We start from the raw sequence: 56418 nt of genomic DNA on the forward strand, positions 1-56418 counted from the left end.
GGAACCGCGCCCCGGTGGACTTCTTCTCACCGGTCACCGGATCCGGGGAGTGCACGATCAGCGTGATGGCCAGGAACTTCACGAGGCGGCCCCCCGCTCCCCGCCTTCGGCCGGACGGGTGGCCGGCAGGCCCAGGTGGTCGCGCAGGGTGGTGCCGGTGTACTCCTGCCGGAAGACGCCGCGCTCCTGGAGCAGCGGCACCACCGTGTCGGCGAACTCGTCCAACCCGCCGGGGGTGATGTGCGGCACCAGGATGAAACCGTCGGAGGCGTCGGCCTGCACGAAGGAGTCGATGGTGTCGGCGACGGTCCTGGCGGACCCGACGAAGGTCTGCCGGGCACTGGTCCTGATGATCAGGTCCCGGATCGACAGCCCCTCCGCCTCGGCCAGCTCCCGGTACTCCCGGGCGACCGCCAGCGGGTCGCGGACCATCCGGACGCTGGCCCGGCCGCGGGCCAGGGTGTGCTCGCCGGGGTCGGGGTCGACGTCCGGCAGCGGGCCCTCCGGGTCGTACGCCGACAGGTCCCGGTTCCATACCTGCTCCAGCAGCTTGATCGCGGTCTGCCCGCTGACCTGGCCGCGCCGCACCTCGTCGGCCTTCTCCCGCGCCTCGGCGTCGGTGTCGCCGAGGACGAAGGTGGCGGCGGGCAGGATCAGCAGCTCGTCGTGGGTGCGGCCGTACTTCGCCAGCCGGCCCTTGACGTCGGCGTAGAACGCCTTTCCGGCCTCCAGCTCGGCGTGCCGGCTGAAGATCGCGTCGGCGGAGGCCGCCGCGAACTCGCGGCCCTGGTCGGAGTCGCCGGCCTGGAAGACCACCGGGCGGCCCTGCGGGCTGCGCGGCACGTTGAACCGGCCGGCGATGTCGAAGTGCTCGTCCTTGTGCCGGAAGCCGCCGGCCGACGGATCGGCCAGGAACCGGCCGGACTCCTTGTCGGCGATGATCTCGTCACCGCGCCAGGAGTCGAACAGCTCGCCGGTGGTCTCCAGGAACCGCTGCGCCCGCGAGTAGCGGTCGTCCTGGGCGAGGAAGCCGCCGCGGCGGAAGTTCTCGCCGGTGAAGGCGTCCCAGGAGGTGACGACGTTCCAGGCGGCGCGTCCGGCCGACAGGTGGTCCAGGGAGGCGAACTGGCGGGCCACCTCGTAGGGCTCGTTGAAGGTGGAGTTGATGGTGCCGGTGAGTCCGATGCGGTCGGTGACGGCGGCGAGCGCGGCGAGGACGGTGAAGGTGTCGGGGCGTCCGACCACGTCCAGGTCGTAGATCTCGCCGGCCTGCTCGCGCAGCCGCAGGCCCTCGGCCAGGAACAGGAAGTCGAACCTGGCCCGCTCGGCGGTACGGGCGAAGTGGGTGAAGGAGCTGAACTCGATGTGGCTGCCGGCGGCCGGGTCGCTCCACACCGTGGTGTTGTTGACGCCGGGGAAGTGGGCCGCGAGGTGGATCTGCTTAACGGGCTTGCTCATTGCGGTGTACGGTCCCTCCGGCTCAGACGCTCGCGGTCGCGTAGCGGTTGGCGGGCCTGGGCAGTCCGAGCAGGCCGCGCAGGGTGCCGGCCTCGTACGAGCGGCGGAACGCGTCGCGCGCCTGGAGCTCGGGCACCAGGCCGCGGGTGATCGCCCGCAGGTCGTGGTCGGCGTCGGCCGGCCGCAGCCGGAAGCCGGTCAGTCCCTCGCGCTGGAACTCCTGGAGGAGGTCGGCGAGCTGGGCCGGGGTGCCGGCGAAGATCAGGGTGTCGCTGGTGTACGGCTGGTCGAGCAGCGCGTCGAGCCGGCTGCGGCGGTCGTGCGCCGCGCTCTCGTCGTCGTCCAGGAAGACCACCACGTCGCCGAAGACGTGCAGCTGCTCGCCGGCCCGGCCGGCGGCCTCCTGCTCGGCACGGATCTCGGCGACGATGGCGGCGGCCTGCCCGGCGTCGCGCGGGGTGACGAAGCCCACGTCGGTGGAGCGTGCCACCAGCCGGTACGGCAGCGTGGTGTGGGCGAGCGCGGTCACCAGCGGCTGGCCCTGGGGCGGCCGGGGGGTGATCGAGGGGCCCTTGACGCTGAAGTGGCGGCCTTCGAAGTCGATGTAGTGCAGCTTGGCGCGGTCGATGAACCGGCCGGTGGCGACGTCCCGGATCTCCGCGTCGTCCTCCCAGCTGTCCCACAGCCGCCGGACGACCTCCACGTAGTCGTTGGCCTCGTCGAACAGGTCCGCGATCAGCTCCCGGACCGAGTCCGGCGCGGACGGGCCGAAGGCGGCCGTGGTCAGCGGCGGCAGCACCCGGCGGCCGAAGTGCGCGGCCACATGGGCCTGCGCGGCGAGCTGCACCCGCAGCCCGGCGCGTCCGGTGCTCACGTAGTCCAGGGTCGCTATCGCCTTGGACAGGTGGAACGGCTCGGTGTGGGTGGTGACCAGCGTCGGGACCAGCCCGATCCACTGGGTCAGCGGCGCCACCCGGGCCGCGACGAGCACCGCGTCGAGCCGGCCGCGCACCTGGTCGGTGCGGTCGTCGGGCTCGAACAGGTCGGCGGACTGGAGGGCGAGGGAGTCCTCGAAGGTCACGAAGTCCAGCAGACCGCGCTCGGCCTCCTGGACGGCGTCCACCCAGTAGCGGGCGTCGAACAGTTCCAGGGGCCGGGCGCCGGGCTCGCGCCAGGCGGCGGGGTGCCAGCCGGCGTCCTGCAGGGCCACGGCCAGGTGCAGCGGGGGCGGCGGGGTTGCGGACATGCGGGGTTGCCTTTCTTGATCGGCCGAGGGGCGGACGTGACCGTGCCGGACCCCGTGCGTACCTGGCGCCGATCCTCAGCGGACCCGTGCGCGGCCCTGTCAGGGAATCCGGCGCGGGCAGGCGTAGCTCAACGGTGGTGACGGAGGTGTGCGGTCGTGTCGCGGTGGGGGTGGATCAGCGACAACAGAGCGCGCCGGCCACTCGCAGCAGATCGATGTGCTGGCGTCCGTAGAGGCGCACCCGCGGACCGCGGGAGACCAGGACGCGCACGACGGCGGGGTGGAAGGAACCGGTCATGGGCGAGGGGACGCCGTGGACGGCCCGCTCATGCTGTGCCCGCACTGCCCTCACCCCCCTGTTCGGACCCGAAGGTCCATTGACGCTAACCCGCCCGCGCCACCGTGCGCAATCCCCGTCCGCCCCGCGACCTGGGGAGTCGGCCGCCCGGCCGGCGGCTCAGCCGGCCGTGGGGGCGTCGTCGGGGACCCGCAGGAAATGGAAGAGGACGTTGCGGCGCAGGGTGAAGCCGAGCGACTCGTAGAGCCGGATGGCACCGGTGTTCACCGCCGCCGCGTGCAGGAACGGGCGGTCGCCGCGCGCCTCGATGCCCGCCGCGACATGCCGGACCAGCCGGGTGGCCAGACCCTGGCCGCGGTGCTCCTCGTCGGTGCAGACCGCGCTGATCTCGGTCCAGCCCGGCGGGTGCAGCCGCTCCCCGGCCAGCGCGACCAGCCTGCCGTCCCGGCGGATGCCGTAGTACGCGCCCAGCTCGATGGTGCGCGGCAGGAACGGGCCCGGCTTGGCGCGGTCCACCAGGTCCAGCATCTCGGGGACGTCCGCCGGGCTCAGCCGCACCGCCTCCGGGTCGGCCTCGGTCCGCAGCGAGGTGGCGACCAGCTGGACCCCCTGCCCGGTCTGGCCGGTGGCCCAGCCCTCGGGCAGCGCCGGCACCCCGGCCAGCGCGAAGGAGTTGCCGGGACCGACCAGGGTGGCCAGATCGGTCCAGGCGGCGGGGTCGCGGTGGTCGGCGATGGCGACGAAGGGTGAGACGTCCGTCTGGTAGCGGGCGGCCGAGCCGACGATCTCGGCCAGCGGCCGGTGCGCCCCGGTCAGCGCGGCCCAGGCGGGGTTGTCCAGGACGGAGAGCGCGGCCGCCTCGGCGTCGTTCGGCGGCACCTGCTCGGGCGGGGGCTGAAGGCTGGTCGACATGGTCGGCTGTCTCTCCGTTTCTTGCGTACTCGTGCGGTCGCGCTCGTGGTTCTCTTCGCGCTCCGGTGCCGCCTGCCGGTCAGGCGGTCGGCCGACCGAGCGCGAACCGGTCCGCACCGGGCCTGCCCTCCACCAGATCGGCGGCGAGCTCTCCTATCACTGATGCGAACTTGAAACCGTGCCCGGAAAATCCCGCGAGCACGGTGACGGGTCCGCTGCGGTCGATCACGAAGTCGTGATCGGGGGTCGTCGTGTACAGGCAGGTGACCACCGACGGCTTGTCGGCGTCCACTCCCGGCAGCCACCGTTCGGCGTAGTCCTGGAGCGCCCGGATGGTCGCCGGGTCCGGGGTCCGGTCGTCGTGGTCGGGGTCGATGACCCGCCCGATGCCGTGGAAGCCCGCCTTCACGCCGTCGTCGCTGCCCAGCCCGTAGATGCCGTCGACGGGTTCGATGCCGGCCCCGCCGTGGTGGATGAAGGACGGCCAGGACAGCGGGTCGGCGGCCGGGAAGTGCGCGGGCTGCTCCAGGGTGACCCGCAGCGCCGGCACCCCGGCGACCAGCGCGGCCAGCGCCACCGGCGCCCAGCCGCCGACGGCGACCACCACGGAGTCCGCGCCGACCGCCTCCCCGTCGGCGGTGACCACCTCGGCCCCGGCGCCGCGGAGCGTGATCCCGCTCACCCGGACGCCGTGCCGGACCACCGCCCCGCGCCGCTCGGCGGCCCGCTGGAACGCGATGACCGCGTCGTCGGCGTGCAGCCGGCCGGCCTCCGGGTGGAACACCGCGGTGCTGTCCACCCGCAGCCCCGGCCAGCGGTCGGCCGCCTGTTCCGGCGTCACGCGCTCGACCGGCCGGCCGGCCGCCGTCAGCGCGTCGGCCAGCGCCCCGGTGGCCGGCCCGGGGCCGTGGTCGACGGCCCCGGTCAGCGTCAGCACGCCGGTGTCGGACTCCTCCTCCAGCCGCCGCCACAGCGGCAGTGCCCGGACGGCCAGACCTACGTAGAAGGGATCGGCGTAGGCCAGCCGGAAGATCCGGGAGCTGCCGTGCGAACTTCCCCGGTCGTGACCGGGTGCGAACTGCTCGAAAAGGGTGACGTCCGCGCCGCGGGCGGCGAGATGCCAGGCCGCGGACGACCCCATCACCCCGCCACCGACGACCACTACTCGGCGTGCCACGGCCTCAGCCTTTCAGGAGTTGGTGACAGGCAGGCCGGGAGGGTTGATCTCCGAGGTGGGCACTGCCTCGTTGCTGAGGTTCCAGGCGGCCAGCCACTCCTTGTACTGGCCGTTCTTGATCAGGTAGTTGAGCGCGTCCGCGAGCGGCTTGACCAGCCCGTTGTCCTTCTTGACGGTGGCGCAGATCAGCCCCTGGAGCTGGGAGCCGGCGCCGGAGTAGGTGCCGGCGTCGCGGGTGGCCAGCGGGCTGCCCGCGGTCTTGGTCACGTGGTAGGAGATGCTCGGGTTCGGCGCGAAGTAGGCGTCGATCTTGTTCGAGTTCAGTGCCAGGTAGGTGCTGTTGGCGTCCTGGAAGTACTTGACCGTGAGCTTCTTGCCCTCGGCCTGCAGCTGGCTCTGCCACTTCAGCAGGATCTTCTCCTGGTTGGTGCCCGAGCCCACCGCCACCGTCTTGCCCGCCAGGACGTGGTAGTCGCCGGTGAAGTTCCAGGTCTCGGCCTTGCGGACCTCAAGACCCAGGTTGTCCTGCCGGTAGCTGGCGAAGTCGTACTTCTCCTTGCGCTGCTCGGTGTCGGTGATGTTGGAGAAGCCGACGTCGGTCTTGCCGCTGTCGATGCCGACGAAGAGGTTGTCCCAGGTCGCGTTGTCCAGGACCGGCTTCAGACCGAGGACGGCGGCGATCAGCCGGCCGAGGTCGGGCTCGGAGCCGGTGAGGGTCTTCTGGTCGCTGCCGAGGTAGCCGAGCGGGGCCGAGCCGGCCGGCAGCAGGCCGAGGCCAATCACCAGCTGCTTGCTGTCGAGGACGTCCTTGGGCAGCTCGGCGCGGATGCTGTCCACCTGGGACACCTTGATCTCGGTCTGCTTCGCGGCACCGTTGGAGACGGCACCGACCACGACGGTGCCCTTGGACTCGGCGCCGGCCGACGACGAACCGTCGTCGCTGCCGCAGGCGGCCAGGCCCAGGGACAGGGTGGTGACGGCGGCGACGCTGAGGACGAGTCTGGAACGGAAACGGGGCATGGTGGTGATCCTCGGGTGGTTAGGGTAAGGCGGGAATGAGCGGGTCGGACGGCGTGGCTGGGTCACAGCACGCGGCTGAGGAATTCGCGGGTACGCGGATGGCTCGGATCGGTGAGCACCTGACCGGGCGCTCCCTGCTCGACCACCTTCCCGCCGTCGAGGAAGACGGCGGTGTCGGCGACCTCGCGGGCGAAGGCGATCTCGTGGGTGACGACGATGAGGGTGGTACCGCTGGTCGCCAGGTCCTTGATGACGGCCAGCACCTCGCCGACGAGTTCCGGGTCCAGTGCCGAGGTCGGCTCGTCGAAGAGGATGACCCCGGGCTCCAGGGCCAGTGCGCGGGCGATGGCGACCCGCTGCTGCTGCCCGCCGGACAGCTGCCGCGGGTAGGCGCCGGCCTTGTCGGCCAGCCCCACCCGCTCCAGCAGCGTGCGGGCCTGCTCCTGTGCTCCGGCCTTGCTCTTGCGGCGGGTCGCCACCGGGGCGGCGGCCACGTTGTCGAGCACGGTCAGGTGCGGGAAGAGGTTGAAGTTCTGGAAGACGAAGCCGATCCGGCTGCGCTGGGCGAGGATCGCCCGCTCGCTCAGCTCCTTGAGCCGGCCGCGGTGGTGCCGGACCCCGATCGGCTCGTCGCCGACACTGACATGGCCGATGTCGAGCTTCTCCAGGTGGTTGATGACCCGCAGCAGGGTGGACTTCCCGGAGCCGGACGGGCCGAGGATAGCGGTGACCTCCCCGGCCGGTACGGTCAGGTCGATACCCGCCAGCACCTGCTGGGTGCCGTACCACTTGTGGGCGTTGTGCACGGTCACCGCGACCGCGTCGGGCCGCGCGTCCACCACGGCGCGCTTCGTGGAGCCGCTCATCCGATCGATCCGATCTCGATCCGCGCCCGGAGGTTTTCCACCGCGGTGCGCAGCTTCTGCAGGGGCGTGGGCGGTACGGTGCGCAGCGCGCCACGGGAGAAGTAGCGCTCCACGTAGAACTGGATCACCGAGATGACGCTGGTCAGGATCACGTACCAGACGGTGGCCACCAGCAGCAGCGGCACGATGTCGCTGGGGTAGGTGCTGCCGAGCGTCTGCACCCGGCCGAACAGGTCGAGCAGGGAGACGTAGAAGACCAGCGAGGTGCCCTTGACCAGGCCGATCAGCTGGTTCACATACGCCGGCACGATCGCCCGCAGCGCCTGCGGGAAGACGATCCGGGTGAACTGGTAGCCGCGCGGCAGACCGAGCGCCGCCGCGGCCTCGTGCTGTCCCTGGTCGACCGAGAGTACTCCGGCCCGTACCACCTCGGCGGCGTAGGCGGCCTCGTTGAGGCTGATGCCGACGGTCGCCACCACGATGTCGGTGGCCAGCCGGGACTCGTCGAAGTGCACGAAGCCGGGGCCGAACGGCACGCCCAGGCTCAACGTGGCATACAGGGCGCTGAAGTTGTAGAGGAACAGCAGCACCACGATCAGCGGTACCGAGCGGAACAGCCAAATGTAGACCCAGGAGACCGCGCGCAGCACCGGGCTGCGCGACAGCCGGCCGAGCGCCAGCGCGATCCCGCCCAGCAGCCCCAACAGGGCGCTCCACGCGGCGACTTTGAGGGTGATCACCAGGCCGTCGAGGATGATCGGGCGCAGGAACCAGTAGCGGAAGCGGCCCCACTGGTAGAACGGGTTGGTGGCCAGGCCGTGGATGATCTGGGCGACCACCACCAGTACGACGACGGTCAGCACCCAGCGCCAGGGATGCCGCAGCGGGATCACCCGCTGGGCCGACAGTCTGTCGGGTTCCTTTTCCCCGGGGGGAGTCGACTGGTCCACGACGGTGTCCCCGGGTGGGGAGGAGGCTGCCACGGAGGCAGGAGGGGGCGGTTCGCTCATCGGAGAACTCCAGCGCGGGGCAAGGCCGTACCGCCGGCGGAAGACGTGGCCTTGCTGGGAGGGCAGGGGAGGGTGCGGTGCACCGCTTCCGGCAGGTGCGCCGGGAGCGGGACGGGCGGGGAGAAAAAGGGTCGCGCTGGGCTCACATCGACGGAGCGGATGTCAGCGGGCCGTCGGCCCGGGGCGTTCAGCCCTTACAGAGGGCGCTGTTGACGCGGAGCAGGTCGATGTACCGGGCCAGGAACGCCGAGGCACGGCCGTGGCGCCGCCACGCTGCCATACCGGGTCCTGAATACATCCCGTCACCCTCGCTCACTCTGCCCCCGCGGGGGCCCGCCTACGTCGACGGCCGCAGCTGCTCCGGCCTCGCCGCGTAACGTAGGCAGCGCCGCCCGGACGTGTCAACGGGGCCTTTGGCGGAATATCGCCCTATGGCCTGATTTTGCCGGAACCAGTGGCCCGTGGTTTTACACTGCGTTCAGAATCGGCTTCGCGGCGTGTGCCGGGTGGGGCCGGTGCGGCGACGGCGGTCCGCCGGTCGGTACCGGAACGTCATCCGGTGCGGCGCTGTGACGCGGCCTTCTTCGCCGGTGTCTTCTTCGCCGGTGTCTTCTTGGCCGGCGCCTTCCTGGCGGTGGTCTTCTTGGCGGTGGTCTTCTTGCCCGCGGCTTTCTTCGAGGCCGCGGACCCGGAGCCGCCCGAGCCCGAGCCGCCCGGCCCGCCGGTGCCCGCGCCCGAGCCGGCGGCGTCCGCCCCGCCGGACGCGGATCCCGCGGCCTTCCCGGCGGCCCTCTTCTTCCGTGCCGGGGCCTTCTCGCGCGAGGGCGGCGCCAGTTCGTGCACCGTGGCGTCCGCCGCCTCCTCGCCGCCGCGCGCCCGGTCCACCGACGCCTGGAGTGCCGCCATCAGGTCGACGACCTTGCCGCCGCTCTCCGGGCCGGCCGAGGGCGGCTCCGTGCCCTCCAGCTTCGCGGTGACCAGTGCCTCCACCGCCTGCGCGTAGTCGTCGTGGTACTCGCTCAGATCGGCCTCGCCGAGCGCCTCGATCAGGGTGTCGGCCAGCCGCAGCTCGGAGTCGGTGATCTTGACGCTGCCCCGGGGGGCCGCCTCCGCGGGGGAGTTCAGCTCGTCCGGCCAGCGCAGCGTCTGCAGGACCAGGACGTCCTCGCGCGCCAGGATCAGCGCCAGGTGCTCGGAGTTGCGCATGGCGAACTTGCCGACCGCCGCCTTCCCCGACCGGGCCAGCGCCTCGCGCATCAGTACGTACGGCTTGTTGGCCGCGGGGGAGCCGGGGGCCACGAAATAGGGCGTGTCGAGCTGGACGGCGTCGACGGACGCCATGTCGAGGAAGCCGGTGACCTCGATGGTCCTGGCGGTGGGCAGCGGCAGTGCCTGGAGGTCGGCGTCGGTCACCTCGACCAGCCGGTCCGGGGTCTCGTAGGCGCGGCCGATTTCGGCGGTGGAGAGCACCTGCCCGTCCAGTTCGCAGGTCTTCTGGTAGCGGACCCGGCCCTGGTCGGCCAGGTGGACCTGCCGGAAGCCGATCCGGTGGCTCGACGCCGCGGCCCCGAGCTTCACCGGGATGGAGACCAGGCCGAAGGCCAGGTTCCCCGACCAGACGCTGCGCATGACGTGTCCTCTTTGTCAGATTATGGGAGTTTTATCGTATGCCGATCACCGAGGTCGAGGGCCGCCGACTGACGCTCAGCAACCTCGACCGCGTGCTGTGGCCGCGTACCGGCACCACCAAGGGCGAGCTGCTGCACTACTACGCGACCGTCGCCGCGACCCTGCTGCCGCACATCAGGGGCCGGGCGGCCAGCTTCGTCCGCACTCCCGACGGAGTGGAGGGGCAGCGCTTCTTCCAGAAACGGCCGCCGGCCGGTACGCCCGACTGGGTGACCGTCGCGGAGACGGTCCGGCACAGCGGTGAGCTGATGGACCAGGTACTGGTCGACGACCTGTCGACCCTGGTCTGGGCCGCCAACCTCGCCTGTGTGGAGATCCACGTCCACCAGTGGCCGGCCGGGCGCCCCGAGCACGCCGACCGGCTGGTGCTGGACCTCGACCCCGGCGAGGGCCGCACGGTGGTCGACGCCTGCCGGGTCGCGCTGCTGCTGCGCGACCGGCTCGCCGAGGACGGTCTGCAGGCGTGGGCCAAGACCAGCGGCGCCAAGGGACTGCACCTGCTGGCCGCGGTACGCGGCGCGAGCCCCCGGACCGCCAGCGCCTACGCCCGGCGGGTCGCCGGGGAGCTTCAGGCCGGCCACCCGGCCGGCGTGGTGGCGACGATGGCCAAGGCGGACCGGGTGGGCCGCGTCTTCATCGACTGGTCGCAGAACTCCGAGCGCAAGACGACCGCCGCGCCCTACACCGTACGGGCGCAGCCGGCGCCGACCGTGTCCGCGCCGCTGTCCTGGGAGGAGGTGGCGGCCGCCCGCGACCCGCGGGAGCTGGCGCTGACCATCGGCGAGGTGCCGGCCCGGATCGCGGAGCACGGGGACCTGCTCGCCGGACTGCTCGACCCCGAGCGGGCGGGGACCCTGCCCGACTGACCGGCCGCCGGCCGGTCCGGCCGGGACCGGACCCGTCACCGCCCCTCGCGCCCGCCGGGAACGCCGCCCTCGTCAAGGCCGCGTCAACGTCGCCGCCACGGCCGCCAGGGAAGCGTCAACGGGCGTCAATACACCTGCGGACGGGCGGTTTCCTACAGGTGCCGGAGTTCACCGGCGTGTTCGAGTCATCGCTCACCTGCACACCCGCCCACCTGACGGTCCGGGGATCCGCCCGTGTCCGATCTGGTTCTCATCGTTGTGACGATCGCGGTGTCCGCCGTGCTCGCCCTTGTGGCCAAGGGGGTCGAGAAGCTGTGAGCGCGGAGAACGTCGTCGGACCCGTCGTGTCCGGCTGCCTGCTCGGATACCTCGTAGTGGCCCTGATCCACCCGGAGAAGTTCCAGTGGACGACACTCTCGCGGGCCGGCTCCAGATCCTCGCCCTCCTGGGGGCGCTGGCGCTCAGGTGCCGCCCGCTGGGCGACTACACGGCCCGCGCCCTCACCACCGCCCGCCCCCTGGCCGTCGAGCGCGGGATCTACCGGCTCGGCGGCGTCGACGGCGACGCCGACCAGCGCTGGCCGGTCTACCTGCGCAGCGTGCTCAACGTCCTGCTGGCCTCGCTGACCGTCGTCTTCCTGCTGGCCGTGGTCACCCTCCAGCCGATGGCGATCTACGCGGGCGCCGAGCAGTCCATCGTGGTGCTGGTGGCCCTGGTGGTGGCGCTGGTCCCGACCACGATCGGCGCGCCGCTGTCGGCGATCGGCATCGCCGGCATGGACCGGCTGGTGCAGCGCAACGTGCTGGCGATGTCCGGCCGGGCCGTCGCGGCGGCCGGCGACGTCAGCACCCCGCTGCTGGACAAGACCGGCACCATCACCCTCGGCAACCGGCAGGCCGCCGGGTCCTGCCGGTCGGCGGGATCGGTGTCGAGGCGCTGGCCGACGCGGCGCGGCTGTCCCCGCTGTCGGACGGGACCCCGGAGGGCCGCTCTGTCGTGGTCCTCGCCAAGGAGCGGTACGGTCCGCGCGGCCGGGCCGACGGCGAACTCGGCCGGGCCGGGTTCGTGCCCTTCACCGCGCAGACCCGGATGAGCGGCGTCGACCTGGTGGACGGAGGCGGGCACCGCGCGCTGCGCAAGGGCGCCGCGACCCTGGTCACGCACTGGATCCGGGAGAACGGCGGCCACCCGACCGAGGAGGTCGGCCCGCTCGTCGACGGCGTCGCCTCCGGCGGCGGCACCCCGCTGGTGGTCGGCGGGGTCGTCACCCGGACGGCCGGTCCACTGCCACGGTGCTCGGTGTGATCAACCTCAAGGACGTCGTCAAGCCCGGGATGCGGGAGCGCTTCGACGAGCTGCGCCGGACGGGCATCAGGACCGTGATGATCACCGGCGACAACCCGATGACCGCCAAGGCCATCGCGGGCGAGGCGGGCGTGGACGACTTCCTCGCCGAGGCCACGCCCGAGGGCACGAGGACACGATGGCGCTGATCAAGCGCGAACAGGCCGGCGGCAAGCTGGTCGCGATGACCGGCGACGGCACCAACGACGCGCCCGCGCTGGCCCAGGCCGACGTCGGCGTGGCCATGAACACCGGTATCTCGGCAGCCAAGGAGGCCGGGAACATGGCGGACCCGGACTCCAATCCCACCAAGCTGATCGAGATCGTGGAGATCGGCAAGCAGCTCCTCATCACCCGGGGCGCCCTGACCACCTTCTCGATCGCCAACGACGTGGCGAAGTACTTCGCGATCACCCCGGCGATGTTCACCGTGGCCTACCCGGGCCTGGACCGGCTCAACGTCATGAAGCTGCACAGCCCGACCTCGGCCGTCTCCTCCGCGATCATCTTCGACGCGCTGATCATCGTAACGCTGGTCCCGCTCGCGCTGCGCGGGGTGCGCTACCGGCCGTCCTCGGCCGCGCAGCTGCTCAACCGCAACATCCGGGTGTACGCCATCGGCGGCCTGGTACTGCCCTTCGCCGGCCTCAAGGCCGTCGACCTGATCGTCCAGTCCGTTCCCGGACCGAGCTGACCGGCGGACTTCGAGAAAGGAGGTGCACGCCGTGAACAACCTCCCGACCGTGATCCGCGGGCACCTGTCGCCGCTGCGCGTCCTGCTGCTGATGACGGTGGTCTGCGGGCTGATCTACCCGCTCGCCGTCACCGGCGTGGCCCGGGTGACGTTCGGCCACAACGCCGACGGTTGCGAGGTGGGGCAGAACGGCGGGTGGCGCACTGACGCACCGGCGAACCCGCGAGTCCGGCGAAGCCGTCCTGACCACGGGTTCGCCGCGCGGCGCGGCCCGGGTCCCGGCGGACCCGGGCCGCGCCGCGTTCCGAGGCCGTTCCGGCGGCCGGGGACCCGTCGGCGGCTTCGCGGACATACCGGAGCAAAGACGAAGTCCTCGCTGGAGAGCGGCCGATCGCGGGAGAATGATCACGGCCGGCGGCGCACCGCCGGCCGCCAGCGCACCGCACCACCACTGACCGCAACCGGGCCCGGCCGCAGGCCACTTGGCCGACCGACCCGGCTTGCCGGACCTGTCCACCGCGGTGGACGCACGGAAAGGACTCGGTATGCCCGACAGCACCGCGCGGATCGTCTCCCTGCGCGCGGCAGGCACCTGCTTCGTGATGGAACTCAGCGAGCCGGTGCCCAGAGTCCTGCACTGGGGCGCCGATCTCGGCGACCTGTCCGACACGGACACCGCCGCGCTCGGCCTGACCGCCGACGCCGCCGTCCTCAACAACTCCCTCGACGTCCCCCGCCGGTTCACCGTCTGGCCCACCGAGGCCGACGGCTGGTCCGGCGTGCCCGGTCACGCCGGCCACCTGGCGGGCGGCGCCGCGGCCCCCCGGCTCACCACCCGCGCCACCGCCGTCCACCAGGAGCCGGCCGGGGGCGGCGAGCTGACCGTCGAGCTGACCGACGACACCGCGGGACTGGACTTCACCGTCCGCTACACCCTGGACCCCTCCGGTGTGCTGGCCGTCGCCACCGGCATCACCCGGCACGCCGCGGCGGACCCCGCGCCGTACGACCTCGCCCAGGTCACCACCTTGCTGCCGCTGCCGCGCCGGGCGAGCGAACTGCTCGACTTCACCGGCAAGTGGAGCCGGGAACGCTCCCCGCAGCGGCGCCCGCTCGGCTACGGCACCCACACCCGCGAGCTGCGGCGCGGGAAGCCGGGCCTCGACTCGCCCTACCTGGTGACCGTCGGCGTGCCCGGCTTCGGCTTCCGCGGCGGCGAGGTGTGGGCGGTGCACATCGCCTGGAGTGGCGACCAGCGCTATCTCGTCGAGCGGCACCCGGAAGGCGCCGGCAGCCATGCGGCCGTGCTCGGCGGCGGCGAACTGCTGCGGGCCGGCGAGGTCCGGCTCGCCCCCGGCGAGACCTACCGGGCACCGGTCTGCCACTTCGCCTGGTCCGGCGACGGCCTCGACGGCCTCGCCGACCGCTTCCACACCCTGCTGCGGTCCCGCCCCGCCCACCCGCGCGGCCCGCGGCCGGTGATCCTGAACAGCTGGGAGGCGGTGTACTTCGACCACGACCTGGACCGGTTGCTGCGGCTCGCCGACCGCGCCGCCGAGGTCGGCGTCGAGCGGTTCGTGCTGGACGACGGCTGGTTCAGCGGCCGGCGTTCGGACCACGCGGGGCTCGGCGACTGGACGGTGGACCCGGTGGTCTGGCCGGACGGGCTGACCCCGCTGGTCGACCGGGTGCACGCGCTCGGCATGGAGTTCGGCCTGTGGGTCGAGCCCGAGATGGTCAACCTCGACTCCGACCTGGCCCGCGAACACCCCGACTGGGTGCTCGGCCCGGTCCGCGGCCTCGGCCCCGCCGCCCGCCACCAGTACGTACTGGATCTCGCCAACCCGGAGGCGTGGGAGTACCTGGACCGGTCGCTGGAGGCGCTGGTCACCAAGTACGGCATCGGCTACCTCAAGTGGGACCACAACCGGGAGGTGCACGAGGCCGTGCACGGCCCCGGCGACCGGCCCACCGCACGCGCCCAGGTGCTGGCGCTCTACCGGCTGCTGGACGCGCTCAAGGAACGGCACCCGGACCTGGAGATCGAGAGCTGCGCCAGCGGCGGCGGCCGGATCGACCTCGGCATCCTGGCCAGGACCGACCGGGTGTGGGCCTCGGACTGCAACGATCCGGCCGAGCGGCAGTCCATCCAGCGCTGGACCGCCCAGCTGCTGCCGCCCGAGCTGATCGGCTGCCATGTGGGAGCCGCCACCAGCCACACCACCGCCCGGGTCAGCGCCGACACCTTCCGGCTGGCCACCGCGCTGTTCGGCCACGCCGGCATCGAGCAGGACATCACCGGCTGCACACCCGCGGAACTGTCCCGGCTCACCGCCTGGACCGCCCTGTACCGGGAGTTGCGGCCGCTGCTGCACACCGGCCGTACCGTGCGCGCCGACCTCGGCGACGACGCCGTGCTGCTGCACGGCGTCGTCGCCCGGGACGGCGGCTCCGCCCTCTACTGCTGGGCCCGCGTGGCCACCTCGCCCGAGGGCCAGTGGGGCCGGGTCCTGCTGCCCGGCCTCGCGCCGGACGCCCGCTACCAGGTCCGGGTCCGTACCGACATCGGCCTGCCGTCCTGGCACCAGACCAGCGGCCCGGCCTGGCTCACCGCGGCCCTGGACGGCTGGGTGGCGCTGCCGGGCGCCGTGGTGGCGGTGGCCGGACTGCCGATGCCGACCCTCAACCCCGAGCAGGCCCTGCTGATCGAGGTCCGCAGGGCGGGCTAGGGCCCGCCGTTCGGATCCGCGCGGCGTCGCGGGCCGGGAGCAACCACCCCTGCCCGCGACGCACGTCGGCGCGCCGCAGGCGACCTCGCATTCACTCCTACGAGTGAAGATGGGTCCATGCGCGGAGATCACCCGGACGGCGCCGGTAGCCTGATTGTGCCAACGGGGGTATGCAATTGCATCGGGAATTGCATTCGCAAGTGCACAACGGGTATCTCTGTGTCTGGGGTTGCTTCTGATGTGGAAGCGACCCCAGATGCTCGGGGGACGTCAAACCAACGAAGGAGTGATACTCGGTGCAGCAGTTCGACAACGGCGTGCAGGCCGACTCCATCACCGGAGTCCGGTGGACCAAGAGCGGGCGCAGCAACCAGAGCGGCAACTGCGTGGAGGTGGCCATGCTGCCCGACGGCTCGGTCGCGATACGCAACTCGCGCCACCCCGGTGGCCCCGCCCTGGTCTACACACGTGCGGAGCTGACCGCCTTCGTCGAGGGCGCGAAGGACGGCGACTTCGACGCCTTCACCGGCTGACCGGGCGGTGCCACGTCCGGTCACGGCCTGAAATCGGCCGATAAGCAACGCTGCCGGACCATGGCAGCGGGCTCCCCAATGCAATACTGGCCTGTCCGGATATCGCATGGGAGCCCGCATGCCCGCCTTGCCGCAGCCCGTCTCACCCATACAACTGCTCGAACGACGCCCCGACATGGGCGCCAAGGCCATGGCGCGGGTGCTCGGCACCTATCTGCGGTCGCTCCGCGAGAGCAGAGGCCTGACCCCGGCGGTCGCCGGCGGGCACATCAGAGCGCACGCCTCCAAGATCAGCCGGATGGAGACCGCCCACGTCTCGCTGAAGACCCGGGACGTCGAGGACCTGCTGAGCCTGTACGGCGTCGGGCAGAAGGAGCGGGCCGAGATCGCGGTCCTGGCGCAGCGGTCCGCGCAGCCCGACTGGTGGCAGCCCTACGGTGAAGTCGTCCCGGACTGGCTGCAGCAGCTCATCGGACTGGAGCGGGACGCCCACGTGATCCGCACCTACGAGACGCAGTTCGTCCCGGGTCTGCTGCAGACGCGTGCCTACGCCGAGTCCGTCGTGCTCAGCGGCCACCGGCTCGCCCCGCCGGAGGAGGTGCGGCGCCGGGTCGACTTACGGATGGAGCGGCAGCGCCGGATGTGGGAGCCGGGCGCCCCGGTGCTGTGGGCGCTGATCGACGAAGGAGTACTGCACCGGCCGGTCGGCGGACCGCAGGTGATGCGCGACCAGTTGACGTATCTGCTCGACGTGCTCCGGCAGCCCGGGGTGCGGCTGCAGATCGCCTCGTACGCGGCCAGCGCGGCGGCCACCCCGGGCGCCTCCGTCACCTATCTGCGGTTTGCCCAGGGCTTCCTGCCCGACGTGGTGTACCTGGAGCACATGACGAGCGCGGTCTACCTGGACCGGCTGGAGGACCTGGACCGCTACCGCGCCGCGCTCGACGAGCTGAGCGCGCTGGCCGCGACTCCGGCCGCCAGCCGGGCCATGCTCGAAGAGGCCCTGCGCCGCTACGCGTGACAGGGCAGGCCCCGCCGCGGCCCCCGGGACAGACGCCCGGCCGGGCCGGCCGGTCCGGTCAACCGCCGCTCGGACGGCGGCGGTTGACGGGCACCGACAGCTCCCGGGGCCGGCGCGCGGGTCAGGTCACAGGCGGGCGACGCCGCCGTACTCGATCCACTCCCGACTGGGCTGCCGGGGGGCCAGATCGTTGTCGGCCCGCCAGGTGGAGACCTCCACCAGGCCCGGCTCCAGGATCTCCAGGCCCTTGAGATAGCCGTGCACCGCGTCCGGGGTGCGTACCTCGCCCCAGTTGCCGCCGGTGGACCGGTCCATGAAGTCGGTGACGAAGCGCCGGGTCTCGGGGTCCTCGCTGACCAGCTGGCACACCACCAGACAGCTGCCCGGCGGCAGCTTCTCGCGTACCCGGCGGACCACGCCGGCCGGGTCGTCGCTGTCCTTGATGCAGTGCAGCACCGAGACGAAGAGCGCGGCGATCGGCTCGTCGAAGCTGATCAGCCGCTTGACCTCGTCGCTCTCCCAGATGCTCTCGACATCCCGGAAGTCGGCCTGCAGAACCGCGGTGTTCTCGTTCTGCTCCAGCAGGGCCCGCCCGTGGGCCAGGACTATCGGGTCGACATCGCTGTAGACCACCCGCGCGTCCGGGTGGACGGCCTGGGCGATCTCGTGGACGTTGTCCACGGACGGCAGACCTGAACCGTGGTCCACGAACTGCTTGATGCCGTAGTCCCTGGCGAGCACCCGCACCACCCGGCGCAGGAAGTCCCGGTTGTTCAGGGCGAGCACCTTCATGCTCGGCACCTGCCGGAGTAACTGCTCGGTGGCCTCCCGGTCGGCCGGGTAGTTGTCCTTCCCGTCCAGGAGGTAGTCGTACATGCGGGCCACGCTCGGCACCGTCACGTCGATCTTGTCGCTCAGCGGCGCGTCCTGTTCCATGGAGCCCCTCATGATGTTTCGACTCTGAGTAACCCTGCAATTGCAGGAGTTGAGCCCTCATCCTAGGGAGCGATCATGCCCTGGTCGAGGCGGGCCCCGGGGCACGGCCGGAACACCGCGGGACCCTCGGCGCGCGGGCCCGCCGCGGCGCGCGGGGGCCGGCGCCGGACCGACCGGCGACAGCCCCCGCACCCCGGGCACCAGGGATCAACCTTCCGGGTAACTCACCACGTTCACCGGTACCGTGGCGGTGCCCTGAGCCGCATCGCCGAAGTCGTTGATCACATGGTCGATCACGCCGTCCCCGTTCAGGGACACCGTCAGCAGGTCGTGGAACTTCACCCCGGGGCGCACCGGCGCCTCGAAGCCGTGCGCGTTGTGGATCGTCGGGTCCACGTTGAAGAAGCAGTACGAGCCCAGCCCCCAGCCCTCGTGGTGCTTCACCGAGTCGGCGACCTTGTAGGCGGCGTAGCCGTTCACCCCGTGGTGGCGGTAGGCGGCCTGGTTCGGCGGGTCGTACGGCAGCTCGTTCTGGAACATGATCGTACGGCCCTTGTCACCGTTCCAGATCACGTTGTACTTCTGGAAGTGCTCCACGAACAGGCCGGTGGCCAGCACGTTGTCACCGTTGACGACCACCCCGGTCTCCGAGGTGTTGACCGTCCAGCCCACCCCCGCGCCGTGGTCGGCGCGCCAGGCCCAGATGTGGTCGAGCAGCACGTTGTCGCTGTTGACGATCAGCGCCGTGGTCGCCTTGCCCGCGCCCGCGCCGCCGATCCGGAAGAACACGTCCTGCACCGACGCCGGGTCGCGCGGGTCGGTGCGGCCGCCGCGCCTGCCGCCGATCTCCAGCAGCACCCGGGAGTTGACCGGGCCCGCGTCGAACAGCAGACCGGCGATCCGCACACCCCGGCTGTCGTCCACCGTCAGCGGCACCGTGCCGTGCACCGGCGTCAGCGTCGCGTAGCCGAGGCCGAGCACCACCGTACCGGCCCACTTGACCTTGATGGTGTCGGTCAGCTTGTAGATGCCCGGCGTCAGCAGCAGGTGCTTGCCCTGCGACAGCGCCTTGTTGATGGTGCGTACCGAGTCGCCCGGCTTGGCGACGAAGAACCGGTCGATCGGCACCGACGAGCCCGGCGTCGCCCCGCCCTTCCATGTCGTGCCCACCCCGTCGTGCCGGAGGGCCGGCAGGAACACCCGGTAGCCGCCGTGCCCGTCCACGTACAGGAACGGCTTCTCCCGGCTCAGCGGGCTGGTCGGCAGCGTGGTGTACGGCGGGCTCGGGAAGGACTGCGCGGGCGCCCCCTCGACACCCGCGAAGACCTGGTTCCACACGCCGTTGGACCAGCTGCCGACGGTGCTGTCCCGGGTCAGCCACTGCTGCTGCGAGGCGTTGAGCGCCTGTTCGTCCACCACCGAGTCGGCGATGTAACCGCCGCTGGAGTAGCCGCCCTTGCGGGGGAAGAGGAAGAGCTGGCCGCGGATGTGCACCCGGCGCAGCGGCGCCGCCTGCGAGACCGCCCACCAGTTGACGCCGCCGGTGGGCACCACCGCGAGGTTCTCCGCCGACCGCCAGAAGTTGGTCAGCGCGCTGTCCCCGCCGCCGGGCTGGTCCTGGCCCTCGACCCGCACCGCGCCGTTGATCGTCACGTCGTCGGGGTGCAGCCCCAGGCCCGCCACCGAGGTGTAGTAGCCGAGCTGCGCGTCCACGTCGTACGTGCCGGGCTTGAAGAAGAAGGCGTAGCGGCCGGTGCCGAACTCCGCGGGGACCTGCTCCAGCGCGGCGGCGTCCAGCGCGGCCTGGATGTCGGCGGTCGGCGTGTCAGGACCGAAGATCCGCACGTTCGGACCGAAGTCCGGCTCGGCGGGCGGCCGCGGGTGCCCGTGCCGGCCGGAGCCGTGCGCGGAGGCGGTGGTGGCGCCGGCCACCGGCGCCGCGGTGGCGAGCGCCGCCGCGGTGACGAACGAGCGGCGGCTCAGCCCGGTCCCGGCCGCCGGCTTGGGCTCGGGTCTGCGCTGGGGTTCTGGGGTTTCGGTGTCTGCGGCCCGGAATGAGGACATGAGGTACGACCCACCTTTACACGGATGGCCATTGCGGCCCGACGACGCATGGCCCGTTGGAGGGAGAACGAACACTGAGAGCGCTCTCTCGCAGACGTACCCTGGAGGTCGGGGGCCCGGCTGTCAAGGCATGGAGAGAGCGCTCTCATCAAGTCGCGGCATGGGTGGCTCCAGGTGCAGCTGAGCCGTGTGGGACGCCGTCGAACGGGTGGCCGGGCTGCGGTTCACGGCCCCTCGGTCCACGCCATCTCCTTGAGCGCCATCCGGGCGGCCGGTGCGGTGCCGGGCAGGGTCGTCCAGAACGGATGGGCGGTGATCCGTACGGACAGCCGGACGAGGCGGCGGCGCAGCACCGTGGTCCGGGTGCCCGTGGGGCCGCATACGGCCAGCTCGCGGTAGGTGGTGTACCAGTCGCGCTGCGCCTGGACGAGGTCGTCGGGGAAGGCGTGGTGGGGCATGGGAGGGATTCTGGCACATGTTCGAACACTTGTGCGATAAGCGGATCGCACGGGATCAGCGGAGCGGGTCAGCGGGGGTCCCGATCGGTGGAGCGGCGGGTGGTTTCCGCGGGTCGCGGACGAGCGGGGGCGGCCGTGACCGGTCGTAACCCGGCGGCGGGGCGGTCCAACGCCCTGCCGGCCGGGTGTCGGCGGGGAGTCCGCGGCTCGTCAGCGGTCACGGGACCGGACGCGGCGCGCGCGATCGCGGAAGGGAGCCCGTGCGGGCCCCTCCGCGAGCACAGCGCCGGCGGTGAGGGTGAAGGTGATGGCCGCGCAGACCGCGATCAGCCAGGAGAGCAGGGTGAAGACCGTGCCGAGCGGCCCGTAGGCGGCGACGCTGCGGTTGAGGGCGGTCGGCATGTAGACGCGGGCGGTGACGGCGAGCGCGGCCATCGCGACCGCGGTCAGGACGGCGCCGGGGAGCAGGGGGCGCCAGCGCATGCGTCCGCCGAGCAGGAAGTGCTGGGTCCACCACCACACGGCGGTGTCGACGAGCAGGAGCAGCGGCAGGCCGAGCGGCAGGCCGAGGCCGAAGCCGTTGCGGAGCGGACCCTGCAGGACCAGGACGGCCAGCCAGGCCACGATCCACACGAACCAGCGCCAGACGGCCGGCCTGGCGTCCCCCCTGGGCAGCCGCCAGGCCCGCTCGCAGACCCGGGTCATCGCCCGGCTGGCGGCGGTCGCCGAGAGCAGCACCGCCAGCGAACCGATCGCGCCGGTGGTCTGGCGGGCGGTGTCGGTGTCGGTGTCCGCTGCGGCGTGGCCGCTCGCGAAGAGCTGCCGCAACTGCTCCTCGGAGGCGCCGGAGAGCCCGAAGAGGTCCCGCGCGGAGTCCACCAACTGGTCGCGTACGTCCTCGGGGGTGAGCGCGGCGGCGACGAACATCAGCGGGACGGCGGTCAGGAACAGCTGGGCGGCCAGCCGGGTGGCGGCGTCCAGCAGGTTCACCGTGAGCAGCCGGGCGGTGAGCGCGGTGATCACCGGGAAGCGGCGCTCGGCCGCGCGCCGCAGCGCGGCCTGCCGGCGGCCGAGCCGCCCCCGGGGCGTGACCGGCGGCGACGGCCCGGAGCCGGAGCCGGACGGCGCGGCGGCCATGGCGACCTCCAGGACGGGGCGGCGGCGTACGGGACCCGGTGAACGCATTATGCGTGCTGTGTTGCTTTTGTGGGTGGACGTCCGAGTCCGCGGGTGATCCGGGCCCGGGACCGGATCCCGGGGCGGGGCGGGGCGCGGGCGCGGGCCCGTGGTCGGTGCCGGGGGCCGGGGTGCCGGGGCCCGGGTGCCGCCGGCCTCGGAGGCCGTGCGGCGGCGGGCGGCGGGGCGTCCGTGGCGGTTCCCGCCGGGTCCCGGTTCGCCGGGCCTGCGCGGTTCCAGGGGCTGCCGTGTGGATCTGAGCGGTGTAGCGGGGCCCGGCCGGCACGTCTGCCGCGTTCCGGCCGGTCGGCGACGCGTCACCTCCCTCCTCGGCCTCGCAGCCGCACGCGCCGGACCCCGCTCCGCCTCCGCGGATCCACACGACAGCTCCTCGACGTCCCGCGGGTGGGCGGGACGTCGGTGCCGCGCACCGGCGGCCGTGGGGCGGCGTGTCGCGCTCCTCAGGGCCGCGGCCCGGGGACGTGGAACGCGACGGCGGCGCGGTGCCCCGGCGGGACCAGCACGTCGGTCAGCGACCAGTCGGCCGGCGGGACCGCGGTCGGACCCGAGCCGACGTAGTCCGCCGCCGGGTCGGCGGACAGACCGACGCCGCGGCCCTTGAGGTACGCCTCCTTGCGGGTCCAGACCCTGGTGAACGCCGGCGTGCGCTCGGCCGGGGCGGGCAGGGCCAGCCCGGCCGCCTCCCGGGGGTGCAGTACGTGGGCGGTCTCGGCCACCGTACGCGCCGCCGGGACCGCCTCCACGTCCACCCCGACCGGTGCGGTGGCGAAGGCCAGCAGGCTCAGATCGGCGCAGTGTGACAGCGAGAAGCGCAGCGCGTCGCCCGGGACCACCGGACGGCCGTGCGGGCCGCCGCAGTCGCATGCACGGTGCCCGCTCCACGGACACCTCGCGCGGCGACAGCCCGAGGTACGCCCCGAGCAGCCGGCGCGGTCCCACATGGGCGCACACGTGCGCGTCGCGGTCGGTCCCGTACAGGAACTCCGCAGCGCGGGCCAGCTCCTGTTCGTCCAGCACGGCCGGCGCGTGCCGTGCGGCGTGCGCCCGGTGCGCGGTGGCGTCGACCAGCCACACCTCGGGCGCGTCGGTCAGCGCCGACGTGGGCACCGCCGCCGCGTACGGGGTGCCGAGCGAGGTCGGTATCAGCAGCCCGTCAGGCGGGGAACCGGCCGGGGGCGGGACGGGCGGGGGTCGGGAACAGCGGATGCCTCATGGCTGCCTCACACGGATGCGGGGAGGGGTTCGCGGACGTCGGCGGGTGCGGGGGCCCCGGGGGGCCGGGTGTGCGGTGGCGGGCTGCACGGTGGTCTGGATGGTGGTCTGCCGAGCGGTGGCGGGCCGTGCGGCCGTGGGGGGCGGGGCGGGCCGCCGCGGCCTCGGCGACGTCACGGCCGGGGTGGAACTTCACCCACGTCCGTACCCGGGGGAAGTCGTTCCGCAGGAAGCGCGGTTGCTGCCGGACGATCTCCTCGGTGAAGGTGCCGTGGCTGGCGGAGCGCAGCCGGAAGCCGGTCCCGCCGCCGGTCCCGTCGGTGTCGGTATCGCCGTCGCCCAGCACGTCGCGGACCGCGGACCGCCCGGCCAGCCGCGCCGCTTCGGCCGCGCCGACCACCGTCATCCCGCCGAGCCCCGGCTTCGCGCCCTGCCCTGTCTTCAGCGCGAAGCCGGGCCGGCCGGACTCCAGCAGCGGGCGGCTGCCCGGGTCGCTGTGGACGAGGTTCCAGACCTCGGGGTCGGCGTCCTCGGTGGACTGCTGGACGACCACCCCGCCCACGCCGTCGGCGACTTCTCCGGCGTACGCGGCGATCCTGGCCAGCAGCGCGGAGCGGGTTCCGCCCGCGTCGCCCCGCGCCGGTGGCCGTGCACCGGGACCATGTTCTCGCCGATGACCATCGGGATGCCCAGTCGTGCCGCCCGCCGGCTCGCGGCCACCCCGAGGTCGCGCTGCCCGCCCGGGTGGAGCCGAACGCGATGAGGTAGAGCGGCAGTTCACTGGCGAAGCCGCCGACCGTGGTCCGCAGGTCCACATCGTCGTAGAGCGGCTCGCGGCCCAGTTCGATCAGCTTCTCCAGCCGCCGCGGCACGAACACCGGCGGCGCCAGCCGCGCCAGGTCCAACTCGTCGCCGGGAAGCGGCGCGTGGCCGCCCTCGCGGTACGGGTCCGCGCCGAACAGCTCGGCGCCGTAGGCGCCGGCCGGCGGGAACGCCTCGGCTGTTCCGCGCCGGGCCCGTTCCGCCTGCTCGGGGAAGCCGGCCGCCCGCAGCGCGCTCACGGTGCCACCACCCCGGGGAGCTTCGGGCAGGCGCTGACCTGCCACAGGGCGTCGAGTCCGGTGAGGAAGCGGACCAGCCGCTGCACCCCCATGCCGAAGCCGGCGCTGGACGGGATGCCCTCGCGGGCCAGATCCGGGTACCAGGCGTACTTCGCCGGGCTCGCACCGCTCTCCCGCATCCGGGTGTCGATGGTGGCGTAGTCCGCCTCGCGTTCGCTGCCGCTGACCAGCTCACCGAAGCCGCCGTGTGCGATCAGGTCGAAGTTCCGCAGCACCCCGGGGCGTTCGGGATCCTCCCGGTCGCAGAAGCCGCGTAAGCCCTTCGGGTAGTCGTTGATGAAGAACGGGCGGTCGGCCTCCAGCGAGAGCAGCTTCTCGCCCGCCCAGTCGATCTCGGCGTCGGGGCTCTGCCCGTGTCCCCTGGCGGGCCAGCCGGGCGACCGCCTCCTCGTGGCTGAGCTCGTCGTACTTCCCCGTCAGCAGCTCCGCGAAGTCCAATTCGTCCCGGCCGAGTTCCCGCAGGACGTGCGGGACGGCGCGCCACACGTGGCCGACCACCCGGGTCAGCAGGCCCGCCGCGACCTCCTGCACCTCGGGCCGGCTCGCGCCGGCCATCTCCACGTCCACCTGGTGGAACTCCACCGGGTGCCGCGGGCCGGGGCACCCGGGCGGTGCCGTATCGCCGGGCCGGGCCCCGGGCCGGGGCCCGGGTGCAGACCACTAAGATATCCTTAGTGGACCTTTCGCTAAGGAGAACATGATGTCGAAGCTGGGGATCGTCGTGGCGAGTACCAGGCCCGGTCGGCTGGGGCTGCCCATCGCCCAGTGGTTCGAGGGGGAGGCCCGCACCCACGCGGGCTTCGCCGAGGTCGGGCTGATCGACCTGGCCGAGGTGGGCCTGCCGTTCATGAACGAGCCCAACCACCCCCGGTTCGCCCGCTACACTCATCAGCACACCGTCGACTGGAGCGCCCGGGTCGACGCCGTGGACGCCTTCGTCTTCGTGATGCCGGAGTACAACTACGGCTTCAACGCGGAGCTGAAGAACGCGATCGACTACCTGCACAACGAGTGGCGGTACAAGCCGGTCGGCTTCGTCAGCTACGGCGGGGTGTCGGCCGGCACCCGCGCGGTGCAGATGATCAAGCAGGTCGTCACCGCGCTGAAGATGACGCCGGTCACCGAAGCGGTCTCCATCCCGTTCGTCCACCAGTTCATCGACGACGAGGACGGCCTGGTCCCCAACGAGGTGATGACCGCCGCCGCCAAGTCCATGCTGGACGAGCTGGTACGGATCGAGGCGACGCTGCGCGTGCTGCGGCCCGCTCCGGGCCAGGCGCCGCAGGACGTGTGAAAACGACGGGGGCATACGGTGTCCGAAGGGTCCGGGGCGGGCGTCCACCAGGTGTGCGAGCGGTTCCACGCCGCCATCGAGCTGATCGGCGGCCGCTGGACCGGCGCCATCCTGCGCGCGGTCTTCACCGGTCAGCACCGCTTCGCCCACATACGGGCCGCGGTGCCCGGCCTCAGCGACACCATGCTGGCCCAGCGGCTGCGGACCCTGGAGGCACACGGCCTCCTCGAACGCCGCGCCGCCGGGACCGGCTCGGCCGCGCAGCCCGAGTACCACCTCACCCGGAAGGGCGAGGAGCTGGGCCCGGTACTCGACGCGGTGATCGCCTGGTCGCACCGCTGGATCACCCTTCCGGCGGACCCCTCCGGGCCGTGAGCGACCGCCGTCCGCCGGCAGGGCCGGGACCCCGCCGCCGACACCGGCGGGGTCCCGCCACCGGTACGGCTCAGCCCGCCGCTGCCGCCGGGGCGGGACGCGGCCGGGCGCCCGGGTCGGCCGCCCCGGGGGAGGCCGGGGTCAGCGCCCGCAGGATGCCCTCCACGCTCTGCTTGGCGTCACCGAAGAGCATCCGGGTGTTCTCCCGGAAGAACAGCGGATTCTGCACCCCGGCGTACCCGGAGGCCATGGACCGCTTGAAGACGACCACCTGCTCCGCCTCCCACACCCGCAGCACCGGCATCCCGGCGATCGGGCTGCCCGGGTCCTCCATCGCCGCCGGGTTCACCGTGTCGTTGGCGCCGATGACCAGGACCACGGACGTACGGGCGAAGTCGTCGTTGATCTCGTCCATCTCCAGCACCACGTCGTAGGGCACCTTCGCCTCGGCCAGCAGCACGTTCATGTGTCCCGGCAGCCGTCCGGCGACCGGGTGCACCCCGAAGCGGACCTCCACCCCGCGCTCGCGCAGCGCCCGGGTCAGCTCGGCCACCGGGTGCTGGGCCTGGGCGACGGCCATGCCGTAGCCGGGGGTGATGATCACCGAGCCGGCGCTCTCCAGCAGCGCGGCCGTCTCCTCCGCGGTGGTCTCCCGGTGCTCGCCCTGCTCGGTGTCACCGCCCGCCGGGGCCTCGATGCCGAAGCCGCCGGCGATGACCGAGATGAACGACCGGTTCATCGCCTTGCACATGATGTACGACAGGTACGCGCCGGAGGAGCCGACCAGCGCGCCGGTGACGATGAGCAGGTTGTTGTCCAGCAGGAAGCCCGCGGCAGCGGCGGCCCAGCCCGAGTAGCTGTTGAGCATCGAGACCACCACCGGCATGTCCCCGCCGCCGATGGAGGCGACCAGGTGCCAGCCGAGCAGCAGCGCCAGCGCGGTGATCGCGATGACCAGTCCCAGGCTCGGGTGCACCGCGAACCACACGGTCAGACCGACGAAGGCCGCCAGTGCGCCCAGGTTGAGGACGTTCTTGCCCGGCAGCATCAGCGGCCGGGACTTGATCCGCGCCGACAGCTTGAGGAAGGCGATCAGCGAGCCGGTGAAGGTGACCGCGCCGATGAAGATGCCGATGAACACCTCGGCGTGGTGGATGCGCAGCAGATCCGCGGCCACCGCGGTCTGCGCCGAGCCGCGCGCCTCCACCTCGTAGTAGCTGTTCCAGCCGACGAGTACGGCGGCCAGGCCGACGAAGCTGTGCAGGACCGCGATGAGCTCGGGCATCCCGGTCATCGCCACCACACGGGCGCGCCACAGGCCCAGCACGGCGCCGGCCGCCATGGCGGCCGCGATGAGGCCCACCGCGCCGCCGGAGATGTCCCGGGAGGCGAAGACGACGGTCGCGACCAGTGCCAGGGCCATCCCGCAGACCCCGAAGACCACCCCGACCCGCGAGGTGCGGTGCTGGGAGAGCCCGGCCAGGCTCAGGATGAACAGCAGCGCGGCGACGACGTCCGCGGACTGGGATGCGGTACTGGCGTTCATATGCGGCCTCAGTCCTTCGAGAACATGCCGAGCATGCGGCGGGTGACGGCGAAGCCTCCGAAGATGTTGACACTGGTCAACAGGATCGCCACGAACGACAGCACGGTCACCACGACCGGGTCGTGCCCGATCTGCAGCAGCGCCCCGATGACCACGATTCCGGAGATCGCGTTGGTGACCGACATCAGCGGGGTGTGCAGCGCGTGGTGCACCTTGCCGATGACGTAGTAGCCGATCACCACGGCCAGTGTGAACACCGTGAAGTTCTCCGCCAGCTGGGCCGGGGAGTAGGCGATCAGCAGGAACAGCGCGACCATGCCGAGGCCGATCAGGGAGAACCGGACCGGGGCCGTCATCCGCCGCTTCGGCGCCGGCGGCGCGACCGGGGCGGGCGGCGCGACCGCCGGGGCGGCCGACACCTGGACCGGCGGTGGCGGCCAGGTCTTCGCCCCGTCCCGCACCACTGTCACCGACCGCTGCACCACGTCGTCGAAGTCCAGCCGTACCCGCCCGTCCTTCCCCGGCGTCAGCAGCTTCAGCAGGTTGACCAGGTTGCTGCCGTACAGCTGCGACGCCTGCGCGGGCAGCCGGCCCGCCAGGTCGGTGTAGCCGATGATCGTCACCCCGTTGCCGGTGACGACCGCCTTGCCCGCGACGGTGCCCGCCACGTTGCCGCCCTGCGCCGCGGCCATGTCCACGATGACGCTGCCGGGCTTCATGCCCGCCACGTCCTCGGCGGTGAGCAGCTTGGGCGCGGGCCGGCCCGGGATCAGCGCCGTGGTGATCACGACGTCGACGTCGACCGCCTGCTCGCGGTAGATCTCCGCGGCCCGGCGGTCGTACGCCTCCGAGGTGGCCCGTGCGTAGCCGTCGCCGGCCGACTCCTGCGGCACCTCCACGGCCAGGAACTCCCCGCCCAGCGACCGTACCTGGTCGGCGACCTCCGGCCGCGGATCGGTGGCCCGTACGATCGCGCCCAGGCTGCTGGCCGCCCCGATCGCCGCGAGCCCCGCCACACCGGCGCCCGCCACCAGCACCTTCGCCGGCGGCACCTTGCCCGCGGCGGTGACCTGCCCGGTGAAGAACCGGCCGAAGGCGTGCGCGGCCTCGATCACCGCCCGGTAGCCGGCGATGTTGGCCATCGAACTGAGCACGTCCAGGGACTGGGCCCGGGAGATCCGCGGTACCGCGTCCATGGCCAGTACGGTGATGGGCCGCCGCGCGAGGTCGTCGAGGAGTTCGGGGTCGAGCCCCGGGCCGATCAGCCCGACCAGCGTCGCGCCCTCCCGCAGCCGGCCGATCTCCTCGCGGGAGGGCGCGTTCACCTTCAGGACGACATCGGCCTGCCATGCCTCGCCGATCCGCGCACCGGCCTGGACATAGGCGTCGTCGGTGAAACCCGAGGCCGTACCGGCCCCCGACTCCACGACCACCTCGTAGCCCAGGCCCAGGATCTGGCGGACGCCGGTCGGCGTCGCCGCGACCCGGGTCTCCCCGGCCGCCGATTCGGCGGCGACGCCGATCTGCTGTGGAGCTGAAACGGACATCGTTATCCTTCTCACCTGACAATGGGCAGACGGAACAGGACCGGTCGACAGCGTGCGGGCACGCAGAAGACAGTGAACGACCCCGACCCGCCGCACAAGCCTTCGACGCGGCGGACCGGTCCCCGCGCGCCCGCGGCCTCGACCGATCCGCACGTTACCGAGTCCCGGCCCCCGACCCGCCGATCCCGGCCCCGAGCTGCCGGTCGGGGCGCGGCGGCGGCACCGCGGTGCCGCCGCGGCTCAGACCGCCGTGACGGTGACGCCGGCGTCCTCGAACCGGGCTACCGTGTCCGGGGAGACGCCCTGGTCGGTGACGAGCACGTCCACCAGGCCGATCGCGCACACCTTGGCGAACGCGCGCCTGCCGATCTTGGAGGAGTCGGCGGCCACGACCACCCGGCTCGCCTGCTCGGCGAGCATCCGGTTGACGCTGGCCTCGTCCTCGTCGTGCGCGAAGGCGCCCAGCGCCGGGTCGAGAGCGCCGACACCCAGCACGGCGAGGTCCAGAGTGACCTCCTGGAGCACGCTGCGGGCCAGCGGGCCGGTCAGTTCGTACGACTGGGACCGTACGACTCCGCCGGTCACCACGATCTTGATCTGCGGTCTGACCACCAGTTCACCGGCGATGTTCAGCGCGTTGGTCACCACCGTCAGGGCGGGCTGCCGGTCGCTGCCGGCCGCTCCCTCGGCGGCGATGTCCGCGCGCAGCGCCAGCGCCCTGGCCACCTCCGTCGTGGTCGTGCCCCCGGTCAGCCCCACCACGTCGCCGACCGCCACCAGCGCGGCCACCGCCTGCCCGATGCGCTGCTTCTGGGAGGCGTGCCGGGCCGTCTTGTAGCGCAGCGGCAGCTCGTACGACACCCCGTTGGCGACCGCCCCGCCCCGGGTCCTGGTCAGCACCCGCTGTTCGGCGAGCCGGTCCAGGTCGCGGCGGATGGTGGCGGCCGACACGTTCAGCGCGACGGCCGCCTCGTCCACCTCCAGCCGGCCCTGCCCGGCCAGCAGGTCGAGCAGCGCGGACCACCGGGCATCGCGGGACACGGGCGCCGCCTCCTCATCACCGGAAACCGGGAAAGCGCCGGACCGTACCGAACGCTGCTCGATCCTAGGTACTGCGGGGCCCTCCCGGATACCGGGGCCCGCGGTCCGCCGCAGACCCCGGCGGACGGACCCACGGTGCGCCGGCCGGGGTCCGCGCCGGGCTCACCGGCCGCCGCCGGTCGCCCCGCAGGTCCGGCGCGGACCGACCGGTACGGAGCGCGGCGGCCGGGGGAGGCCGGCCGCCCCCGGGCCCGCTCCGGTACCCGGCCTCAGGCCGGCAGCGCCACCGAGATCGCGTCCCACAGCGCCAGCCTCGCCTGGAGCGCCTCGCGTACCGTCGCCGCGCACTGCTCCCAGCGGGCCGGGTCGTCTCCGCACAGGTCGATGAGCATCTGCATCGCCATCGGGGTGTGCTGCTCGCCGTCGACCTCGATGTGCCGGGCCAGGTAGTCCTTGAAGACCCCCAGCCGGCCCTCCTCGTCGGGAATCCGCACCACCTGCTCGAACATCTCCGGGATCAGGTCCTCCCGGCCGAAGGCGAAGGCGGCGGCCTGGCAGTGCACGGGCGCGTTCTCGATGATCCGCCAGGTCACCGCCATGAAGTCGGCCGAGGACTGCGGGATCTCGGCGCGCTTGGCGGCCTCGGCGACCGCGGTGCCCTCGCCGAGCAGGGCGAGGAAGGCCCGCACCGGACCGGTCGCGGCCCCGGTGCGCTCCATGCCGTCCAGGTACAGCTCGAAGTGGCTGGTGTAACCCTCGCCCAGCTCGTCGCTCTCCTCCACCAGTACGATCTCGTTGATCAGCCGGCGGCTGGCGGTCGGGCCGCTGGGCACCCAGGGCAGCGCCACGCAGGTCAGCTTGAGCTGGAGGCTCTTGAGCAGGGACATGAAGTCCCAGACGGCGAAGACATGGCTCTCCTGGAAGGCGCGCACCTGCTCCAGCGTGTCGAGCCGGCGGTACAGGCCGTGTTCGAGGACCTGTCGCCGTACCGGGTCGACGGCGGTCCGCAGCGAGGTCAGCCCCGGATGCGAGCGGTCCCAGTGGTAGCGGTCGTTGGCAGGGCTCATCGGTACTCCTGACGCAGAATCGGGCAGAGGGGTGAGGGTGAGGGTGAGGGTGAGGGTGAGGGTGAGGGTGAGAGTGAGGGGGTCGGGAGGGGGCTTCACCTGACGGCGGCGCGGACCGCCTCGCGCAGCTGGTCCGGTTGCGGTTGCAGTGCCCGGTCCAGCTCCGGGGCGAAGGGCAGCACCGCGCCGTCCGGGCGGGTCACCCGCCGCGGCGGGGCCTGGAGCAGCCCCTCCTCGGCGGCGGCGGCGAGGAGTTCGGCCGCGAAGCCGCAGCCGCGGTTGGCGTCGTCGTAGACGACGAGCCGGCGGGTGCGGCGCAGCGACCCGCGCAGCGCGTCCCAGTCGAAGGGGTGCAGCGTCCGCGGGTCGAGCACCTCGACCGACACCTCGCCGGCCAGGTCGTCCGCGACCGCGAGCGCCTCGGCGACCAGGTGCCCGACGGCCACCACCGTCACGTCCGTCCCCGGCCGGCGCAGCCGCGCGGACCCCAGCGGCACCGGCGGCGGCGGTCCGGTCACGTCCTCGCGCAGGCCCATCGCAGCGGCCGGCGCGAACAGCACCACCGGGTCGTCGTCCTCGACGGCCGCCCGCAGCAGCCCGTAGGCGTCGGCCGGCGCGGCCGGGACGACGGTCTTCACACCGGCGTGCACGAACAGGCCGTACGGATGGTCGGAGTGCTGCCCCGCCCAGCCGGCCCGCGAACCGGAACCGGGGACGACGAAGGTGACCGGCACCCGCACCTGGCCGCCCGTCATCAGCCGGAACTTGTGCGCCTGGTTGACGATCTGCTCGAAGACCAGGAACAGCAGCGACGGGATCTGGAACTCCACCACCGGCCGCATCCCGCTCAGCGCGGCGCCGACCGCGAACGAGGTGAACGCCTGCTCCGACAGCGGCATGTCCAGCACCCGGTCGGGGCCGAACCGCTTCTGCAGGCCCAGCGTCGGCCCGGCCAGGCCCGCGCCCACGTCCTCGCCGAGCACACAGACGGCCGGATCGGCCGCCATGCTGTCGGCCAGCGCCCGGTTCAGTGCCTTGGTGTACGACAGCCAGGTCACGGCGACACCCCCGGGCGCGCCGGCGGGCCGACCGCGTACAGGAAGTCGCCGGCGCCGGCCGGGTCGGGGCGCGGCGCGGCGAGCGCCCACGCGGCGGCGGCCCGCAGCCGCCCGGCCACCTCGGCGTCGATCCGGTCGGCCTCGGGGATCCGCGGCCGGAGCCGGTCCAGCGGGTCGCGGGTCCGCCAGAGCGCCACCTCCTGCTCGGAGCGGTAGGTCAGCCGCAACCGCCGCTCCATGGTGTGGTGGCCTTCGAAACGGTAGGTGCGGCACTCCAGGAAGCCCGGCCCGCCACCCGACCTGGCCCGCGCCACGGCTTCGGCCGCCGCCCGGTGCACCGCGTCGGCGTCCATGCCGTCCACCGCCACCGCGGGCACCGCGAAGGCGGCGGCCCGGCCCAGCGCGCTGCCGCCGACCGCCGCCGCGGCCGGGAGCGTGGTGGCGTAGCCGTTGTTCTCGCAGACGAAGACCACTGGCGCCCGCCGGACCGACGCCAGGTTCAACGCCTCCAGCAGCACGCCCTGATTGAGGGCGCCGTCGCCGAAGAAGCAGGCGACGACGGTGTCGCGGCCGAACCGCCGGGCGGCCCAGGCGGCACCCACCGCGACGGCCGCGCCCGCGCCGACCATGCCGTTGGCGCCGAGGATGCCCAGCGACACATCGGCGGCGTGCATCGAACCGCCCCGGCCCCGGTTCAACCCGGCCTCCCGGCCGGCTAGTTCGGCCAGCAGCCGGGCCGGGTCCGCGCCCTTGGCGAGCACATGGCCGTGGCCGCGGTGGGTGCTGGTGAGCTGGTCGCCCGGCGCCAGCGCCGCGCACACCCCGACCGCCACCGCCTCCTGCCCGAGGTAGGGGTGGATCCCGCCGGGGATCTCCCCGGCGCGCTCCCACTCCAGCGCGAGCGTGTCGAACTCCCGGATCAGCCGCATCATCCGGTAGCGGCCGGCCGGGGTGCCCAGATCGGGCGGCGGCGCCGGGGGCGCGGCGGTCACAGCTCCCCCCGCCACAGCACCGGGCAGAACTCCGGGTCGGCGTAGTCCGGTTCGCCGCCGGGGGTGCGGCGGACCAGCACGTCGTGGTTGTAGACCACCGGTTCGCCGTCGCCGCGCAGGAAGCGGCGGTAGCGGTTGCCGCCGTCCTGGAGGTGCAGCGACACCGCCCGGCGCGGCCGGTCCGACCGGTTGGGGCCGCTGCCGTGGTACGTGCGGCAGTGGTGGAAGCTGACGTGGCCGCGCGGGATCTCCACCGGCACCCTGCTGATCGTCGCGCCGTTGAAGGCGGCGTTGTCGGCGAGGAGCTGCTCCAGTTCGCTGTTGTCGCGGGCGGCGAAGTGCCGGGTCGAGTCGTCGCCTCCGGGCAGCTCCTGCCAGCGGTGGCTGCCGTCGACCATGGTGATGGTGCCCATCTCGACGGTGCAGTCGTGGAACGGGACGAACGCGGTGAGCATCCGCTGCGAGGTGGACGTCTGCCAGTAGTGCTTGTCGAAGTGCCAGGGCACCAGGTTGCTCGGCTCGTCCGCGATCGGCGGCTTGAGGATCAGCGTCGACTGGAAGATCCGGATCTCCTCGGCCCTGGCCAGCCGCGCGGCGACCGCGCCGAGCAGCGGCTTGCGCAGGATCGCGCCGATCGCCTCGCTCTCGTAGTGCACATAGTCGTTGTGCCGCTGGACCGGGCCGTCCGACGGCTGCCAGGACGCCAAGGTGCTCGGTTTCGCGGGCAGTTCACGGTCGCGGTGCCCGGCGTAGTAGACCTCGGTGGCCTCCTGCAGCGCGTCCAGCTCGGCGTCGGAGAAGATCCGCCCGGACAGGTACCAGCCGTGCTCGGCGTAGTCGAGGGCCTCCTCGACGGTGGGCAGCCCGGCGGCCTCCTCGTCGGTCAGGGCGAAGGCAGCTGCGGTCGTGGTGACGGTCATACGGGTACTCCCGAAGGGCGGTACGAAGCGGTGGGGGAAGGGGCGCGGCGGCGCGGGCGGTCGAGGCGGCGTGGGCTTGCGGACCGGGCCGTCACGCGGTGTCGGCGCGTTCGCGCTCCACCGCCTCGTACAGGGCCTTGATGTTCGCCGAGCCGAAGGTGCCCGCGCCCCGGCGCTCGATCAGCTCCAGGAAGAGGGTGTTGCGCGGGTGCGTGGAGCGGGTGAAGATCTGGAACAGCTGCCCGCCGTGGTCCTGGTCCACCAGCAGGTTCAGCTCCCGCAGCACCCCGGCCGCGATGCTGGTGCCGCCCAGCCGCTCCGGCAGCGCGTCGTAGTACGAGCCCGGCGTGGTCAGGAAGGTGACGCCGCGCCCGCTCAGCGTGCGGACCGCGCCGGCGATGTCGTCGGTGCGGAACGCCAGGTGCTGCACACCGGTGCCGCCGTGCGCGTCGAGGAAGCCGTCGATCTGGCCGGGTTCGCGCGCCGCGTCCGGTTCCAGCAGTGTCAGCGTCACCCCGCCGCCGGGGCTCTGCACCACCTCGGAGTTCATCGCCTGCGCGCCGATCTCCAGGTACTCGCTGAAGATCGCCGAGAAGCCCAGCGCCTCCCGGCTGTAGCGCACCGCCGCCGCCAGCTCGCCGGCCGGCACGCACACCGCCACATGGTCCACCTCCTGGAGCAGCGCGCTGGGATCGGGCTCGAAGCCGGCCAGCAGCGGGTCGTCGCGGCCGACGAAACGCAGCGCCAGGTCGCCGTAGCCGGCCACCGTCGTCGCGTCGATCCGCACCGCGCCCCGGCGTACCGCCGCCTCGGTCCTGGCGAGCGCGTCCGCGGTGTCCTCGCAGGACAGCGCCAGGACCGCGACCCCGTCACCGTGCCTGCCGACGAAGGCGCTCACCGGGTCGCCGGGGTCCGCGGCCGAGCAGAGCACCACGGTGATGCCGCCCTGCCGGGCGGTCAGCCGGGTCAGACCGGGCCGGACCGGACCGGCGGCCGGGGCCGGCTCGGCGACGGTGAATCCGTAGTCGGCGCGCAGCGCCGCCGCGTACTTGTGCGCGTCCTCGCAGTGGAACTCCACGTAGGCGATGCCGTGGACGGTCATGCGTCACTCCCCGGAGAGGTGGTACCGGTGCTCGGCGGCCCGAACACCAGGCTGAGGTTGTGTCCGCCGAAGGCGAAGGAGTTGGAGAGCACGGCCTGTGGCCGGCCGCGCCGCGCCGCGCCCCGCACATGGTCGAGGCCGTGCGCCGGGTCGGGCCGGTCGAGGTTGCGGGTCGGCGGCAGCACCCCGGCGGCCAGGGCCAGTACGCAGAAGGCCGCCTCGACCGCGCCGGACGCGCCCAGCAGATGGCCGGTCGCCCCCTTGGTCGAGCTGACCGGCGGGCCGTCCGCGCCGAACACCGCGCGCAGCGCGGCGGCTTCGGCGCTGTCGCCCAGCTTGGTGCCGGTCCCGTGCGCGTTGACGTAGCCGATGTCCCGCGGCGCGATCCCGGCCGAGCGCAGCGCGCCCCGCATCGCGTCGGCGGCGCCCTCCCCGTCGGGGCGCGGCATCGTCGGGTGGTGGGCGTCGGTGGACGCGCCCCAACCGGTCACGTCCGCGTACCCGGTGACGCCCCTGGCGCTGGCGTGCTCGGCCCGCTCCAGCACCAGCACGCCGCAGCCCTCACCCAGTACGAAGCCGTTGCGGCTGCCGTCGAACGGCCGGGAGGCGATTCCCGGGTCGCCCCAACCGGAGGCGAGCGCACGGGAGTTGGTGAAGGCGGCGGCGATCGTCGGATGCAGCGGCGACTCGCTGCCGCCGCAGACCACGACATCGGCCTCGCCGCCGCGGATCAGCCGCAGCCCCTCCGCGATCGCCTGCGCCCCGGCCGCGCAGGCGGTGACCGGTGCCGCGCTGTAGCCGCGGATGCCGTGCGCGATGGCTACCCGTGCGGCGGCCATGTTGAACAGCATTCCCGGCAGCAGGTACGGGCTGACCGCCGGCCGGCCGCGCGCCAGCCTGCGGTGCGACTGCTGCTCGAACGTCTCCAGACCGCCGCCCCCGGTGCCCAGCACCACCGCGCAGCGGTCCGCCGCCACGTCCTGCCCCACCCGGATTCCGGCGTCGGCGAGCGCGTCCGCCGACGCGGCGAGCGCCAGCAGCACGAAACGGTCCACCCACCGCGTCTCCTTCGGCGGCAGCACCTCGGTGGCCGCCAGTGCCGGCGCGATCCCGGCCGCCTCCAGCCAGCCGTGCGCGGCGTGGCCCTCCGGCGGGGCGCCGATCCCGCCCAGCCCCGCGGTGAGCGCGGCGAACACCTCGCCGGGCCTGCGCCCCAGCGGCGTGAACAGCCCGATCCCGGTGACGGTCGCCGCCGGGGTCCCGGCCGTCATCCGTCCACCCGCGCGAGGTGCCGTTCGCGCAGCAGCACCTTGCGGACCTTGCCGGTCGGCCCGAACGGGATGTCCTCGTCGGCGACCACCAGCACATCCCGTACGGTGGCCGCCACATGCGCGGGCAGCGCGGCCAGCACCTCCGCGCCGCGGTCGGCCGCCGGGTCGGCGCCGGCCGTCAGTTGGAGCAGCACGTCGGTGACCACCTTCTCCCCGCTGCGCACCGCGACCACCGTGCAGTCCAGCACCTGCGGGCAGGCGGCCAGCACCTGCTCCTCGGACAGCGCGGTGTGCAGCCGCAGGCCCCCGGGCAGGTCCACGGAGTCCACCAGCCGGTCGAGGTGGTAGTAGTAGCCCTCCTCGTCGCGGTACACGAGGTCACCGGTGAGGAAGTAGCCGCGCACCCGGGTCCGGTACGTCGTCGCCGAGTCGTTCCAGTAGCCGAGGGCGAGGGTGGGGGAGCGGGTGCCCAGCTCGCCGACCTCGCCCACTGGCAGCTCGGCGCCGTCCGGGCCCAGCACCGCGCAGTCCACGAAGGCGTGCGGGCGGCCCACGCACCGGCCGTAGCGCGCGGAGTCCGCGGAGTGGCTGATGAAGAAGTGCGAGTGGCCCATCTCGGTGGACCCCAGGCCGTCCACGAACACCGAGCCCGGCGTCCGCACCCGCCCGCCGCGCGCGGCCTGTTCGCGCGAGCCCACCGCGACCAGCCGCCTGATGTGCGCCTCATGGGCGCAGTCCCCGGTGTTCCACCACAGCGCCACCGACTCCAGGTCCCGCGCCGCCAGGTCGTGCCGCGCCAGGTCCGTCCAGGTGGTGGCGAAGCCGTAGACACTGCCCGGCCGCCAGCTCTCGATCGCGTCCAGCACCTGCGGGCCCGTCTGCCGGGAGAGCAGCAGCAGTTCGGAGCCGAAGCTGAGCGCGAGGTTGACCGCGATGAGGGTGGCCGCGTGCGGCGACGGCAGCGCGCTCAGCATCCGGTGCGAACCCTGCGGGCGCGGCAGGCCGAGCCGGTAGCGGATGGCGGCGTAGAGGCTGTCGTGCGAGTGCACCACGGCCTTGGGCAGGCCGGTGGTACCCGACGAGTGGGTGATCGCCACCGGGTCGCCGCCCCAGTGCCGGTACGGGCTCGGGGCGGCCTGCGGGTCGCCCGCGCCGAGGGCGCCGGTCACGGCCAGTACGGTGTGCGGGCGGCCCGCCAGCGCGGCCAGATGCGCCTCGTCGGCCACGATCGGGACGCCGCCGAGCCGTTCGGCCAGGTAGCGGGCGGTGCGTTCGCCGTCCAGCAGCGGGTTGACCAGCGCCGGGATCGCGCCCAGCCGGGCCAGCGCGAGGAACGCCAGTACGGTGTCGGCGGCGTTCGACGCCTGCACGGCGACGGGATCGCGGCGGCGTACGCCCTCGGAGTGCAGGGCGGCGGCCCTGGCCCGTACCGCGCGGTCGAGGTCGCGGGGTGTGAGCGGGGTGCCGGCCGAATGCCCGTCCACGGCGGTGTCGAAGGTGAGCGCGGGCCGGTCCGGGTCGAGGTCGCGCTCGATCCGGGTGGTCAGCACGTTGCCGGCGCCGACGGCCGGGTCACCGGCCAGCTCTGCGCGCAGGGTGCGGATGGTCATGGGGTGCCGATCTCCTTGGCTGTACAGGCGGTTCGCGGCATATCGGACATCGGGTGGGTGCGGGGCCCGCTTCCGGCAGGGGCGTCGGGCGCGGTCAGGGGCTGCGCGCGGCGTACAGGCCGGCCGTGACCGACCCGGGCCGCGCGCTGAGCACGAGGACGAGGTCGGCGTCCCCGTCCTCCAGCAGCAGTGCGACCTCCTCGGCCGGCCCGCCGTGGCCGGCCCCGAGCGCCACGACGGGTCCGGTCAGGTTCCAGCGCGAACTGATGTGGCCCAGCACGGCGTTCGGGTTCGACTGGAAGAAGAGCAGCGGCTGCACCCGCCGGCCCCCGTCCAGCGCGTCGGCGACGGCCTTGGCGGTCCCGGTGTCGCCCTCGGCGCTGATCAGCAGTACGGCCACCGTGTCGGCGGCCGATCCGGGCGGTTCGCCGTAGTGCCGGCGCAGACACCGGTCGGCGGCCGCCGCGATCGCCGGGCTGAACTCCGACACGACGAACCCGGCGACACCGGGCGGCGGGCCCTCCTCGGCGGTCCACCGCCCTTCGGCGAGCAGCCGGGGGGCTGTCCCGGGGACGGCCGCGGGCGGCGCGGCCGGCCGTCCGGCGGCCGGGGCGGGCACGGATCCGGGTTCGGCCGCCCGCGGCGGCGCGCCGGTCATGCCGCCGCCAGCACGAGCGCTGTGTTGGCGCCGCCGAAAGCGGCGTTGAGGGTGAGGGCGTGGGCCGGGGGGCGGTCGGGCGGCGGATCCGCGGGCAGGTGCGGGCGGACTCCGCACTCGGGGTCGGCGCCGAGCCACCCGGCGGTGGCGGGCAGCGGCGGACCGACGGGAGCGTGGTGCGCGCGGTCGGGGCCGGCCGGGTGCGGCGGGACGGACACCGGGTCGGCCGGGTCCCGGTGGCCGGGCGCCTGCCGGGACGTGCCGGTCGGGGGCGGCGCCGGGCTCCGGTGGCCGCCGGCCGCACCCGCCCGCGGGCCGACGGGGGCGCCGGGGCCGGGTGCGCCGGCCCGCGCGTCGCCGTCGGCGCCGTCCGCGCCGGGGCGGGGCACGCTCCCGGCGGCCGGCGCCGCGGGCGGCGGGCCGTCGAACCCGGGCAGGTCGCAACTCCCCGGCAGGCACGCGACGGTGACCGCCAGTTCGAGGAGCGCCGACGCCTCGAGGGCGTGGCCGTGCACGGACTTGGTGGCGCCGATCGGCGGCCGGGGACCGGCCGCGCCGAACAGCAGCCGCAGCGCCGCCGACTCGGAGCGGTCGCCGAGGGCGGAGCCCACGCCGTTGGCGTTGACGTAGTCCAGGTCGGCGGGGGAGAGCGACGCGCGGGCGAGGGCGGAGCGCGCGGCACGGGCCAGCCCGCCGCCGTCGGGGGCGGGGCGGCAGACATGGTGCGCGTCGCCGGCCCGGCCCCAGCCGGCCAGCCTGGCCAGCGCGCGGGCGGCCCGGGGGCCGGCCGAGGCGGCGGACTCCAGGACCACGGCCACCACCGCGTCGCCGAGCAGGATGCCGCCGCGGTCCCGGCTGAACGGCCGTACCGAGCCATCGCGGGACAGCGCCCGGCCCGCCGCGAAGAGGGCGTACGTGTCGCGTTCGACCAGGTAGCCGGCCGCGACCACGACCCGGTCCTGCCGCCCCGAACGGATCGCCGCGGCGGCGTCGGCGACCGCGGTGGACGCGGCCACACACGCGCCGGTGTAGACCCGCGCCGCCGGGTCCACCGCCTCGACCACCGCGGCCGTCCGCTCGTCGGCGTGCGCGGCCAGCAGCAGCGGCGCCCCCGCCGGGCACCCCGCCTGCGCGCGGGCCTCGGCGACGACCTCGGCCAGCAGCGGCCCGAGCGCGGGCGAACCGTCCAGGGTCGCGGCGGGCGCCGGCGCCCCGGCGAAGCGGTCGACCGGCCGGAACAGCGGACGGCCGGCGGCGGTCGCCGCGTACAGCCGTGCCAGGCCGGGCCCGGCGGCGCTGCGCACCGCGAGGCCGGTGACCAGGACGGTGGGGACCGTGGTCATCGCGTGGCCGCCTCCTCAAGCACCGCCGACAGCACCGCCACCGCGTCGTCGATGGTGTGCACCGAGTCGAACTGATGCTCCGTCAGGTCGATCTCCACGTCGTGCTCCTGCTCCAGCTCCGCCAGCAGCCAGGTGAGTTCGAGCGACCCGATGTGCTCGTCCAGTTGCTCGGGGGCGCGGTCGCCGAAGCGGGCCAGCATGGTCACCACCTGCTCGCGGGACAGCGCTCTCACGACGCGCTCGCCACCGGTTCGCCGCCCGCGGCCGCGAGCCGCTGGGCCACCTCGGCGGTGAACTCGTCCAGCGTCATCAGCGCGGTGTGCTCCATGTCGTCCAGCTCGAAGTGCACCCCGTACTCCTCCTCGACCTGGACCGACAGGTCCGCCAGGGCCAGGGACTCCAGGTCGAGACCGGCCGGGCCGAGGTCGGTGTCGCCGGTCACCTCCAAGACGTCGTAGTTCATCTCGGTGAGCGCGGACAGCACGAACGCGCGGATCTTCTCCTGCATGGGTACTCCTCGGTGCACAGCGGGATCGGCTTCCCGCGGCACGCGTCCGGCCGGTGTCTGGCCCGGCCGGACGCATGCCGCGGGAAGCCCTGGGACAAGGGGGGCGCCGGGGAGCCCGGCCCGGCCGGTGCGGGCCGGTACGGGCGCCGCGACGCGCGCCGGTAGGTGAACGGGGTGCGGAGGTGCCGGTGGTACGGAGGGTGTCGGCGGATACGGGGAAGCCGGACCGGCTTACGGGTGTCCGGCGGCGTGCTCGCGCAGCGTGGCGGCGCTGCGCAGCAGTTTGCCGGTGGCGGTGCGCGGCAGTGCGGGCAGTACCGCCATCCGGCGGGGCAGCTTGTAGCCGGCCAGCCGCTCCGCGAGCAGCTCGCGCAGCCGCTCGGGACCGGTGTCGCGGCCGGAGACATAGGCTTCGATGGCGCCGTCGTGGAACAGCACCACCGCCTCCTCCACGTCGGGCAGCGCGGTGAGCGTCTGCTCGACCTCGTTGAGGTCGACCTTGAGCCCGCCGATCGACACCTGCGAGTCACGCCGTCCGTGAACGGTGACGCGGCCGGTGCCGGGATCGAGCGAGGCCGCGTCGCGGGTGTGCAGCAGCCCCTCGGACCAGCGGGTCGGATCGGTCTGCCCGAGATAGGGTGAGTCGGGCATCCGGATGTGCAACTCGCCGTCGGCGACGGACAGTTCCATGCCGTGCACAGGGTCGAGCCAGGGCCGCAGCCGCCCGGAGGGGTCGGTGGCGATGACCCCGGTCTCGGTCATCCCGTACATGGTGCCCAGCGGGACCCCGTAGCGTTCGGTGAACGCCTCGGCGACTCCCGGGCGGACCAGCTCACCGGCCACGATCATGCGGCGGAGCCGGGGCAGTGGGGGCGGTGCCTTGCGGCCCGCCAGCAGTTCGGCGTGGAACGGCACGCCGATGATCGTGGTGGGTGCGTCGCGGCGGCCGACTGCGGCCAGCACGCCGGCCGGCGTCATCCGGTCGGGCAGTACCAACTCCGCGCCGGAGTGCAGGGCGTTGAGCAGCCCGCCGACCAGGCCCAGCACATGTACCAGCGAGGACAGCAGCACTACGCGCTCACCGCGCCCGGGGAACTCCGGCAGCCGTGCGTAGCGGTCGAGTTCGCGTTCCAGGTCGGCGGCCGTCCGGCCGATCGCCTTGGACCGCCCGGTCGAGCCGGAGCTGAGCTGGACCACCACGTGGTCGGTCGTCGCGGGCCGGCCGCCCGGCAGCGCCGTCGGTGTGCCGTCCTCGCCGGTCACCAGGTACTGCGGACGCAGTGCTTCCAGCGCCGCGTCGACCTCGGCGTCGGTGAGCCGGTGGTCGAGCAGGACTGCCTGCGCGCCGCCGCGCCACACCGCGAGCAGGGTAGTGACGAAGCCGGCGCCGGGTGCCATCCGCAGGCCCACCGTCCCGCCCCGCGGCATCCCGGCCCCGGCGAGCACCTGCTGGCGTGCGACCACCGCCCGGCGCAGGGCGGCCCGGTCGACCGGCCGGCCCAGGTCGAGGCACGGCTGGGCGCCGGCGTCCGGGAGAAGTACGCGGTCCACCCAGTCGGGCTGTTCGTTGAGGGGCAACGGAACTCCACGCGACAGAAGACTACGAAGGCGGAAATGTGCGGTGAAGAGCTTTTAAGTACGGTGAATTGACCGAATGTGAGGTGATCCCCGTCGGTCGACACTGGCACAGTGCCGGTCGGCCAGTCAAGGTCTATACCAATGCCCGAACTGCCTCTAGGCTCCTTGCGGCTGACCCCGGTTGACGACCAGTCAGAGATGGAGGAGCGGCACTTCCATGCCCCTGCCCACTGTGTCCGAGCTGCGCGAACGCGCCCATGAGCGGCTGGCCGCCGACATCTGGGACTTCGTCGAGGGCGGCAGCGGGGCCGAGCGGACCCTGCGCGACGCCGAGGCCGCCTACCGTGAACTGCGGCTGCGGCCGCGGGTACTGGTGGACGTCTCGGCGCCCGACTGCTCGATGGAGATCCTCGGCGACCGGCTGGCCGCCCCGATCGGTGTCGCGCCCATGGCCTACCACCGGCTGGTCCACCCCGACGGCGAGACGGCCACCGCCGAAGCCGCCGGAGTCGCCGGTGCGCTGCTGGTGACCGGCATCTTCGCCAGCCGCACCCTGGAGGAGACCGCCGCCGCCGCGAGCGGCCCGCTCTGGCTCCAGCTGTACTGGCTGCGCCGACGCGACGCGCTCGCCGCCCTGGTGGCCCGCGCCGAGGCGGCCGGCTACCGCGCCCTGGTGCTCACCGTGGACGCGCCCAAGGTCGCGACACGGTACCGCGACCGCCGCAACTCCTTCGCCCTGCCGCCCTCGGTCACCGCCGCCAACCTCGACCCGGAGCTGACCGAGCGCAGCCACCGCGCGGCCGCCGGGGCCTCCGGCATCGAGGAGCACTCACGGGAGCAGTTCGACCCCGCCGTCACCTGGCGCGACCTGGCCTGGCTGCGGGGCAGGACCCGGCTGCCGCTGGTGCTCAAGGGCGTCCTCACCGCCGAGGACGCGGCGCTCGCCGTCGACCACGGCATCGACGCGCTGGTCGTCTCCAACCACGGGGGCCGCCAACTCGACCAGGCGGTACCGGCGTTGGAGGCGCTGCCGGAGGTCGTCGCCGCCGTGCCCGCCGACCTGCCGGTACTTGTCGACGGCGGCATCCGCTCGGGCACCGACATCGCCGTGGCGCTCGCCCTCGGCGCCCGCGCCGTCCTGGTCGGCCGCCCGGTGCTGTGGGGACTGGCCTGCGACGGGGCGAAGGGCGCGGCCGGCGTCCTGGAGGTGCTGCGCGGCGAACTGCTCGACGCCATGGTCCTGTCCGGCCGCCCCACCCTCGACCGGCTGGACGCCTCAGCCGTCGTCCGGCGACCGCCGCGCCACTGACCCGCGGCCCGTGTGCCGCCCACCGACCCGCCGCCGTACACCGCCGGCCCACCCGCGACCGGGCGCCGACCGCCGACCGGCCGCGGACCCGGCGGCCCCGCCCCACCCGCCGCCGCCCCGCCGAACCCGCATCCCCGCGGACACGACCAGAGACAAGGAGGACCCGGTGACCAGTGTCTCCGCCGACCCGGCCTTTCCCGGGTGGGACTGGGAGGACCCCGAGGGTCTCGACGCCACCATGGCCCGGTTCACCGAGAACCTCGCGGCCTGCCGTTCGCTGGAGACGGTATCTGCCAGGGTGCCGCGCAGCCGGCAGGAGCTGCGCGAACTGGGCCTGACCGGAATCGAGTTCGCCGCCTTCCGCACCCCCCACCCGGAAGGGCTCGGCACCGACCTGCTGCCGCTGTACACCCCCGACGCCCGTACCGAACCCGGCCCCGTCTACCTGGTCGACGGCGCCCACCGCTTCACCCAGCTCGACATCGGCGATCCGCTGCCCTTCGACGACGCCGCGGTGGACTGGGTCTACGCCGAGCACCTCGTCGAGCACGTCCCGCTCGGCACGGTGATCGGCTGGCTGCGCGAGGTGCGCCGCGTCCTGCGCCCCGGCGGCGTGCTCCGGCTGACCACGCCCGACCTGGAGCGCTACGTCCACGGCTACCTGGAGGAGAAGGGCGGCTTCTTCGCCCGGCACCGCCGCCGGCTGCGCACCCTGCGGGTCGGCCCGCCCATGCCCGAGCGCCGCGCCTTCATGGTCAACCAGATCTTCTACCACTTCGGCCACCGCTGGATCTACGACGAGGCCGAACTGCGGCACGCGCTCGCCGCCGCCGGCTTCGACAACTGGCGGATCACCCGCCAGGAGTACCGGGAGGGCGCGCGGGCCGACGTGGCCGCCCTGGACACCGGCTTCAGGCGCGACGAGACCCTCTACCTGGAGGCCGCCGCCCCCGCCGCCCCGCCGCGGGAGGCACGCTGATGCCCCCGCTGCACCCCCAGTGGCAGCGCCTGCGCGAACAGCGGGCCGCCGCCGGCACCCCGCCGCTCTACACCCTGTCCCTGGAGCGGGCCCGCGCCGACGACCTCGCCGCCCTCCGCGCGGCCGGCGGCGCCCCCGAACCCGTCGCCCGGCTGGACGAGACCACCATCCCCGGCCCCGGCGGGCCGCTGCGCCTGCGCCTGTACCGCCCCGCCACCGAACCCGGCCTGCCCGTCCTGCTGTACCTCTACGGCGGCGGCTGGACCCTGGGCTCCCCGGACACCGCCGACACCGTCGCCCGCGCCCTGGCCAACGCCGCCGGCTGCGCGGTCGCCGTCGTCGGCTACCGCCTCGCCCCCGAGCACCCCTTCCCGGCCGCCGTCCACGACTCCCACGCCGCACTGCGCTGGCTGAGCGAGCACGCCGACGCGCTGGAGACCGACGGGGAACGCCTCGCGGTGGGCGGCGACAGCGCCGGCGGCAACCTGGCCGCGGCGGTCACCCTGCTCTGGCGCGAGGAGCGCCGGCCGCCGCTGCGGCACCAGCTGCTGGTGTATCCGAACACCGACCACCGGCCCAACCCCGGCCCGCTCGACACCGAGGACCCGCTGCTGTTCAACCGCCGCTCGGTGGCCTGGTACTGGTCGCACTACCTGGCCGCGCCGCGGGACGCCGCCGACCCGCTGGCGGCTCCGCTGCGCGCCGCGGACCTCGCCGGGCTGCCGCCCGCGACCGTGATCACCGCGGAGTACGACCCGCTGCGGGACGAGGGCGAGGCGTACGCCGAACGGCTGCGGGAGGCCGGCGTCCCCGTCGCGCTGCACCGCTTCCCCGGCATGGCCCACGGCTTCTTCACCATGACCGGCACCATCGACGACGCCCGCGCCGCCCAGCAGCTGGCGGCCGGCCGGCTGCGGGACGCGTTCGCCCCCGCGGGCGTCTTTCAGGAAAGGCCGACGCGTTGACGACGACACCCCGGGCGGCCGAACCCGCCACCCTCCTCCTGGAGGACCTGCACGGCTCGCTGGCCGACCCGCTGCTGGACCAGATGACCTTCCTCAACGAGGTCACCCTCCGCTACCCGGACGCCGTCTCCTTCGCCCCCGGCCGCCCGTACGAGGGCCTGTTCGAACCGGCTGACGTGACGACCGCGCTCAACACCTACCTCACCCATCTGCGGGAGGAGGAGGGCCTGGGCCCGGCCGCCGTCCGCGAGCGCATCTTCCAGTACGGCCGTACCAAGGGCTTCATCAACACCCTCGTCGCCGGTCAGCTCCAGGCCGACGAGGGCATCACGGCGGACCCCGAGGCGATCGTGGTCACCGCGGGCGCGCAGGAGGCGATGCTGCTGGTGCTGCGGGCCCTGTGCGCGGATCCGCGGGACGTGCTGCTGGTCGCCTCACCCTGCTACGTGGGCATCACCGGCGCCGCCCGGCTGCTCGGCGTCACCGTCGTGCCGGTGCCCGAGGCACCCGGCGGCGGCCTCGACCCGGAGGCGGTGGCGGCCGCCGTGCGCGAGCAGCGGGCCGCCGGACGCCGCCCCCGGGCCTGCTACCTCGTCCCCGACTTCGCCAACCCCTCCGGCGCCAGCCTGCCCGTGCCGGCCCGCCGGCGGCTGCTCGACGTCGCCGCCGAGACCGGCCTGCTGCTCATCGAGGACGACCCGTACGGCTTCTTCGCCCTCGACGGCCGCTCCCGCCCCACCCTCAAGGCGCTGGACACCGCCCACCGGGTGATCCACATCGGCTCCTACGCCAAGACCTGCTTCCCCGGCGCCCGTATCGGCTACGTCATCGCCGACCAGCGGGTGGCGGGACCGGCCGGCACCACCCTGCTCGCGGACGAGCTCGCCAAGCTCAAGTCCATGACGACGGTCAACACCTCGGCCCTCGGCCAGGCGGTCGTCGGCGGCATGCTGCTGCAAGCCGGACTGCGGCTGCGGGACGCCAACAAGGCCGTCGGCGCCTTCTACGCCGACAACCTCCGCACCCTGCTGGCCGAGCTGGCCGCCGCCTTCCCGCCGGCCGGCCGGGAGCGTCACGGCGTCTGCTGGAACCTGCCGGAGGGCGGCTTCTTCGTCGTCGTCTCCGTCCCCTTCACCGCCGACGAGCCGGCCATGGAACGCTGCGCCCGCGAGCACGGCGTGCTGTGGACCCCGATGGCGGGCTTCTACCCGGCCGGCGGCGGAGAGCGGCTGCTGCGGCTGTCGTGCAGCTACCTGACGCCGGACCGGATCCGCGACGGCGTACGGCGGCTGGCGGCCTTCGCCGCGGCCGAGGCCGACCGGGAGCCGGCCCCGGCAAACTGAACCAGCAAACTGGACCGGCGGGCGGAACCGGCGGTCAGCGGATGCGCTGGGCGAACAGCCGCGCCGACCAGGCCACCGCTACCGCCGTGAGCGCGGCCATCAGCACCAGCGCCCGCCACACGGCCGGGGCGCCCACATCGCCCGCGAAGAGCGAACGCATGCCCTCCACCGCCCAGTAGCAGGGGTTCCAGCCGGCGGCCGAGCGCAGCCAGCGCGGCGCCAGGGCGATCGGCAGCAGCGTGCCCGACAGCAGCGCGAGCGGCTGGGCGATGGTGTTGACCACCGGCCCCAGCGCCGCGTCACTGGGCACCAGCAGCGCCAGGCCGTAGGAGACGCTGGAGGCCATCAGCGCGATCAGGCCCAGCAGCAGGAAGGCCAGCAGCAGGTCGAGCGGGCGCACCGACAGCCCGAACGGCAGCGCCAGGACGGTCACGATGGCGGCCTGGATCAGCAGCGAGACGACCTCGCGCAGCGCCCGGCCCAGCAGCAGCGCCACCCGGCTCACCGGGGTCACCCGGGAGCGCTCCACGATGCCCGCCCGCAACTCGCCGAGCAGCGCGAAACCGGTGAACAGGCCGCCCATCAGGGCGAGCGCGCTGAGCAGGCCGGGTACGTAGATCCGGTACGCGTCGGCGTAGCCGACCGCGCCGGAGGAGGCCAGCGCCGCCTTCAGCAGCGGTGCGAAGAGCAGCAGGTAGCAGACCGGTTGCAGGATGCCGACCGCGATCCAGACCGGGGTGCGGAACATCAGCAGCACCTGCCGCTGGAAGACCAGCCAGGTGTCGCGCAGCAGCTTCACAGTGGGCCTCGCAGGGAAGTCGGGCGGGAGGAAGGGGGTCACGCCTGGTCGAGCGCCCGGCCGGTCCTGGCCAGGAAGACGTCGTCCAGGCTCGGCCGGCGCAGCTGAACCAGCAGCGGCTCGACGCCCGCCTCCTGCAGGACCCGCATCAGCCGGGGGAGCGCGGCGGCGGCGCTGTCCACGTACAGCCGCAGCCCGGCCGCTCCGCCGGCGTCGTCGTCCTCGCCGGCCACCGCCTCCACGCCGCTGACCCAGTCCAGGCCGCTCAGCGACCGGTGCGCCGCCGCGGACTCCTGCGGCCGCACCGAGAGCAGCACCGCGTCGCCGGCGATCTCCTTCTTCAGCTGCTCGGGCGTGCCCTCGGCGACGACCGTGCCGCGGTCCACGATGCCGATCCGGTCGCAGAGGCTGTCCGCCTCGTCCAGGTAGTGGGTGGTGAGCAGCACCGTCATGCCCCGCTCGCGCAGCCTGCGCACCTCCGCCCACACCTGGGACCTGCTCTGCGGGTCCAGGCCGACCGTCGGCTCGTCCAGGAACAGCAGCCGCGGCCGGTGGATGACACCGAGCGCCAGGTCCAGCCGCCGCCGCTGCCCGCCGGAGTACGTACGGCAGTGCCGGTCGGCGAACCCGCCCAGGTCGAAGGCATCGATCGCCTCCTGGGCCCGCGCCTTCGCCTCGGCCTTCGCGACGCCGTACATCCGGGCCTGCAGGACGAGTTCCTCGCGGGCGCTGACCGCGTCGGCGGTGCCGCCGCCCTGGGCCACGTAGCCGATGCGCCTGCGTACCTCGGCGGCCTCGGCCCGCAGATCGGCGCCCGCGACGGTCGCCTCCCCGCCGTCGGGCCGTACGAGGGTGGCGAGCATGCGCAAGGTGGTGGTCTTGCCCGCGCCGTTGGGCCCGAGGACACCGAAGATCTCGCCCCGGCCGACCGTCAGGTCGATGCCGCGGACGGCGTCCACCGGCTCGGCGCGCCTGCCGCGGGACGGGAAGGACTTGCGCAGCGCCTTGGTGACGATCAACCGCGTCTCCCGGTCGTGGAGTCCTTCTCGGACATGGCGGAGTGGAGGTGGGACGGCGCGTGCCGCGGTACGGGAGCGCGCCCGGGACCGGGGTCGAACGCGCCCCGGCCGCACAGGACATGACGACGGGAGCGGGAAACTGACGTCCCGTCACGGCCGCGCGGGACAGCGGCCCGCGCGGCCGTGCGACACGATAGGGGACGCCGGACCGCCGGGACAATGGTCTGGACCATGAATTGCCGCCGGGCGCGCGGCCGTCGGTCCGGCGCCCGATGCGGGCTCAGCCGGCGCACTCCTCCAGCAGGTCGGCCGCCCGCGGTGCGCCGCCCAGAGCGGTGAACCGGTCCGCGATCCGCCGGGCCGCGGCCCGCGGCCCGGGGTCGTCCAGCACGGTCAGCAGCGCCTCCCGGATGCCCCGCGGTTCCGCCGTGGCGAAGTCCACCACGACCCCCGCCCCGAGCGCCCCCACCCGGGCCGCCGTGATCGGCTGGTCGTGCCGGATCGGCGCCAGCACCAGCGGCACCCCGTACGCCAGCGCCTCGCAGACGGTGTTCATACCGCCGTGGCACAGCACCGCCTCCACCGCCCCGCGCCGCAGCAGTTCGAGCACCGGCACCTCCGGCAGCCCGAGCACGCCGTCCGGCAGCCTCTCCAGCACCGAGGGCGGCGCGGCCACCACCGCCTGCACCCGGTCCGCCGCCCCGTCCAGCGCCTTCGCCGTCCGCAGCAGGAAGTCCTCGGCCACCGTGGCGGACAGCGTGCCCATTGTCACCAGGACCCGCCGGCGGTCCTCCCGCAGCCGATCCCACGGGAAGTCCGCGGCGGCCGGCCGGTTAGGCCGGTCCGTCAGCAACGGCCCCACCGCGACGCACTGGGCCGGCAGCGGCTCCCCGGCGGTCATCGCGGGCTCCCGGGCACCGGGCGGCAGCACACCGAGCAGCTCCGGAGCCGTCGCGGCCAGGATCAGCCGCGGCGAGAACCGCGGGTCGGTGTACCCGGCCTCGTCCAGCCCGGCCCGCCGCCACAGGTCGTGCAGCAACTCCTCCTGCCAGTGCACCAGTTCGGGATCCGCCAGCGGCGGCCGGCCCAGCTCCATCGACGACGGCGCGAAACCCGCCCACGCCACGCCCTCCCGCTGCGCGGCCAGCGCCCCGGCCGGACTGTGCTGGTCCGCCAGCACCAGGTCAGGACGCCACTCGGCGACTGCCCGCCGCACGGCGGGCAGCGTGAAACGGGTGTACGGCACCACGAAGTCCCGCCACAGCGAGCGGATCGCCGCCGCGCCGCCCGCCGCCTGCTCACGGAAGAGCCGCGACCCGGTGGGCAGCACCAGCGCCCCGGGGCCCAGTACCGGCCGCAGCACCGGCTCGGGCCCGGCCCACGCGACCCGGTGCCCGCGCCGGGACAGCTCGGCGGCGAGCGCCAGCGCCGGATGCAGATGGCCGGTCAGCGGCGGCACGACGAACAGCAGCCGCAGCGTGCGGGGACGGGCGGTAACGGTCACCGAGGGCTCCATGGGTGCGTACGGGACCGCCCGGCCCGCAGCCGGAGGTCCGGCGGGGGCAGCGGGGGCCAGGACCGGGTGCACCGGGCGGGGCCGCTGTTCCACCGGACCGGCCGGGGGCGCGGACGCCCCCGAGGAAATCTTGTGCGAAGCGCGGGGTGTCGGAATACTAACCCGGGTGACCGCACTCAAGGCAGTCGCAGTCCATCTGCCACCGGTTGTCGAACCGATCGAAAAGGTCGGCGAGCGGCTGGGGCTGACGGCCCGTCAAAGGACGTTGCTGCGCCGTTTCCACGGCCTCGACCAGGTTCGCTTCGAACCGGCCGGCGATCTGACGGACCTGCTGGCCAAGGCGGCGGAGGCGCTGACCGAACTGCGCGGCCGCGAGCACCTGGTCCGGTACGTGCTGCACGCGCGCAGCATGCCGGTCGGGGTGCCGTACCCGGTCAACCCCCTGCACGAACTGCTCGGCCGTCTGGGGCTCGAACACGCTCGTGCGTTCACCGTCACCCACCACGCCTGCGCCGGCTCCCTGCTGGCCGTGGACGTGGCCGGTCGGCTGCTGGCGGCAGATCCCGACCCGGAGGCGCTGGCGCTGATTCTCGCGGGGGAGAAGACCTTCACCCGGGACGCCCGGCTGGTGCCGGAGACCGCCGTGTTCAGCGAAGCGGCGGCGGCCTGCCTGGTGGGCGCCGAGGGTGAGGGGGACCGGGTGCTGTCCTATGCGGTGGACCTGCGCGGGGAGTTCGACGGACGCCTCGCGGAGGACCGGGAGCTGCTGGACCGCTACCAGCGCGCGTACCCGCAGGCCCTGATCGGCGTGCTGGAGGCCGCGCTGGAACAGGCCGGCGAGAGCTGGGAATCCCTGGCGCTGCTCCTGCCGCACAACGTCAACCAGATCTCCTGGCGCCGGATCGCCCGGACCGTCGACTACCCGCTGGACAAGGTGCTGCTGGACAACGTCCCGTCCGTGGGCCACAGCTTCGCGGCGGACTTTCTTCTCAACCTCCACACCGCCACCGGCCGCGGACTGCTGCGCCCGGGCGACCGCTACCTGGTCGCCGCCGCCGGGCTCGGCGCCACCTTCGCCGCGATGGTGCTCCAGCACTGATCCGCCCCACCCACCACCGCCCCACCCACCGCTGTCCACCACCCGCCACGGCCGTGTGCCCGGCGGGTCCCCCAGACGGGAACACGGACCATGACCGACCCCTCCACCGACGTCGCCACCGACCTCGACACGCCCGGCGGCCTGCGGGCCGACGTCGAACAGGCCATCGTGCTGCTGCTGCCGCGCGTCCTCAACCAGGAGGGAGCGCAACCCGTTGCGCTGGACGCCGGGCTGATGGAGGACCTCGGCCTGACCTCCGGCAAGACGCTCGAACTGATCCTGGAGCTGGAGGACCACCTCGACATCCAGATCGACGTCGAGACCATCACCCCCGAGGACCTCGGCAACGTGGCCACGCTGGCCGCCTTCGTCGCCGCGCACGTCGTGGACGAGGACTGAGCCGTTGCCGCGCATCGTCACCGCGCCGGAACCGGCCGCAGCGGCGCTCGCCGTACCCGCCGCACGGGCGGCACCGGCGGGCCTGCGGCTGGCCGGCGCGGTAGGCCTCGTCTTCACCGCCGACTCGCCGACCGCGCTCGACCCCGACCTGCGGACCTTCGTCGGCGACCTGGTCCGCCCCTACGGCCTGCCGCCGGACGAGCGGCGGATCACCGCCGGCTCCGGGCAGTCCTACGCCGAGATGGGGGAGGCGGTGATCACCGCGCTCGTCGCGCCGGACCGCCCGGTGGACCTGCTGATCGAGGTCTTCGCGTCCCCCGACGTCCAGCCGGGACGGGCCGCCTCGGTGCACCTGAGCACCTACTGCCCCGGCCGGCCCTTCGCCTTCGCGCTCTGCGAACAGGGCACCGCCGGCGCCTTCAGCGCCCTGCGGCTGGTCGCCTCCTACCTCGGCGGGGGAGCCTTCCGGCGCGCCCTCGTCCTGGTCGTGGAGGCTTCCGGGCTGCCGTACGTACCGCCCGACGGCACTCCCGTGGCCGACCGCGCCGCGGCGGTGGGCCTGCTGTGGGAGCGCGACGCGGACCTCGCGGTGTCGCTGCCGGCCGGTGGTGTACGGCTGACTGCGCCGGAGGCGTACGAGCGGGTCGTGGCGGCGCTGCCGCCATCGGCGCCCGGAGCGGAGCCGCTGCTGCTGCTCGGTCCCGGGCTCGCCGCGCTGGACCCGCCACCCGGCACGCGGACACTGCGGGCCCGGCCGGGGAACCCGTACACCGGACTGTGGACGCTGCTCGCGGACACCCTGCCGCGGATCCGGCAGGAGGGCCGCGAGGTGTTCATGGCCGAGTACGACGTGCTGCTCGGCCACCTCGACCTCGCCCGGGTCCGGGGCGGATGACCAGGGCCGCGGGCGCCGACGGGCGGCGTGACGTCGAGGTGTGGGCGATACCGCTGCGGCAGCCGCACCGGGTCATGGACGCCCTGCGCGCGGACCTCGACGCCGAGGAGGGCCGGCGCGCGGCCGGCGACCCCCGCTACGGGGTGGCGCACGCCGCGACCCGCCGCATCCTCGCCGACCGTGCCGGCCCCGCCGCCCGCGACCTGCGCCGCACGGCGGGCCCGCACGGCAAACCGCGGCTGACCGGGCCGGGCGCCGACCTGGACTGGAACCTCAGCGCCAGCGGTGACTGGGCGCTGCTCGCACTGCTGCCCGCCGGCCCGCCGGCCGGTGTCGGCGTCGACGTGCAGCACCTGGTGTCCGCGGACGCGGCACTGCGGCTGGCCCGCCGCTACTTCCCCGCGGCGGAGGCGCGGTCGGTGGCGCAGGCCCGCTCGCCCGCGGAGGCCTACACCCGCCTGTGGACGTACAAGGAGGCGTACGTCAAGGCGTTCGGCGGCAGGCTGACGGAGGGACTGGGCGTCCCGGTCCCGCCCGGCCCGGCCGGGATCATGGACGGGCCGCTCGGCCGCTGCCGGGCCGGTGCCGTCCCGGGCCCGGCCCCGGGCCTGCTGGCCGCCGTCGCCGTGACCGGGGACCTGCCGCCGCGCCCGCTGCCGCGGATGTGGACCTGCGCCCCGGCCGGCGCCCGCTGATCAGACGCACCCCGTGGCCAGCGCGTCCTCGACCACCGCGTCCTCGATGCCGCGCAGGAAGGACGCCATGTCCGACCGGGGAATCAGCGCGCTGTCAGCCGTCATCGCCAGCTCCACCGCCCCCGGCACATCCACCACGTCCATCGCGAAACTGAGGTTCTTGCGCGGCGGGAACTCCACCGGCCAGTCCAGCGTGGTCAGTTCACGGGCTGAGGCGAGCGGCGGCGGCTCGGTGTCCTCGGCCGACGGCCGGAACAACTCCGGCTCCCGGGTGTCGTTGAGGAAGCACGAATGGTCGGCCAGGTCGGGCAGCCGCCCGCGCAGCTCGGCGATGTCCCGGTCCAGCAGCCGCTTGTCGTAGGAGGCGTACCGGTACGCGCCGAGCGCGCCCGCGTGCACCCGCCGCACCAGCGCCCCGAAGTCCTCGTCCGCCGTGCGCAAGTGAAACAGCCCCTCCTGCGCGAGCGTGGTGATCGTCTGTGACATCCCGGGCAGGAAACGGTTGTTGACGACCACTTGCAGGAGCGGCTCGGGCGCCCGGCTCAGCCGGGATACCTGTCGCGCCGCCGCGGCCAGCACCACCGACGACCCGCTCACCCCGTGGACCGCCGCCACATGGTCCACCGCTCGCAGCAGCGCCGGCGAGCGCAGCACCGCGTTGGGGAACAGCGCGTCCGGCGTCCGCCCGCCGCGCACCGGGAACAGCGCCCTCGGGCCCTCGCTGAGCTTGGTGCGCCAGTACTTCCGGGAGGCGGCGTCGCGCTTGCGCCCGCGCTCGGAGCACTGGTAGGCGGCCTGGTCCAGAGGCTGCGTCGCCGGGAACATCTCCCGCAGCCGCCGTGGTGACACGCCCTCCAGCAGCATCACCATGTCCCGGGCGAGCCGCCGCAGACCGCCGCCGTCGGCCGCCGTGTGCGACAGCGCCATCCCGTAGTGGCGCACCAGCCCGTCCGCCTCCACCAGGCCGACCCGGATCGGCCACCGGACGGCGCAGTCGAAGGGCGACGCGGCCAGTTCGGCGAGCAGTTCCCCGCCCACCCGCTCGGTCTCCTCCCGCGCGCAGCGCCGCACCGTCACCGGGATGCCGCCCGTCGCGTCCAGGATCTGCGCCAACCCGCCCGCCTCGTCCGGCTGCAAGCGGGTCCGCAGCGACTCGTGCAGCTGCGCCGCGTGGGTCAGCGCCTCCAGTACGGCCGCAAGCGGCCGGGCGGCGGGCAGCTGGAAGCCGACCGACACGTTGTAGCGGGGCGCGTCGTCCCCGAGGACCGACACGGCGTCCCAGATCGCCTGCTGGCCCCAGGTCGCCGGCCCCCGCCCGGACCGTGCGGCGACGACTTCCAGGTGCAGCTCGTCCCGCTCGTCCATCGACAACTCCTCGTCTGGAAGCCGCGGTTCCCGGTTCCGCCGGCAGGTGGCGGTGACCGGAAGTATGCCGCTCCCGGGCCCCGGGCACGCCGCCTTTCGCACAGTCCGGAAAACGGGCGCCCCGTACTTCACCGGTTTCCCTCCGCCCACTCCGGTCACCTGAGTGGGGGAGACGAACTGCCGGACGACCGAAGGAGCCAGCGATGAGTTCAGCCGAAGCCGAGCGGGAAGCCGCCGCGATGCTGCCGAACGGCGACGTGGTCGCGCTGCTGCTGGAGCAGCACGCGCGGATACGGGGCCTGTTCGCGGAGATCGCCGGCGCGGACGCCGGCGACAGGAAGCGGTCGTTCGACGAACTGCGGGCGCTGCTGGCCGTGCACGAGGCGGCCGAGGAGCTGGTCGTACGGCCGGTGGCCGAGAAGACGGCCGGCGAGGCGGAGGCCGACGCCCGCAACCAGGAGGAGAAGGAGGCGGGCGAGGTCCTCAGGAAGCTGGAGGGCATGGACGTCGCCGACCCCGAATTCCTGCGGGCCGTCGCCGAGTTCGAACAGGCGGTCAGCGCGCACGCCGACCACGAGGAGCAGGAGGAGTTCCCGGCGATCGTCGCCCAGCGTACGGTGGCGCAGCGCGGCACCATGGGCGACCGCCTGCGCAAGGCCGAGCACCTCGCCCCCACCCACCCGCACCCCATGGCCGCCGGCAACCCGACCGCGGTCAGGATGACCGGTCCGTTCGCGGCCATGATCGACAAGGCCCGCGACGCCATCGGGCGCTGACTGCGCCTGCCGGAGCCGGGTCCGCCCGCCTCCCCGACAGGGCCCGGCCCGTACGCGCGGCGCGGTTGCTGCCGCCGCAGCAGCGCGACGCCGGCCAGGCCGGCGACCAGCAGTCCGCAGACCACCGCGGTGGTGGCCCACGCGAGGGAGTCGCCCACGCTGTCGCGCAGCAGATCGGTGCCGCCGGCGGCCGCGGCCACCACATGGGCCACCACCACCCCGGCGCCGACGGCCGCCGTCGACACCCAGGTCCACACCGTGTCCTGCACGGCCAGCAGCACCATCAGCATCAGGCAGACCACGGCCAGGACGACGGCCACGCCGTCCGCGTACGCCCCGCCGCGCAGGCCGGAGAAGCCCGTCGGCAAATGGATCGAGCCGAGCACCAGCAGGGCCGCCGCCGCAGGCCAGCGCAGCGGGGACCGCCGGGCCGGCGGGACGGCGCGCGGGGCGCGCGGGCCCGCCGTGCTCCTCAGCGGCGCGAAGCCGGTCGGGGCTGTCCCCCGCCGGGGCAGCGGATCCCTGCGGGCCGCGGTACGCGGTGCCCGGGGCTCCGCGCGCGCGGCCGCCGCGGCGGCCGCGCCTGCACCCCTACCGGTACTCGCCGCCGTGTCCGTGTCCGTTCCCGCGGCCGGGCGATCCGCCGCCGCCGCGCCGTCCTCGGCCGCGGCCTCCCGTTCCACCGGGGCGCTTCCCCCGACGGGGGCTTCGCGGACCGGGGTCTGCCGGATCCGCGCCTCCTGAGCGGCGCCGGCCGGCTCCCGAGTGTTGAACGCCTCCGCCGTGACGGCGAGACCGTCGGCCTCGGCGCCGACCGGCGCCGCCCGGATCCTGATGGGCGCGGTCTCGGCCAGGACCGCCTCCACCTCGTCATCGGCCGTGCCGGCCCCGGTTTCGCCGCGATCCGCCACCGCCTCCGTCACCGCCACCGCCACCGCCTCCGCCGCGACCGTCCCGGCCCCGGCGGCCGGGCGGTCCCGCTCGTCCTCCGTTCCCGCCTCCGCGCCGAGGATGTGCACCAGATCGGCCACGTCCTCCACGGGCCGGCCGACCGCCGCCGCGCGCAGCGCCGTCCGCGCGTCCCCGCCCGTGTCCGGGGACGCGTCGAGGAGGGCCACCAGCCGGCGCACCTCGTCCAGCGGGCGGGACACCGCAGCCGCGCGCAGGGCCTCGTCGGCCGGCCCCGGCGGAGCGCCGCCGTGCTTCCTGAGCAGGTTCACCAGCGCCGCCACCTCGTCCAGCGGCCGGGCGGTCGCCGCGGTCCACAGCAGGGTGCGGGCGGGCTCGGCGCGGAGCTCCTCGGGCGGAGGGACGCCGTCGTCACGCGGAATGCCGTCGTCGCGTGCGGAAGGGGATTCAGGTGACATGTGGAGCGTCTCCCTATGCCGGAACTTCAAGGGTGAGCACACCCTCTCGGTCACCGTGCATCCGTTCGGAGGCACGTCTCGTCACATAACACCTCCGCCGCGGGCACCGCGCCATCGGCGGCGGGCGTACG

52 protein-coding genes and 3 pseudogenes (1 of these 55 cut by a window edge) are annotated in these 56418 nt (G+C 73.9%); 19 read left to right on the forward strand and 36 right to left on the reverse strand.

Annotated elements, in window-relative coordinates; genetic code table 11:
- From RLT57_RS30110 to RLT57_RS30155, 10 genes are all read right to left on the reverse strand, one after another.
- Positions 1 to 82: the 5' portion of an LLM class flavin-dependent oxidoreductase gene (locus RLT57_RS30110; RefSeq protein WP_311300414.1), read on the reverse strand. Its footprint begins 1037 nt before the window's first position; only the first 82 of its 1119 coding nucleotides appear in the window; its start codon is at positions 80 to 82; its stop codon lies beyond the left edge, outside the window.
- Positions 79 to 1458, reverse strand: coding sequence for an NtaA/DmoA family FMN-dependent monooxygenase (locus tag RLT57_RS30115; protein ID WP_311300415.1), 1380 nt, complete (start codon positions 1456 to 1458; stop codon positions 79 to 81). The genes RLT57_RS30110 and RLT57_RS30115 overlap by 4 nt, the downstream gene beginning before the upstream one ends.
- A 22-nt stretch (positions 1459 to 1480) precedes the next feature.
- A complete protein-coding gene (locus RLT57_RS30120) occupies positions 1481 to 2704 on the reverse strand; it encodes an LLM class flavin-dependent oxidoreductase (RefSeq protein WP_311300416.1) in 1224 nt (407 codons plus the stop codon).
- Positions 2705 to 2879: 175 nt separating this feature from the next.
- The gene (locus RLT57_RS30125) at positions 2880 to 3047 is read right to left on the reverse strand and encodes a putative leader peptide (RefSeq protein WP_311300417.1); all 168 of its coding nucleotides are present in this window, start codon (positions 3045 to 3047) and stop codon (positions 2880 to 2882) included.
- A 114-nt stretch (positions 3048 to 3161) separates the two neighbouring features.
- Positions 3162 to 3914: a GNAT family N-acetyltransferase gene (locus RLT57_RS30130; protein WP_311300418.1), complete on the reverse strand. Its 753-nt coding sequence runs from the start codon at positions 3912 to 3914 to the stop codon at positions 3162 to 3164.
- 79 nt (positions 3915 to 3993) lie between these two features.
- Positions 3994 to 5091, reverse strand: a complete 1098-nt coding sequence (locus RLT57_RS30135) for an FAD-dependent oxidoreductase (RefSeq protein WP_311300419.1) — start codon at positions 5089 to 5091, stop codon at positions 3994 to 3996.
- A gap of 12 nt (positions 5092 to 5103) precedes the next feature.
- Positions 5104 to 6111 (reverse strand): transporter substrate-binding domain-containing protein, encoded by a 1008-nt coding sequence (locus tag RLT57_RS30140; protein WP_311300420.1) that lies wholly within the window; start codon positions 6109 to 6111, stop codon positions 5104 to 5106.
- Between the two features lie 62 nt (positions 6112 to 6173).
- Entirely contained in the window at positions 6174 to 6977 is an 804-nt protein-coding gene (locus tag RLT57_RS30145) for an amino acid ABC transporter ATP-binding protein (RefSeq protein ID WP_311300421.1), read from the reverse strand.
- On the reverse strand, positions 6974 to 7987 hold the full coding sequence (locus tag RLT57_RS30150) for an amino acid ABC transporter permease (RefSeq protein WP_311300422.1): 1014 nt from the start codon (positions 7985 to 7987) through the stop codon (positions 6974 to 6976). Before RLT57_RS30150 ends, RLT57_RS30145 begins: the two co-directional genes overlap by 4 nt.
- Before the next feature lie 552 nt (positions 7988 to 8539).
- Positions 8540 to 9616: a Ku protein gene (locus RLT57_RS30155; RefSeq protein ID WP_311300423.1), complete on the reverse strand. Its 1077-nt coding sequence runs from the start codon at positions 9614 to 9616 to the stop codon at positions 8540 to 8542.
- Between the two features lie 38 nt (positions 9617 to 9654).
- Between RLT57_RS30155 and ligD the strand changes: the two genes are divergently transcribed.
- The 7 genes and pseudogenes from ligD (at position 9655) to RLT57_RS30180 (ending at position 16863) form a co-directional block, all read left to right on the forward strand.
- Positions 9655 to 10542 (forward strand): non-homologous end-joining DNA ligase, encoded by an 888-nt coding sequence (gene ligD, locus RLT57_RS30160; RefSeq protein ID WP_311300424.1) that lies wholly within the window; start codon positions 9655 to 9657, stop codon positions 10540 to 10542.
- A gap of 344 nt (positions 10543 to 10886) precedes the next feature.
- Positions 10887 to 10943 (forward strand): annotated as a pseudogene (gene kdpF / locus RLT57_RS33630) (K(+)-transporting ATPase subunit F); the annotation flags it as partial.
- Between the two features lie 2 nt (positions 10944 to 10945).
- Positions 10946 to 12580: pseudogene (gene kdpB, locus RLT57_RS30165) on the forward strand (potassium-transporting ATPase subunit KdpB).
- Between the two features lie 49 nt (positions 12581 to 12629).
- Positions 12630 to 12758 (forward strand): annotated as a pseudogene (locus RLT57_RS33635) (potassium-transporting ATPase subunit C); the annotation flags it as partial.
- Positions 12759 to 13125: 367 nt separating this feature from the next.
- Positions 13126 to 15309 carry an alpha-galactosidase gene (locus RLT57_RS30170; RefSeq protein ID WP_311300425.1) on the forward strand — a complete coding sequence of 728 codons (2184 nt, stop codon included), beginning with the start codon at positions 13126 to 13128 and terminating at the stop codon, positions 15307 to 15309.
- 296 nt (positions 15310 to 15605) lie between these two features.
- Complete coding sequence (locus RLT57_RS30175; protein WP_311300426.1) at positions 15606 to 15842, forward strand: DUF397 domain-containing protein; 237 nt, start codon at positions 15606 to 15608, stop codon at positions 15840 to 15842.
- 118 nt (positions 15843 to 15960) lie between these two features.
- Positions 15961 to 16863 (forward strand): helix-turn-helix domain-containing protein, encoded by a 903-nt coding sequence (locus RLT57_RS30180; RefSeq protein ID WP_311300427.1) that lies wholly within the window; start codon positions 15961 to 15963, stop codon positions 16861 to 16863.
- A gap of 126 nt (positions 16864 to 16989) precedes the next feature.
- Here the strand turns inward: RLT57_RS30180 and RLT57_RS30185 are convergent, their stop codons facing one another.
- The 7 genes from RLT57_RS30185 to RLT57_RS30215 all read right to left on the reverse strand — a co-directional run bounded on the left by RLT57_RS30185 (position 16990) and on the right by RLT57_RS30215 (position 24183).
- Complete coding sequence (locus RLT57_RS30185) at positions 16990 to 17799, reverse strand: SAM-dependent methyltransferase (RefSeq protein WP_311300917.1); 810 nt, start codon at positions 17797 to 17799, stop codon at positions 16990 to 16992.
- A 207-nt stretch (positions 17800 to 18006) separates the two neighbouring features.
- A complete protein-coding gene (locus RLT57_RS30190) occupies positions 18007 to 19863 on the reverse strand; it encodes a coagulation factor 5/8 type domain-containing protein (protein ID WP_311300428.1) in 1857 nt (618 codons plus the stop codon).
- 224 nt (positions 19864 to 20087) lie between these two features.
- Positions 20088 to 20321, reverse strand: a complete 234-nt coding sequence (locus tag RLT57_RS30195) for a hypothetical protein (protein WP_311300429.1) — start codon at positions 20319 to 20321, stop codon at positions 20088 to 20090.
- A gap of 210 nt (positions 20322 to 20531) precedes the next feature.
- Positions 20532 to 21506, reverse strand: a complete 975-nt coding sequence (locus RLT57_RS30200; RefSeq protein ID WP_311300430.1) for a YhjD/YihY/BrkB family envelope integrity protein — start codon at positions 21504 to 21506, stop codon at positions 20532 to 20534.
- Between the two features lie 452 nt (positions 21507 to 21958).
- Positions 21959 to 22351, reverse strand: a complete 393-nt coding sequence (locus RLT57_RS30205; protein ID WP_311300431.1) for a 4'-phosphopantetheinyl transferase family protein — start codon at positions 22349 to 22351, stop codon at positions 21959 to 21961.
- Positions 22352 to 22671: 320 nt separating this feature from the next.
- Positions 22672 to 23292: a hypothetical protein gene (locus RLT57_RS30210; RefSeq protein WP_311300432.1), complete on the reverse strand. Its 621-nt coding sequence runs from the start codon at positions 23290 to 23292 to the stop codon at positions 22672 to 22674.
- Between the two features lie 495 nt (positions 23293 to 23787).
- Positions 23788 to 24183, reverse strand: a complete 396-nt coding sequence (locus RLT57_RS30215; protein ID WP_311300918.1) for an amino acid--tRNA ligase-related protein — start codon at positions 24181 to 24183, stop codon at positions 23788 to 23790.
- A 368-nt stretch (positions 24184 to 24551) separates the two neighbouring features.
- Here RLT57_RS30215 and RLT57_RS30220 point away from each other — a divergent pair, with 368 nt between their 5' ends.
- Both RLT57_RS30220 and RLT57_RS30225 read left to right on the forward strand, forming a co-directional pair.
- A complete protein-coding gene (locus tag RLT57_RS30220) occupies positions 24552 to 25145 on the forward strand; it encodes an NADPH-dependent FMN reductase (RefSeq protein WP_311300919.1) in 594 nt (197 codons plus the stop codon).
- Positions 25146 to 25163: 18 nt separating this feature from the next.
- A complete protein-coding gene (locus tag RLT57_RS30225; protein ID WP_311300433.1) occupies positions 25164 to 25520 on the forward strand; it encodes a winged helix-turn-helix transcriptional regulator in 357 nt (118 codons plus the stop codon).
- Between the two features lie 70 nt (positions 25521 to 25590).
- On the opposite strand, the gene pntB is transcribed toward RLT57_RS30225, so the two are convergent.
- From pntB to RLT57_RS30300, 15 genes are all read right to left on the reverse strand, one after another.
- Positions 25591 to 27066 (reverse strand): Re/Si-specific NAD(P)(+) transhydrogenase subunit beta, encoded by a 1476-nt coding sequence (gene pntB / locus RLT57_RS30230; RefSeq protein WP_311300434.1) that lies wholly within the window; start codon positions 27064 to 27066, stop codon positions 25591 to 25593.
- An 8-nt stretch (positions 27067 to 27074) separates the two neighbouring features.
- Positions 27075 to 28613, reverse strand: coding sequence for a Re/Si-specific NAD(P)(+) transhydrogenase subunit alpha (locus tag RLT57_RS30235; RefSeq protein ID WP_311300435.1), 1539 nt, complete (start codon positions 28611 to 28613; stop codon positions 27075 to 27077).
- 240 nt (positions 28614 to 28853) lie between these two features.
- Positions 28854 to 29654 (reverse strand): DeoR/GlpR family DNA-binding transcription regulator, encoded by an 801-nt coding sequence (locus RLT57_RS30240; RefSeq protein ID WP_311300436.1) that lies wholly within the window; start codon positions 29652 to 29654, stop codon positions 28854 to 28856.
- Positions 29655 to 29923: 269 nt separating this feature from the next.
- Positions 29924 to 30721 carry a DUF3050 domain-containing protein gene (locus RLT57_RS30245; RefSeq protein WP_311300437.1) on the reverse strand — a complete coding sequence of 266 codons (798 nt, stop codon included), beginning with the start codon at positions 30719 to 30721 and terminating at the stop codon, positions 29924 to 29926.
- Positions 30722 to 30816: 95 nt separating this feature from the next.
- The gene (locus RLT57_RS30250) at positions 30817 to 31779 is read right to left on the reverse strand and encodes an alpha-ketoacid dehydrogenase subunit beta (RefSeq protein WP_311300438.1); all 963 of its coding nucleotides are present in this window, start codon (positions 31777 to 31779) and stop codon (positions 30817 to 30819) included.
- Positions 31776 to 32771 (reverse strand): thiamine pyrophosphate-dependent dehydrogenase E1 component subunit alpha, encoded by a 996-nt coding sequence (locus RLT57_RS30255; protein ID WP_311300439.1) that lies wholly within the window; start codon positions 32769 to 32771, stop codon positions 31776 to 31778. The genes RLT57_RS30250 and RLT57_RS30255 overlap by 4 nt, the downstream gene beginning before the upstream one ends.
- On the reverse strand, positions 32768 to 33691 hold the full coding sequence (locus RLT57_RS30260; RefSeq protein WP_311300440.1) for a phytanoyl-CoA dioxygenase family protein: 924 nt from the start codon (positions 33689 to 33691) through the stop codon (positions 32768 to 32770). Before RLT57_RS30260 ends, RLT57_RS30255 begins: the two co-directional genes overlap by 4 nt.
- A gap of 91 nt (positions 33692 to 33782) precedes the next feature.
- Positions 33783 to 34793, reverse strand: a complete 1011-nt coding sequence (gene hppD / locus RLT57_RS30265) for a 4-hydroxyphenylpyruvate dioxygenase (RefSeq protein WP_311300441.1) — start codon at positions 34791 to 34793, stop codon at positions 33783 to 33785.
- Positions 34790 to 36064, reverse strand: coding sequence for a beta-ketoacyl-[acyl-carrier-protein] synthase family protein (locus RLT57_RS30270; protein WP_311300442.1), 1275 nt, complete (start codon positions 36062 to 36064; stop codon positions 34790 to 34792). Before RLT57_RS30270 ends, hppD begins: the two co-directional genes overlap by 4 nt.
- A complete protein-coding gene (locus RLT57_RS30275; protein WP_311300443.1) occupies positions 36061 to 37674 on the reverse strand; it encodes a class I adenylate-forming enzyme family protein in 1614 nt (537 codons plus the stop codon). Before RLT57_RS30275 ends, RLT57_RS30270 begins: the two co-directional genes overlap by 4 nt.
- Positions 37675 to 37768: 94 nt before the next feature.
- Positions 37769 to 38332: a hypothetical protein gene (locus RLT57_RS30280; RefSeq protein ID WP_311300444.1), complete on the reverse strand. Its 564-nt coding sequence runs from the start codon at positions 38330 to 38332 to the stop codon at positions 37769 to 37771.
- A complete protein-coding gene (locus RLT57_RS30285; protein WP_311300445.1) occupies positions 38329 to 39675 on the reverse strand; it encodes a beta-ketoacyl synthase N-terminal-like domain-containing protein in 1347 nt (448 codons plus the stop codon). The genes RLT57_RS30280 and RLT57_RS30285 overlap by 4 nt, the downstream gene beginning before the upstream one ends.
- Positions 39672 to 39908, reverse strand: coding sequence for an acyl carrier protein (locus tag RLT57_RS30290; protein WP_311300446.1), 237 nt, complete (start codon positions 39906 to 39908; stop codon positions 39672 to 39674). Before RLT57_RS30290 ends, RLT57_RS30285 begins: the two co-directional genes overlap by 4 nt.
- Positions 39905 to 40183, reverse strand: coding sequence for a phosphopantetheine-binding protein (locus tag RLT57_RS30295; RefSeq protein ID WP_311300447.1), 279 nt, complete (start codon positions 40181 to 40183; stop codon positions 39905 to 39907). The genes RLT57_RS30290 and RLT57_RS30295 overlap by 4 nt, the downstream gene beginning before the upstream one ends.
- 231 nt (positions 40184 to 40414) lie before the next feature.
- Entirely contained in the window at positions 40415 to 41761 is a 1347-nt protein-coding gene (locus RLT57_RS30300; protein WP_311300448.1) for a class I adenylate-forming enzyme family protein, read from the reverse strand.
- Positions 41762 to 41978: 217 nt separating this feature from the next.
- On the opposite strand from RLT57_RS30300, the gene RLT57_RS30305 reads away from it, so the two are divergent.
- From RLT57_RS30305 to RLT57_RS30320, 4 genes are all read left to right on the forward strand, one after another.
- Positions 41979 to 43070, forward strand: coding sequence for an alpha-hydroxy acid oxidase (locus tag RLT57_RS30305; protein ID WP_311300449.1), 1092 nt, complete (start codon positions 41979 to 41981; stop codon positions 43068 to 43070).
- Between the two features lie 166 nt (positions 43071 to 43236).
- On the forward strand, positions 43237 to 44049 hold the full coding sequence (locus RLT57_RS30310; RefSeq protein ID WP_311300450.1) for a class I SAM-dependent methyltransferase: 813 nt from the start codon (positions 43237 to 43239) through the stop codon (positions 44047 to 44049).
- On the forward strand, positions 44049 to 45014 hold the full coding sequence (locus tag RLT57_RS30315) for an alpha/beta hydrolase (RefSeq protein WP_311300451.1): 966 nt from the start codon (positions 44049 to 44051) through the stop codon (positions 45012 to 45014). Before RLT57_RS30310 ends, RLT57_RS30315 begins: the two co-directional genes overlap by 1 nt.
- Positions 45011 to 46357, forward strand: a complete 1347-nt coding sequence (locus tag RLT57_RS30320) for a PLP-dependent aminotransferase family protein (protein WP_311300452.1) — start codon at positions 45011 to 45013, stop codon at positions 46355 to 46357. The genes RLT57_RS30315 and RLT57_RS30320 overlap by 4 nt, the downstream gene beginning before the upstream one ends.
- A 34-nt stretch (positions 46358 to 46391) precedes the next feature.
- On the opposite strand, the gene RLT57_RS30325 is transcribed toward RLT57_RS30320, so the two are convergent.
- The 3 genes from RLT57_RS30325 to RLT57_RS30335 form a co-directional block, all read right to left on the reverse strand.
- On the reverse strand, positions 46392 to 47156 hold the full coding sequence (locus RLT57_RS30325) for an ABC transporter permease (RefSeq protein ID WP_311300453.1): 765 nt from the start codon (positions 47154 to 47156) through the stop codon (positions 46392 to 46394).
- Positions 47157 to 47194: 38 nt separating this feature from the next.
- Positions 47195 to 48175 carry an ATP-binding cassette domain-containing protein gene (locus tag RLT57_RS30330; RefSeq protein WP_311300454.1) on the reverse strand — a complete coding sequence of 327 codons (981 nt, stop codon included), beginning with the start codon at positions 48173 to 48175 and terminating at the stop codon, positions 47195 to 47197.
- A gap of 280 nt (positions 48176 to 48455) precedes the next feature.
- Entirely contained in the window at positions 48456 to 49679 is a 1224-nt protein-coding gene (locus RLT57_RS30335; RefSeq protein WP_311300455.1) for a glycosyltransferase, read from the reverse strand.
- 178 nt (positions 49680 to 49857) lie between these two features.
- On the opposite strand from RLT57_RS30335, the gene RLT57_RS30340 reads away from it, so the two are divergent.
- From RLT57_RS30340 to RLT57_RS30355, 4 genes are all read left to right on the forward strand, one after another.
- A complete protein-coding gene (locus RLT57_RS30340; protein WP_311300456.1) occupies positions 49858 to 50790 on the forward strand; it encodes a 3-oxoacyl-[acyl-carrier-protein] synthase III C-terminal domain-containing protein in 933 nt (310 codons plus the stop codon).
- A 90-nt stretch (positions 50791 to 50880) separates the two neighbouring features.
- A complete protein-coding gene (locus RLT57_RS30345; protein WP_311300457.1) occupies positions 50881 to 51189 on the forward strand; it encodes an acyl carrier protein in 309 nt (102 codons plus the stop codon).
- A gap of 4 nt (positions 51190 to 51193) precedes the next feature.
- Positions 51194 to 52084, forward strand: coding sequence for a hypothetical protein (locus tag RLT57_RS30350; protein ID WP_311300458.1), 891 nt, complete (start codon positions 51194 to 51196; stop codon positions 52082 to 52084).
- The gene (locus RLT57_RS30355) at positions 52081 to 52779 is read left to right on the forward strand and encodes a 4'-phosphopantetheinyl transferase family protein (RefSeq protein WP_311300459.1); all 699 of its coding nucleotides are present in this window, start codon (positions 52081 to 52083) and stop codon (positions 52777 to 52779) included. The genes RLT57_RS30350 and RLT57_RS30355 overlap by 4 nt, the downstream gene beginning before the upstream one ends.
- Here RLT57_RS30355 and RLT57_RS30360 read toward each other — a convergent pair whose 3' ends face one another.
- Positions 52780 to 54144 (reverse strand): condensation domain-containing protein, encoded by a 1365-nt coding sequence (locus RLT57_RS30360; protein ID WP_311300460.1) that lies wholly within the window; start codon positions 54142 to 54144, stop codon positions 52780 to 52782.
- Between the two features lie 203 nt (positions 54145 to 54347).
- Here RLT57_RS30360 and RLT57_RS30365 point away from each other — a divergent pair, with 203 nt between their 5' ends.
- Positions 54348 to 54920 carry a hemerythrin domain-containing protein gene (locus RLT57_RS30365; protein WP_311300461.1) on the forward strand — a complete coding sequence of 191 codons (573 nt, stop codon included), beginning with the start codon at positions 54348 to 54350 and terminating at the stop codon, positions 54918 to 54920.
- Between the two features lie 132 nt (positions 54921 to 55052).
- Positions 55053 to 55664: a hypothetical protein gene (locus RLT57_RS30370; protein WP_311300462.1), complete on the forward strand. Its 612-nt coding sequence runs from the start codon at positions 55053 to 55055 to the stop codon at positions 55662 to 55664.
- Positions 55665 to 56418 lie beyond the last annotated feature (754 nt).

The sequence above is a fragment of the Streptomyces sp. ITFR-21 genome (assembly GCF_031844685.1).
GTDB lineage: Bacteria > Actinomycetota > Actinomycetes > Streptomycetales > Streptomycetaceae > Actinacidiphila.

Excerpts from the sequence above, each read along its gene's own strand:
- RLT57_RS30180 (WP_311300427.1), top strand. The coding sequence starts at position 15,961 with ATGCCCGCCTTGCCGCAGCCCGTCTCACCCATACAACTGCTCGAACGA.
- RLT57_RS30275 (WP_311300443.1), bottom strand. The coding sequence starts at position 37,674 with ATGACCATCCGCACCCTGCGCGCAGAGCTGGCCGGTGACCCGGCCGTC.
- RLT57_RS30195 (WP_311300429.1), bottom strand. The coding sequence starts at position 20,321 with ATGCCCCACCACGCCTTCCCCGACGACCTCGTCCAGGCGCAGCGCGAC.
- hppD (WP_311300441.1), bottom strand. The coding sequence starts at position 34,793 with ATGACCGTCCACGGCATCGCCTACGTGGAGTTCCACTGCGAGGACGCG.
- RLT57_RS30345 (WP_311300457.1), top strand. The coding sequence starts at position 50,881 with ATGACCGACCCCTCCACCGACGTCGCCACCGACCTCGACACGCCCGGC.
- RLT57_RS30190 (WP_311300428.1), bottom strand. The coding sequence starts at position 19,863 with ATGTCCTCATTCCGGGCCGCAGACACCGAAACCCCAGAACCCCAGCGC.
- RLT57_RS30280 (WP_311300444.1), bottom strand. The coding sequence starts at position 38,332 with ATGACCGGCGCGCCGCCGCGGGCGGCCGAACCCGGATCCGTGCCCGCC.
- RLT57_RS30360 (WP_311300460.1), bottom strand. The coding sequence starts at position 54,144 with ATGGACGAGCGGGACGAGCTGCACCTGGAAGTCGTCGCCGCACGGTCC.
- RLT57_RS30155 (WP_311300423.1), bottom strand. The coding sequence starts at position 9,616 with ATGCGCAGCGTCTGGTCGGGGAACCTGGCCTTCGGCCTGGTCTCCATC.
- RLT57_RS30185 (WP_311300917.1), bottom strand. The coding sequence starts at position 17,799 with ATGGAACAGGACGCGCCGCTGAGCGACAAGATCGACGTGACGGTGCCG.
- RLT57_RS30200 (WP_311300430.1), bottom strand. The coding sequence starts at position 21,506 with ATGCGTTCACCGGGTCCCGTACGCCGCCGCCCCGTCCTGGAGGTCGCC.
- RLT57_RS30355 (WP_311300459.1), top strand. The coding sequence starts at position 52,081 with ATGACCAGGGCCGCGGGCGCCGACGGGCGGCGTGACGTCGAGGTGTGG.
- RLT57_RS30260 (WP_311300440.1), bottom strand. The coding sequence starts at position 33,691 with ATGACCGTCACCACGACCGCAGCTGCCTTCGCCCTGACCGACGAGGAG.
- RLT57_RS30150 (WP_311300422.1), bottom strand. The coding sequence starts at position 7,987 with ATGAGCGAACCGCCCCCTCCTGCCTCCGTGGCAGCCTCCTCCCCACCC.
- RLT57_RS30235 (WP_311300435.1), bottom strand. The coding sequence starts at position 28,613 with ATGTCCGTTTCAGCTCCACAGCAGATCGGCGTCGCCGCCGAATCGGCG.
- RLT57_RS30170 (WP_311300425.1), top strand. The coding sequence starts at position 13,126 with ATGCCCGACAGCACCGCGCGGATCGTCTCCCTGCGCGCGGCAGGCACC.
- ligD (WP_311300424.1), top strand. The coding sequence starts at position 9,655 with ATGCCGATCACCGAGGTCGAGGGCCGCCGACTGACGCTCAGCAACCTC.
- RLT57_RS30365 (WP_311300461.1), top strand. The coding sequence starts at position 54,348 with ATGAGTTCAGCCGAAGCCGAGCGGGAAGCCGCCGCGATGCTGCCGAAC.
- RLT57_RS30120 (WP_311300416.1), bottom strand. The coding sequence starts at position 2,704 with ATGTCCGCAACCCCGCCGCCCCCGCTGCACCTGGCCGTGGCCCTGCAG.
- RLT57_RS30145 (WP_311300421.1), bottom strand. The coding sequence starts at position 6,977 with ATGAGCGGCTCCACGAAGCGCGCCGTGGTGGACGCGCGGCCCGACGCG.
- RLT57_RS30315 (WP_311300451.1), top strand. The coding sequence starts at position 44,049 with ATGCCCCCGCTGCACCCCCAGTGGCAGCGCCTGCGCGAACAGCGGGCC.
- RLT57_RS30130 (WP_311300418.1), bottom strand. The coding sequence starts at position 3,914 with ATGTCGACCAGCCTTCAGCCCCCGCCCGAGCAGGTGCCGCCGAACGAC.
- RLT57_RS30285 (WP_311300445.1), bottom strand. The coding sequence starts at position 39,675 with ATGACCACGGTCCCCACCGTCCTGGTCACCGGCCTCGCGGTGCGCAGC.
- RLT57_RS30140 (WP_311300420.1), bottom strand. The coding sequence starts at position 6,111 with ATGCCCCGTTTCCGTTCCAGACTCGTCCTCAGCGTCGCCGCCGTCACC.
- RLT57_RS30270 (WP_311300442.1), bottom strand. The coding sequence starts at position 36,064 with ATGACGGCCGGGACCCCGGCGGCGACCGTCACCGGGATCGGGCTGTTC.
- RLT57_RS30305 (WP_311300449.1), top strand. The coding sequence starts at position 41,979 with ATGCCCCTGCCCACTGTGTCCGAGCTGCGCGAACGCGCCCATGAGCGG.
- RLT57_RS30220 (WP_311300919.1), top strand. The coding sequence starts at position 24,552 with ATGTCGAAGCTGGGGATCGTCGTGGCGAGTACCAGGCCCGGTCGGCTG.
- RLT57_RS30245 (WP_311300437.1), bottom strand. The coding sequence starts at position 30,721 with ATGAGCCCTGCCAACGACCGCTACCACTGGGACCGCTCGCATCCGGGG.
- RLT57_RS30115 (WP_311300415.1), bottom strand. The coding sequence starts at position 1,458 with ATGAGCAAGCCCGTTAAGCAGATCCACCTCGCGGCCCACTTCCCCGGC.
- RLT57_RS30295 (WP_311300447.1), bottom strand. The coding sequence starts at position 40,183 with ATGCAGGAGAAGATCCGCGCGTTCGTGCTGTCCGCGCTCACCGAGATG.
- pntB (WP_311300434.1), bottom strand. The coding sequence starts at position 27,066 with ATGAACGCCAGTACCGCATCCCAGTCCGCGGACGTCGTCGCCGCGCTG.